The organism is Streptomyces sp. NPDC026522, from assembly GCF_055567555.1.
On record NZ_JBVHQF010000006.1, the window covers coordinates 297,851 to 354,959 of the forward strand.

General features: G+C 73.8%; 48 protein-coding genes, 1 tRNA gene and 3 pseudogenes (2 of these 52 cut by a window edge). 25 read left to right on the forward strand and 27 right to left on the reverse strand.

Annotated elements, in window-relative coordinates; all coding sequences use genetic code 11:
* The 9 genes and pseudogenes from ACZ4M3_RS17970 to ACZ4M3_RS18010 form a co-directional block, all read left to right on the forward strand.
* Positions 1-965, forward strand: partial view of a ferredoxin reductase family protein gene (locus tag ACZ4M3_RS17970; RefSeq protein WP_467733643.1) — the 3' portion only. It extends 340 nt beyond the left edge of the window; the window shows 965 of its 1,305 coding nt (coding positions 341-1,305); its start codon lies beyond the left edge, outside the window; its stop codon occupies positions 963-965.
* A gap of 16 nt (positions 966-981) precedes the next feature.
* Entirely contained in the window at positions 982-1,263 is a 282-nt protein-coding gene (locus ACZ4M3_RS17975; protein ID WP_467733645.1) for a hypothetical protein, read from the forward strand.
* Positions 1,264-1,581: 318 nt separating this feature from the next.
* Entirely contained in the window at positions 1,582-2,001 is a 420-nt protein-coding gene (locus ACZ4M3_RS17980) for an SSI family serine proteinase inhibitor (RefSeq protein WP_467733646.1), read from the forward strand.
* A 114-nt stretch (positions 2,002-2,115) separates the two neighbouring features.
* Entirely contained in the window at positions 2,116-3,072 is a 957-nt protein-coding gene (locus ACZ4M3_RS17985; RefSeq protein ID WP_467733648.1) for a GlxA family transcriptional regulator, read from the forward strand.
* Between the two features lie 153 nt (positions 3,073-3,225).
* On the forward strand, positions 3,226-4,224 hold the full coding sequence (gene gap, locus ACZ4M3_RS17990) for a type I glyceraldehyde-3-phosphate dehydrogenase (RefSeq protein WP_467733650.1): 999 nt from the start codon (positions 3,226-3,228) through the stop codon (positions 4,222-4,224).
* A gap of 321 nt (positions 4,225-4,545) precedes the next feature.
* Positions 4,546-6,054, forward strand: a complete 1,509-nt coding sequence (locus ACZ4M3_RS17995; RefSeq protein ID WP_467733652.1) for a glutamate synthase subunit beta — start codon at positions 4,546-4,548, stop codon at positions 6,052-6,054.
* A gap of 207 nt (positions 6,055-6,261) precedes the next feature.
* Positions 6,262-6,705 (forward strand): annotated as a pseudogene (locus tag ACZ4M3_RS18000) (FAD-dependent monooxygenase family protein); the annotation flags it as partial.
* A gap of 150 nt (positions 6,706-6,855) precedes the next feature.
* Positions 6,856-8,331 carry a glutamate-cysteine ligase family protein gene (locus ACZ4M3_RS18005; RefSeq protein WP_467733654.1) on the forward strand — a complete coding sequence of 492 codons (1,476 nt, stop codon included), beginning with the start codon at positions 6,856-6,858 and terminating at the stop codon, positions 8,329-8,331.
* A gap of 104 nt (positions 8,332-8,435) precedes the next feature.
* Positions 8,436-8,909, forward strand: coding sequence for a hypothetical protein (locus ACZ4M3_RS18010; RefSeq protein WP_467733656.1), 474 nt, complete (start codon positions 8,436-8,438; stop codon positions 8,907-8,909).
* Between the two features lie 73 nt (positions 8,910-8,982).
* Here ACZ4M3_RS18010 and ACZ4M3_RS18015 read toward each other — a convergent pair whose 3' ends face one another.
* The 4 genes from ACZ4M3_RS18015 to ACZ4M3_RS18030 form a co-directional block, all read right to left on the reverse strand.
* Positions 8,983-9,237 (reverse strand): GyrI-like domain-containing protein, encoded by a 255-nt coding sequence (locus ACZ4M3_RS18015; RefSeq protein ID WP_467733658.1) that lies wholly within the window; start codon positions 9,235-9,237, stop codon positions 8,983-8,985.
* Between the two features lie 20 nt (positions 9,238-9,257).
* The gene (locus ACZ4M3_RS18020; protein ID WP_467733659.1) at positions 9,258-10,076 is read right to left on the reverse strand and encodes a class I SAM-dependent methyltransferase; all 819 of its coding nucleotides are present in this window, start codon (positions 10,074-10,076) and stop codon (positions 9,258-9,260) included.
* A gap of 108 nt (positions 10,077-10,184) precedes the next feature.
* Positions 10,185-12,278, reverse strand: a complete 2,094-nt coding sequence (gene fusA, locus ACZ4M3_RS18025) for an elongation factor G (RefSeq protein WP_467733661.1) — start codon at positions 12,276-12,278, stop codon at positions 10,185-10,187.
* Positions 12,279-12,716: 438 nt separating this feature from the next.
* Entirely contained in the window at positions 12,717-13,454 is a 738-nt protein-coding gene (locus ACZ4M3_RS18030) for a hypothetical protein (protein ID WP_467733663.1), read from the reverse strand.
* A 209-nt stretch (positions 13,455-13,663) separates the two neighbouring features.
* Between ACZ4M3_RS18030 and ACZ4M3_RS18035 the strand changes: the two genes are divergently transcribed.
* Both ACZ4M3_RS18035 and ACZ4M3_RS18040 read left to right on the forward strand, forming a co-directional pair.
* A tRNA-Met gene (locus tag ACZ4M3_RS18035) sits at positions 13,664-13,737 on the forward strand.
* Positions 13,738-13,839: 102 nt separating this feature from the next.
* The gene (locus ACZ4M3_RS18040) at positions 13,840-14,097 is read left to right on the forward strand and encodes a hypothetical protein (protein ID WP_467733665.1); all 258 of its coding nucleotides are present in this window, start codon (positions 13,840-13,842) and stop codon (positions 14,095-14,097) included.
* Positions 14,098-14,101: 4 nt separating this feature from the next.
* On the opposite strand, the gene ACZ4M3_RS18045 is transcribed toward ACZ4M3_RS18040, so the two are convergent.
* From ACZ4M3_RS18045 to ACZ4M3_RS18085, 9 genes and pseudogenes are all read right to left on the reverse strand, one after another.
* Entirely contained in the window at positions 14,102-16,981 is a 2,880-nt protein-coding gene (locus ACZ4M3_RS18045; RefSeq protein ID WP_467733667.1) for an NHLP bacteriocin export ABC transporter permease/ATPase subunit, read from the reverse strand.
* Entirely contained in the window at positions 16,982-19,123 is a 2,142-nt protein-coding gene (locus tag ACZ4M3_RS18050) for an NHLP family bacteriocin export ABC transporter peptidase/permease/ATPase subunit (RefSeq protein WP_467734016.1), read from the reverse strand. It lies immediately after the preceding gene.
* Positions 19,124-19,221: 98 nt separating this feature from the next.
* Entirely contained in the window at positions 19,222-20,028 is an 807-nt protein-coding gene (locus ACZ4M3_RS18055; protein WP_467733669.1) for a hypothetical protein, read from the reverse strand.
* A 102-nt stretch (positions 20,029-20,130) separates the two neighbouring features.
* Complete coding sequence (locus ACZ4M3_RS18060; protein ID WP_467733671.1) at positions 20,131-20,349, reverse strand: hypothetical protein; 219 nt, start codon at positions 20,347-20,349, stop codon at positions 20,131-20,133.
* 498 nt (positions 20,350-20,847) lie between these two features.
* Positions 20,848-21,251, reverse strand: a pseudogene (locus tag ACZ4M3_RS18065) (DUF4097 family beta strand repeat-containing protein); the annotation flags it as partial.
* A 128-nt stretch (positions 21,252-21,379) separates the two neighbouring features.
* A complete protein-coding gene (locus ACZ4M3_RS18070) occupies positions 21,380-21,733 on the reverse strand; it encodes a UBP-type zinc finger domain-containing protein (protein WP_467733673.1) in 354 nt (117 codons plus the stop codon).
* A complete protein-coding gene (locus ACZ4M3_RS18075; protein WP_467733675.1) occupies positions 21,730-23,205 on the reverse strand; it encodes an ATP-binding protein in 1,476 nt (491 codons plus the stop codon). The genes ACZ4M3_RS18070 and ACZ4M3_RS18075 overlap by 4 nt, the downstream gene beginning before the upstream one ends.
* Entirely contained in the window at positions 23,202-24,878 is a 1,677-nt protein-coding gene (locus ACZ4M3_RS18080; protein ID WP_467733677.1) for an NAD(P)/FAD-dependent oxidoreductase, read from the reverse strand. Before ACZ4M3_RS18080 ends, ACZ4M3_RS18075 begins: the two co-directional genes overlap by 4 nt.
* A 212-nt stretch (positions 24,879-25,090) precedes the next feature.
* A complete protein-coding gene (locus ACZ4M3_RS18085; RefSeq protein ID WP_467733679.1) occupies positions 25,091-25,477 on the reverse strand; it encodes a hypothetical protein in 387 nt (128 codons plus the stop codon).
* A gap of 179 nt (positions 25,478-25,656) precedes the next feature.
* Between ACZ4M3_RS18085 and ACZ4M3_RS18090 the strand changes: the two genes are divergently transcribed.
* A complete protein-coding gene (locus ACZ4M3_RS18090; RefSeq protein ID WP_467733681.1) occupies positions 25,657-26,076 on the forward strand; it encodes a TOBE domain-containing protein in 420 nt (139 codons plus the stop codon).
* A 23-nt stretch (positions 26,077-26,099) separates the two neighbouring features.
* On the opposite strand, the gene ACZ4M3_RS18095 is transcribed toward ACZ4M3_RS18090, so the two are convergent.
* Complete coding sequence (locus ACZ4M3_RS18095; protein WP_467733683.1) at positions 26,100-27,563, reverse strand: PucR family transcriptional regulator; 1,464 nt, start codon at positions 27,561-27,563, stop codon at positions 26,100-26,102.
* 234 nt (positions 27,564-27,797) lie between these two features.
* On the opposite strand from ACZ4M3_RS18095, the gene ACZ4M3_RS18100 reads away from it, so the two are divergent.
* The 3 genes from ACZ4M3_RS18100 (at position 27,798) to ACZ4M3_RS18110 (ending at position 31,968) form a co-directional block, all read left to right on the forward strand.
* Positions 27,798-28,661 (forward strand): FAD binding domain-containing protein, encoded by an 864-nt coding sequence (locus tag ACZ4M3_RS18100; RefSeq protein ID WP_467733685.1) that lies wholly within the window; start codon positions 27,798-27,800, stop codon positions 28,659-28,661.
* Complete coding sequence (locus ACZ4M3_RS18105) at positions 28,658-31,438, forward strand: molybdopterin-dependent oxidoreductase (RefSeq protein WP_467733687.1); 2,781 nt, start codon at positions 28,658-28,660, stop codon at positions 31,436-31,438. Before ACZ4M3_RS18100 ends, ACZ4M3_RS18105 begins: the two co-directional genes overlap by 4 nt.
* Before the next feature lie 83 nt (positions 31,439-31,521).
* The gene (locus tag ACZ4M3_RS18110; protein WP_467733689.1) at positions 31,522-31,968 is read left to right on the forward strand and encodes a molybdopterin-dependent oxidoreductase; all 447 of its coding nucleotides are present in this window, start codon (positions 31,522-31,524) and stop codon (positions 31,966-31,968) included.
* An 18-nt stretch (positions 31,969-31,986) separates the two neighbouring features.
* Here ACZ4M3_RS18110 and ACZ4M3_RS18115 read toward each other — a convergent pair whose 3' ends face one another.
* On the reverse strand, positions 31,987-32,703 hold the full coding sequence (locus ACZ4M3_RS18115) for a hypothetical protein (RefSeq protein WP_467733691.1): 717 nt from the start codon (positions 32,701-32,703) through the stop codon (positions 31,987-31,989).
* A 105-nt stretch (positions 32,704-32,808) separates the two neighbouring features.
* Between ACZ4M3_RS18115 and ACZ4M3_RS18120 the strand changes: the two genes are divergently transcribed.
* Positions 32,809-33,435: a TetR/AcrR family transcriptional regulator gene (locus ACZ4M3_RS18120; protein ID WP_467733693.1), complete on the forward strand. Its 627-nt coding sequence runs from the start codon at positions 32,809-32,811 to the stop codon at positions 33,433-33,435.
* Positions 33,436-33,480: 45 nt separating this feature from the next.
* On the opposite strand, the gene ACZ4M3_RS18125 is transcribed toward ACZ4M3_RS18120, so the two are convergent.
* The 8 genes from ACZ4M3_RS18125 to ACZ4M3_RS18160 all read right to left on the reverse strand — a co-directional run bounded on the left by ACZ4M3_RS18125 (position 33,481) and on the right by ACZ4M3_RS18160 (position 42,568).
* Positions 33,481-34,836 (reverse strand): carotenoid oxygenase family protein, encoded by a 1,356-nt coding sequence (locus ACZ4M3_RS18125; RefSeq protein ID WP_467733695.1) that lies wholly within the window; start codon positions 34,834-34,836, stop codon positions 33,481-33,483.
* Between the two features lie 75 nt (positions 34,837-34,911).
* Positions 34,912-35,352, reverse strand: coding sequence for an SRPBCC family protein (locus ACZ4M3_RS18130; RefSeq protein WP_467733697.1), 441 nt, complete (start codon positions 35,350-35,352; stop codon positions 34,912-34,914).
* Between the two features lie 29 nt (positions 35,353-35,381).
* On the reverse strand, positions 35,382-35,921 hold the full coding sequence (locus ACZ4M3_RS18135) for a hypothetical protein (protein ID WP_467733699.1): 540 nt from the start codon (positions 35,919-35,921) through the stop codon (positions 35,382-35,384).
* Positions 35,922-36,034: 113 nt separating this feature from the next.
* Positions 36,035-36,601: a TetR/AcrR family transcriptional regulator gene (locus ACZ4M3_RS18140; protein ID WP_467733701.1), complete on the reverse strand. Its 567-nt coding sequence runs from the start codon at positions 36,599-36,601 to the stop codon at positions 36,035-36,037.
* A gap of 263 nt (positions 36,602-36,864) precedes the next feature.
* Positions 36,865-38,040 carry an epoxide hydrolase family protein gene (locus ACZ4M3_RS18145; protein WP_467733703.1) on the reverse strand — a complete coding sequence of 392 codons (1,176 nt, stop codon included), beginning with the start codon at positions 38,038-38,040 and terminating at the stop codon, positions 36,865-36,867.
* Between the two features lie 91 nt (positions 38,041-38,131).
* Entirely contained in the window at positions 38,132-39,766 is a 1,635-nt protein-coding gene (locus tag ACZ4M3_RS18150; RefSeq protein ID WP_467733705.1) for a serine/threonine-protein kinase, read from the reverse strand.
* A gap of 223 nt (positions 39,767-39,989) precedes the next feature.
* The gene (locus tag ACZ4M3_RS18155) at positions 39,990-41,522 is read right to left on the reverse strand and encodes an amino acid permease (RefSeq protein ID WP_467733707.1); all 1,533 of its coding nucleotides are present in this window, start codon (positions 41,520-41,522) and stop codon (positions 39,990-39,992) included.
* A gap of 65 nt (positions 41,523-41,587) precedes the next feature.
* Positions 41,588-42,568, reverse strand: coding sequence for a hypothetical protein (locus ACZ4M3_RS18160; protein ID WP_467733709.1), 981 nt, complete (start codon positions 42,566-42,568; stop codon positions 41,588-41,590).
* 395 nt (positions 42,569-42,963) lie between these two features.
* Here ACZ4M3_RS18160 and ACZ4M3_RS18165 point away from each other — a divergent pair, with 395 nt between their 5' ends.
* The 7 genes from ACZ4M3_RS18165 (at position 42,964) to ACZ4M3_RS18195 (ending at position 50,720) form a co-directional block, all read left to right on the forward strand.
* Positions 42,964-44,400, forward strand: coding sequence for an FGGY family carbohydrate kinase (locus ACZ4M3_RS18165; protein WP_467733711.1), 1,437 nt, complete (start codon positions 42,964-42,966; stop codon positions 44,398-44,400).
* Between the two features lie 102 nt (positions 44,401-44,502).
* Positions 44,503-45,900: an FAD-dependent oxidoreductase gene (locus ACZ4M3_RS18170; RefSeq protein ID WP_467733713.1), complete on the forward strand. Its 1,398-nt coding sequence runs from the start codon at positions 44,503-44,505 to the stop codon at positions 45,898-45,900.
* Entirely contained in the window at positions 45,897-47,087 is a 1,191-nt protein-coding gene (locus ACZ4M3_RS18175) for an NAD(P)/FAD-dependent oxidoreductase (RefSeq protein ID WP_467733715.1), read from the forward strand. Before ACZ4M3_RS18170 ends, ACZ4M3_RS18175 begins: the two co-directional genes overlap by 4 nt.
* Positions 47,088-47,166: 79 nt before the next feature.
* Positions 47,167-47,973, forward strand: coding sequence for an agmatine deiminase family protein (locus tag ACZ4M3_RS18180; protein WP_467733717.1), 807 nt, complete (start codon positions 47,167-47,169; stop codon positions 47,971-47,973).
* Complete coding sequence (locus tag ACZ4M3_RS18185) at positions 47,870-48,115, forward strand: agmatine deiminase family protein (RefSeq protein ID WP_467733719.1); 246 nt, start codon at positions 47,870-47,872, stop codon at positions 48,113-48,115. The genes ACZ4M3_RS18180 and ACZ4M3_RS18185 overlap by 104 nt, the downstream gene beginning before the upstream one ends.
* A gap of 126 nt (positions 48,116-48,241) precedes the next feature.
* On the forward strand, positions 48,242-49,570 hold the full coding sequence (locus ACZ4M3_RS18190; RefSeq protein ID WP_467733721.1) for a ricin-type beta-trefoil lectin domain protein: 1,329 nt from the start codon (positions 48,242-48,244) through the stop codon (positions 49,568-49,570).
* Between the two features lie 226 nt (positions 49,571-49,796).
* Positions 49,797-50,720, forward strand: coding sequence for a helix-turn-helix domain-containing protein (locus ACZ4M3_RS18195; protein ID WP_467733723.1), 924 nt, complete (start codon positions 49,797-49,799; stop codon positions 50,718-50,720).
* A 22-nt stretch (positions 50,721-50,742) separates the two neighbouring features.
* On the opposite strand, the gene ACZ4M3_RS18200 is transcribed toward ACZ4M3_RS18195, so the two are convergent.
* From ACZ4M3_RS18200 to ACZ4M3_RS18210, 3 genes are all read right to left on the reverse strand, one after another.
* Entirely contained in the window at positions 50,743-51,300 is a 558-nt protein-coding gene (locus tag ACZ4M3_RS18200) for a hypothetical protein (RefSeq protein ID WP_467733725.1), read from the reverse strand.
* A gap of 150 nt (positions 51,301-51,450) precedes the next feature.
* Positions 51,451-51,858 carry a VOC family protein gene (locus ACZ4M3_RS18205; protein WP_467733727.1) on the reverse strand — a complete coding sequence of 136 codons (408 nt, stop codon included), beginning with the start codon at positions 51,856-51,858 and terminating at the stop codon, positions 51,451-51,453.
* 124 nt (positions 51,859-51,982) lie between these two features.
* A complete protein-coding gene (locus ACZ4M3_RS18210; protein WP_467733729.1) occupies positions 51,983-52,258 on the reverse strand; it encodes a helix-turn-helix domain-containing protein in 276 nt (91 codons plus the stop codon).
* A 61-nt stretch (positions 52,259-52,319) separates the two neighbouring features.
* Here ACZ4M3_RS18210 and ACZ4M3_RS18215 point away from each other — a divergent pair.
* A pseudogene (locus ACZ4M3_RS18215) lies at positions 52,320-52,892 on the forward strand (M24 family metallopeptidase); the annotation flags it as partial.
* 69 nt (positions 52,893-52,961) lie between these two features.
* Here ACZ4M3_RS18215 and ACZ4M3_RS18220 read toward each other — a convergent pair.
* A complete protein-coding gene (locus ACZ4M3_RS18220; protein ID WP_467733731.1) occupies positions 52,962-53,609 on the reverse strand; it encodes a sortase domain-containing protein in 648 nt (215 codons plus the stop codon).
* 302 nt (positions 53,610-53,911) lie between these two features.
* Between ACZ4M3_RS18220 and ACZ4M3_RS18225 the strand changes: the two genes are divergently transcribed.
* A protein-coding gene (locus ACZ4M3_RS18225) for an nSTAND1 domain-containing NTPase (RefSeq protein WP_467733733.1) crosses the window boundary here: on the forward strand, positions 53,912-57,109 show its 5' portion. It continues 705 nt past the right edge of the window; 3,198 of the gene's 3,903 nt are visible here — the first part of the coding sequence; it begins with the start codon at positions 53,912-53,914; its stop codon lies beyond the right edge, outside the window.

Sequence of the window (57,109 nt, forward strand, 5' to 3'; positions counted from 1 at the left end):
CCCTGTTCCGGTACCCGGCGGTCGCGGCCGCGTTCGTGGGAGCCGCCCTGCTGGCGGCCGTCGGCCTGTGCTCCGCGCGGGCCGTGCGCCGCCGGGTCCCGCACGAGACCTGGCGCGGGATCCACCTGCTCGCCTACCTCGCCGCCGCGCTGGGCTTCGTCCACCAGCTCGCCGGCCCCGACGTCGCCGTCACCGCCCTCACCACCTGGTTCTGGGCCCTGCTGCACACCGCCGTCGGCGTGCTGCTCGCCTGGTACCGCGCGATCGTTCCGGTCCGGCAGGCCCTACGGCACGGACTGCGCGTCGCGACCGTCCAACGGGAGGGCCCGGGCGTGGTCTCCGTCACCATCCGCGGGGGTGAGCTCCGTGAACTCCAGGCCGAGCCCGGCCAGTTCTTCCGCTGGCGGTTCCTGAGGCGAGGCCTGTGGCACACGGCCCTGCCGTTCTCGCTCTCCGCGCCCGTACGCGACGACCGCCTGCGCATCACGGTGAAGGCGCTGGGCGGGCACTCCCGCCGGGTCCGCGGACTGCGGCCCGGGACCAGGGTCCTCGCGACGGGCCCGTTCGGCGCACTCACCGAGCGGCGCCGCACCCGTCCCAAGGTGCTGCTGATCGCCGGCGGCATCGGGATCACTCCGATGCGCGCCCTCTTCGAGTCCCTGCCCGCGGGCCCCGGCGACCTCACCCTGCTCTACCGCGCGGGTGACGCCGGCCAACTGGTGCTGCGGCACGAGCTGGAGGCGATCGCGGCCGACCGCCGGGCCGCCCTGCACTACCTGGTGGGACGCTCCGACGCCGCCTACGATCCGCTGGCCCCGCAGGCGCTGCGCGCCCTCGTCCCCGATCTGTCCGACCGTGACGTCTACCTCTGCGGGCCGCCCGGCATGGCGGATGCGACGACCGCGGCACTGATCAGGGCGGGCGTCCCCGCCGTCCGCATCCACACCGAGTGCTTCACCTACTGAGGACCCCGATCTGACGATGAGCCGGTACGCCGCACCCCAGGAGTCCGTCGATCCCGCCGAGCCGGGCGGGACGGAGCACCTCGCGCCGCGGCCGGCCGGAGCGGCCGTCGGGCCGCACCGGCGGGCCGGCCGGACGGCCGCCCGCCGGCACCGCAGGACCCGCCGCCCGCGGCGGCTCGTCGCCGGGCTCGCCCTGACCAGCATGGTGACGGCGACGGTCATCACGCTGACCGTCGAGCCGGCCGCGCCGAGCACGCCGCCCCCGGGCGGCAGGGCGAACCCCCAGTCCCAGCACTGAGCGGACCCAGGCGCCACCGGCGCTATCCGGTCAGCCTGGATGGACGTTGGATGAACCGCGCCCGGCCGACAGCAGGTCAAAGGCCCCTCTTCGGCCGGCAGACCGGCCGTCACCCTGCGTTCGCGGGTGATCGCGCAGGGCGTTCCGGCCCGCTGAGCTGCCTGAACGACCGTTCGGTCGCCGATAATCGAACGAGTTGTCTGTAAATCGGTCATCGATGTGCGCACACCCTTCACACCCGACAGACTCGGCAGCGTCCAGTCGAGAGAACGCAGTCAACTGCTGCTTCTGACCTTCGAATTGAAAGAGAGTCACGTCGTGCGTCACCGCATCGCTGCCGTCTCCGCCGCCGCCCTCCTGACCCTGGCAGGCGCCACCGGCATCGCGCAGGCCAAGCCGGACAGCCTGTACGCCCCGTCCGCCGTGGTCCTCACCATGGGTCAGGGTGAGAACGGTGCCACTGTCGTACGGGCGTCCACCCTCAGCTGCGCTCCGACCGCCCAGGGAACGCATCCCGACCCCAAGGCCGCCTGCGCCGCCCTCGCCGGAACCGCCGGCGCCCTCGACACGCTCCTGGCCGCCCCGGACCCGAACCGTGTCTGTCCGATGATCTACGACCCCGTCACGGTGACCGCGGACGGGGTCTGGCAGGGTCGTCACATCTCCTGGAAGCACACCTTCTCCAACACGTGCGCGATGTCCGCGACCCTCAACGGAAACGCCCTCTTCGCCTTCTGACGGCCGCCCGGGCCCCCGCCCGCCGCCCCCACCACCTCCCCGGCGGGGGCGGCGGCGGGCGGCCCGTGCAGGTGAGGCGCCGTGTGCGGGTGGGGCGCCGCGTAGGCTCTCGGTGTGTCCGCCTCCCGCCTCCACCGCGTCGCCGTCCTCGTACTGGAGGGAGCCAAACCCCTCGACGTCGGCATTCCCGCGCAGGTCTTCACGACCCGGGCGAGCATGCCGTACGAGGTGCGGGTGTGCGGCGCGGCCCCGGGGCTGGTGACCGGCGGGGACGGACTGTCGTACGCCGTCTCGCACGGACTGGCCGCGCTGGAGTGGGCGGACATCGTCTTCGTCCCCGGCTACCGGTTCCCCGACCGCGACGACCCGCCACCGGCCGTGATCGACGCGCTGGTCTCCGCCCACGCCCGGGGCGCGCGGCTCGCCGCCATCTCGACGGGCGCGTTCGCGCTCGCCGCCACGGGACTGCTCGACGGCAAGCGCGCCACGACCCACTGGCACTACGCGCGGGCCCTCGTGGCGAAACATCCGCTCGTCCGGCTCGACGAGAACGTCCTGTTCGTCGACGAGGGCAGTGTGCTGACCTCGGCCGGCGCCGCGTCGGGCATCGACCTCTGCCTGCACATCCTGCGCCGCGACCTCGGGGTCGCCGCGTCCAACCACGCGGCGCGGCGCCTGGTCGCGGCCCCGTACCGCAGTGGCGGCCAGGCGCAGTACGTGCCGCGCAGTGTGCCCGAGCCGCTCGGCGAGCGGTTCGCCGCCACCCGGGAGTGGGCGCTGCACCGTCTCGGCGAGCCGCTCACCCTGGAGGCACTGGCCGAGCACGCGGCGGTCTCGCCGCGCACCTTCTCGCGGCGCTTCGTCCAGGACACGGGTTACACGCCGATGCAGTGGGTGATGCGCGCCCGGCTCGACGTCGCCCGTGAACTGCTCGAACGTTCGGAGCGGAGCGTCGAGCAGATCGCCGCCGACGTCGGTCTCGGCACCGGGGCGAACCTGCGGCTGCACTTCCAGCGCATCCTCGGCACCACTCCGAGCGAGTACCGGCGCACCTTCACCCGGGGCGGGTAGCGCGGCGGGGCGAGGCGGGGGTCGGGGTCCTCCGGGAGAGCCGTGTGACGAGATCCTTTTGGCGAGATCCTTGCGAACCGTGGCAATCCCGCCGCTGTCGCGTGCGGGTGCCGGGGGCGAACCTGAGGGCGAACAGAGAAGGGGACACCGCTCATGACTCGTATCGCCATCAACGGTTTCGGCCGCATCGGACGCAATGTGCTGCGCGCGCTGCTCGAACGTGACAGCGACCTCGAGGTCGTCGCCGTCAACGACCTCACGGAACCCGCTGCGCTCGCGCGGCTGCTCGCGTACGACACCACGTCCGGACGGCTCGGCCGCCCGGTGACCGTCGACGGGAACGTCCTGGTCGTCGACGGCCGCCGCATCACGGTGCTCGCCGAGCGGGAACCGGAGCAGCTGCCGTGGGCCGAACTCGGTGTCGAGATCGTGCTGGAGGCGACCGGCCGCTTCACGTCGGCCGAGGCCGCCCGCGCCCACGTCAAGGCGGGGGCGAAGAAGGTCCTCGTCAGCGCGCCGTCGGACGGCGCCGACGTCACGCTCGCGTACGGGGTCAACCACGACGCGTACGACCCGGCCCTGCACACGATCGTCTCGAACGCCTCGTGCACGACCAACGCCCTCGCACCGCTGGCCTCGGTACTCGACGAACTCGCCGGTATCGAGCACGGGTTCATGACGACGGTGCACGCCTACACGCAGGAGCAGAACCTGCTGGACGGGCCGCACCGCGACCCCCGCCGGGCCCGTGCCGCCGGCGTCAACATCGTGCCGACCACGACGGGCGCGGCCAAGGCGATCGGCCTGGTGCTGCCGAACCTGGACGGCAAGCTGTCGGGCGACTCGATCCGCGTGCCGGTTCCGGTGGGCTCGATCGTCGAACTCAACACGACCGTCGCCCGCGACGTGACCCGCGACGAGGTGCTGGCCGCGTACCGCGCCGCGGCGCAGGGGCCGCTGGCCGGCGTCCTGGAGTACTCGGACGACCCGCTCGTGTCCTCCGACATCACCGGCAACCCGGCCTCCTCGATCTTCGACTCGGCCCTCACCCGCGTCGACGGCCGGCACGTCAAGGTGGTCGCCTGGTACGACAACGAGTGGGGCTTCTCGAACCGCGTGATCGACACCCTCACGCTGCTCGCCACTCGCTGAGACCGACGGCCGCGCCCGGGGAGCCCCGCCGACACCGGCCACCGCTCCTGGGGGCGCGGAGCGGCACTGGCCCCGGGCGCCGCCCTGCTGATGGGTCTGCGGGCCGTCCCCGGCGGCCCCCGCCGCCACGGCAGCGCCCGTCACCGCACCGAACGCCGCCGAGCCCACGCCGCCGGCCGCAGGAGTGCGGGCCACCGCCGGGAAAGAAGCCCGTGCCGTATCCCCCGGAAGGCGTAATCTGGTCGAAAGGTTGCATACGGCGCGCATCGTGCGCGCCGTACCGCGCCTCGTACGCTCGTGCGTGGGCCAGGGAGGCGGCGCGTGACCGATCCGTTCGGCTTCCTGAGGATTCCCCGCAAGGCCGTCGCCCCCCGCCCCGTCGCGGAGCGGCTCGGCGACTGGCGGGAGGTGTACGCGGGGCAGGCGCTGCTGCCGCTCGTCTCCGAGCAGGCCGACCGCTGCATGGACTGCGGCATCCCCTTCTGCCACACCGGCTGCCCGCTGGGGAACCTGATACCCGAGTGGAACGCCTACGCCGCGCACGCCGACTGGGCCGCCGCGTACGAGCGGCTGCACGCCACCAACAACTTCCCCGAGTTCACCGGCCGGCTCTGCCCGGCGCCCTGCGAGGACGCCTGCGTCCTGGCGATCAACGCCGATCCGGTGACCATCAAGAACGTCGAGCAGACGATCGCGGACGAGGGGCTGCGGCGCGGCTACATGACCCCGCGGCCGCCGGAGCGGCGCGGCGGGAGTTCGGTGGGGGTGATCGGCTCCGGCCCGGCCGGGCTGGCCGCGGCGCAGCAGCTGACCCGGGCCGGGCACGCGGTGGTCGTGCACGAGCGGGCCGACCGGATCGGCGGCCTGCTCCGCTACGGCATCCCCGAGTTCAAGATGGAGAAGGCCCACCTCGACCGCCGGATCGAACAGATGCGGGCCGAGGGCACCTCCTTCGTGACCGCCGCGGACGTCGGCGGCGCCGAACGGGCGGACGAGCTGCGCGCCCGCTACGACGCCGTCGTGGTCGCCGTCGGCGCCGGGGAGCGCCGGGAGCTGCCGGTCCCGGGGCGCGGGCTGGGCGGCATCCACCAGGCCATGGACTACCTGACCGCCGCCAACCGGGTGCGCGAGGGCGACCTCGCGGAGTCCCCCCTGACGGCCGACGGCAGCCATGTGGTGATCGTCGGCGGCGGCGACACCGGCTCTGACTGCCTCGGTACGGCCCTGCGGCAGGGCGCCCTCTCGGTGGTGCAGCTCGACATCAATCCGGAACCGGGGCCCGGACGCGACGACGGCGAGCCCTGGCCGACGTACCCGAAGGTGTACCGGATCTCCCATGCGCACGAGGAGGCCCGCGGGCGGGCGGGCACCGACCCGCGGCTGTTCTCCTGCGCCACCCTGCGGTTCGAGGGGGACGCCTCCGGCCGCGTACGGGCGCTGCGCCTGACCGCCGTCGAGCCGGAGGCCCGGCGGCCGGTGTCGGGCACGGAGCGGGTGGTGCCGGCCGGGCTGGTCCTGCTGGCCCTGGGGTTCTCCGGACCCGAGCGGGCGGGCGGCCTGCGCGCACAACTGGGACTGGAGTTCGACGAGCGCGGCAACTTCGCCCGTGACGCGGGCTTCGCCGCCGCCGGCGGGCGGGCCCCGGGGGTGTTCGTCGCCGGTGACGCGGGGCGGGGCCAGTCGCTGGTGGTGTGGGCGATCGCCGAGGGCCGGTCGGCGGCAGCGGCGGTGGACCGCTACCTGACCGGCTCGACCGCCCTGCCGGCGCCGGTCGCCGCGCACGACCGGCCCATGACGGCCCTGGGACGCATGCGGTACGGGGACCTGTAGGCCGGTGCCGCTTCCCGGCCGGCACGCCGGTGGGAGTGGGCGGACGGGTCGCCCTTCCTGCGGTCAGGGGGCCGTCCCGCTGGGTCTCAGGGGCGCTGCCCGGCTGCATCCCGCTGTGCCTTCCAACCGTGTACCAGCAGGTCGAACAGTGTCTCCATGACCGCGCCGAGGTCGGGTCGGCCCTTGGCCAGGGTCGGGAAGTCCAGGACGAACCGGGCGAGTGATCTGGTGATCGGTGCGGACGGCGCCCCCTCCCGCGTACGCGCCGCCGTGTCGCCCGCGACACCGCGCCATACCGGAGTCGGCTTCCTCGAAGCGTGGTTCGACGACATGGACCACGCCCACCCCGAGCTTTCCCGCTTGGTCGGCAAGGGCAGCGCCCACCTCGCCGACGGGGAGCGCGGCCTCTTCGCCCAGCGCAGCAGCGGCGGCCACATGCGCGTCTACATCATCGGCGTCGGCGTCCACCTCGCCGTGCTCGACGCCTGCGAACTCGCGCCCGCCCTCGTCCGCTCCCCCACCGTCGGTGAGGCCGTGCGCGACTACGAAAGGCCGATGCTCCCGCGCTCCACGGAAACGGCCCGGCTGCTCGAAGGCGGCGCCGAGCACCTGCTCGACGTCCCCGACTCCCAGCCGGTAGCCGCACAGTAGGCCCCGTACCGGGCGCCATCAGCCCGCCGTCCCCGCGCTCCCGCCGCGGGCGGTGCGGGGTACGGCGTGCGACGCTGGAGGGAGAACGCCCACGAGCGCCCGGAGCCGAGCCCCCAAGGGCCCGGGCGGCCCGGGGGCTCGGGAGGTCCGATGGGACGGGATGTCCCGGCGCTGCGGTTCACCCGGGACGACCGGCGCCGATACCGAAGCAAGACGCAGTCCTGCCTCGACGCGCTCGCCCGCATGCTGCGCGAGGCCCGGTTCGACCACGACCGGCCCCAGGTCGGGCTGGAGATCGAGCTCAACCTGGTCGACGGTTCCGGCGAGCCGGCCATGCGCAACTCCGACGTCCTCGCCGCCATCGCCGACCCCGCCTGGTCGACCGAGCTGGGCCGCTTCAACCTGGAGGTCAACCTTCCGCCCCGGCGGCTGGCCGAGGGCGGCGGCCCCGACGCCTGGGAGCGGGAGATCCGGGACGCGCTCAACCACGCCGAGGAACGGGCCGCCATGGTCGGCGCCCACCTCGTCATGGTCGGCATCCTGCCGACGCTCCAGCAGGAGGACGTGGGAGAGCACGCCCTCTCCGAGAACCCGCGCTACCACCTCCTGAACGAGCAGGTGTTCGCGGCCCGCGGCGAGGACCTGCGGATCGCGCTCGACGGCGTGGAGCGGCTGCGCGCGTACGCCGACACGATCACCCCCGAAGCGGCCTGCACCAGCGTCCAGTTCCACCTCCAGGTCGCGCCCGAGGAGTTCGCGGCCTACTGGAACGCGGCGCAGGCCGTTGCGGGGGTCCAGGTGGCCCTCGCCGCCAACTCGCCCTTCCTGTTCGGCAAGGAGCTGTGGCGCGAGACCCGCATCCCGCTGTTCGAGCAGGCCACCGACACCCGGCCGGAGGAGATCAAGGTCCAGGGGGTCCGGCCCCGGGTGTGGTTCGGGGAGCGCTGGATCACCAGCGTGTTCGACCTCTTCGAGGAGAACCAGCGCTACTTCCCCGCCCTGCTGCCCCTGTGCGAGGACGAGGATCCGCACGCCACCCTCGAAGCGGGGGGCGTTCCCGAGCTCGCGGAGCTGACCCTGCACAACGGAACCGTCTACCGCTGGAACCGTCCCGTGTACGCCGTCGCCCACGGCAAACCGCACCTGCGCGTGGAGAACCGGGTGCTGCCGGCCGGGCCGACCGTGGCCGACGTCCTCGCCAACGGCGCCTTCTACTACGGCCTGACCCGGGCGCTGGTCGAGGAGGAGCGGCCGGTGTGGTCCCGGATGTCCTTCTCCGCCGCGGAGGAGAACCTGCACCTCGCCGCCCGGTACGGCATCGACGCCTCCCTCTACTGGCCCGGCATGGGCGAGGTGCCCGCCGCCGAACTCGTCCTGCGCCGGCTGCTGCCGCTCGCGCACCGGGGGCTGGAGGCCACGGGCATGGACGACGTGTGGCGCGAGCAGTTGCTGGGCGTGATCGAACAGCGCTGCGTGTCCGGACGCAACGGCGCGACCTGGCAGTCGGAGATGTTCCACCACCTCGACCACAACCTGCACCGGCACGAGTCGCTGCGCCGGATGACGCGGCAGTACATGGAGTTCATGCACATGAACGCCCCGGTACACACCTGGCCCGTCGACTGACGGTGGTCCGCGCGGCGCACCACTTCGACGGACCGTCACCCGTCCGGGGGCGCGCGGGTCTCCTCCGCAGCGCGGCCGGGCCCGGGTACGGCACGGTAGTCGTCATGCGCCGCTGGTCTCTGCCTCTGCCCCTGCTCCTCGCCGCCCTGTGCGCGGCCTCCGGATGTGTCACCGTCCACCCCGCCCCGGACCGGACCGCCGGTACCCCGCCCCGCCCCGTGGCGTCGGATCCGGCCCGGGGGACCGGGGCGGGGCTGCCGCTGTCCGCCCTGCCCGAGGCGCCGCCTGTGGATCCCGCCGCCGGTGCGGCCCGCCCGGCCGGGTCCGGTCCCGTGGCCCCGTCGGTCCACGATGCCCCCGGCCGGCCACCGCGGGCCGGGTATCCGCCGCGCCGGGGCGCCGCCCCGCGTCCGACAGCGCGGCCGAAACCCAGGGCCAGGGCGAGGCCGGCCACCCCGCACCGCACGGCACGTCCGGCGTCCGGGGACGGCGCCGCGGAGCTGGCCGAGCTGTGCCGCGCCTCGCAGGACGTGACCAGCACCGCCGTCACCCAGCTCTGCCACCGTACGTACGGCTGACGAGCCGGGCCCGGCGGGCGGCCGCGGCGGCCGGGTTCAGCCGGCCACCGGCCAGTGGAGGTCGGTGCGCAGGTCACGCGGGTCCATGTCCGGGGAGGGCTGCGTGAGGTACGTGCGTCAGCCGGGCCACGCGACCTCCGGGAAGGGAGCCGGCCACGACCCCGGCCTCCGGCTGCCCGGCCCGGTCCGTGACGAACCCGACCTCCAGGTCCAGGGACTCTCCCGGTACCCCGTGGTACAGCCCGAAGGCGGGGCTCAGTACGGTGAGCCGCTGCGCCTCGACGGTCCGGGCCAGGGCGCCGAACGGGGTGACGTCCGGCGTGTGCATGTGCCGAGGGAACGGGGCCTTCAGCCGGCTCGGCGGGCCCGGAGCACGTCCGGCGTCAGGTCGTCCTCCAGTACGAAGCCGGCCGCCGCGAGTTCCCGGTCGAGCGCCTGCCGCGGCAGCGGCCACAGGAGGAAGGACTCCCGGGCGTGGCGCAGGACCCGTCCCTGACGGCACACCAGGTAGGAGTAGTCGTAGCGGATCCGGCCGTCCTCGGCGCACTGGGTGAGCATCCCGTGGTAGGTGTCGATGCCCAGCCGGACCTGCCCCAGGCCGCGCCGGACCGGCTGTCCGGGCAGACCCGACGGCGGCCGGTCCAGGAAGAGCAGGCCGCCGGGGACCAGTAGCCCGGCCAGCACCCGCCACAGCGCGCGGCGCTCGGCGGGCGGCAGGCAGGGCACCATCCGCAGACAGACGGCCAGGTCGACCGGCCCGACCGGCCCGAGCGGCGCCAGTTCGAGGGCGGAGCAGGCGTGCACCGTCACCCGGTCCCCGGCGAGACCGCCGGCTGGCGGGTTCAGCCGGGAGAGCAGTACGGTCCGCATCGCGGACGAGGGCTCCACCGCGTGGACGGGTACGGTCGAAGCGCCGATCAGCACCTCGGTGACCAGGCCCGTACCCGCGCCGACCTCGACGATCCCGAGCCGGGCGGCGGCCGCCGGAGCGGCCAGGGAGAGCGCGTGCCGGTGGTACGCGCGGGCGTGCAGCACGTCGTAGAACTCGGCCGATACGGCGTACGCCGCACCGGGCTGCTCCCCGGGAAGGCCCCGGTACCCGGGGTGGCCACAGGGCTGCGGCGGCGCTGCGCGCTCGGCCGGTCGTAACTCCACCCGTCTGTCCATCGGGCCATCATGGCCGCCCCCGCTCCGCCCGACGAGCCCCCGGATCCGGCCACGGAGGCCGGTCACCGCCCCCGCCCCGCGCGGACGGGGCGGGGCGGGGGCGCCGGGCTAGCGACCCAGCAGCAGGGCCGCGACCGGGGCCGGTACCGGTGCGAGGGCCGCGGGCCGGGCGGTGAAGGTGCCCCGGCCCTGGGTCCGTCCGCGCAGCCGGGACGCGTAGCCGAACAACTCGGCCAGCGGCACGGCCGCCGTGACGACCGCCGTGCCGGATCCGGACGTGGAGCCCGAGATCCGGCCGCGGCGCGCCGCGAGGTCACCGAGCACCGCGCCGACACCGTCCTCGGGCACCGTTACCGTGACCTCGACCACGGGTTCCAGCAGCTCCACGGTGCTCGCGCGCAGCGCCTCGCGCAGCGCGAACCGGCCCGCCGCACGGAACGCGAGTTCCGAGGAGTCCTTGGAGTGGGTCGCGCCGTCGGTCAGCGTGACCCGCAGCCCCGTCACCGGGTATCCGCCGAGGGGGCCTTCGGCGAGGGCGTCCCGGCAGCCGGCCTCCACCGCCCGCGCGTACTCCTGGGGCACCCGGCCGCCGACGACCGTGGACCTGAACTCGAAGCCCGCTGCCTCCTCCAGCGGTTCGACGTCGATGACGACGTGGGCGAACTGGCCCGCGCCGCCGTCCTGTTTGACGTGCCGGTGGACGAAGCCGGTCACGCCGCGTACGACGGTCTCCCGGTAGGAGACCTGCGGGCGCCCGACCACGACCTCCACCCCGTGACCGCGGCGGATCTGCTCCACCGCGACCTCCAGGTGGAGTTCGCCCATCCCCGAGAGCACGGTCTGGCCGGTCTCCGGGTCGAGGCGCACCGCCAGCGAGGGATCCTCCTCGACGAGGTGCGCCAGGGCCGTCGCGAGCCGTCCGGTGTCGCCGGCCCGGGCCGCCTCGACCGCCACCGACACCACCGGTTCGGCCACCGAGGGCGGTTCGAGGACCAGCGGGGCCGCCGGGGCCGACAGGGTCGTGCCGGCCCTGGCCGCCTTCAGTCCGATTACGGCGACGATGTCACCCGCCACCGCCTCCTCCCGTTCCTCGTGCCGGTCGGCCTGGACCCGCAGGATCCGGCCGACCCGCTCCGTCCGCCCGGTGGCGGCGTCCCGTACGGTCTCGCCCTTGCGCAGCGTGCCCGAGTAGACCCGTACGAAGGTGAGCCGCCCGGTCGGCGTCGCCGTCACCTTGAAGGCGAGCGCCGCGAAGGGTCCGGCCGGGTCGGGGGCGCGCTCCACGCCGACGGCGTCGGCGCCGCCCGCCGTACCCCGTACCGGCGGCATGTCGGCGGGCGACGGCAGGTAGGCGAGGACCGCGTCCAGCAGCGGCTCGATCCCGCGGTTGCGGTACGCCGACCCGCACAGCACGACCACGCCGTCCCCGGCGAGCGTCAGCTCGCGCAGGGCGCGGGCCAGGGTCGGCGCGGTCAGCGCCGAAGCCGCGCAGAACTCCTCCAGCGCGTCGGCGTGCAGCGCGGCGACCGTCTCCTCCAGGAGCCGGCGCCGCCGCCGCGCCTCCTCGCGCAGGTCCTCGGGCACCGGTCCGCTCTCGTACGCGTCGCCCGGGTCCGCGTCCGCGTGCCAGTGCAGCGCGCGCATTTCCAGTAGGTCGACGACCCCGGTGAAGCCGTCCTCGCGGCCGATGGGCAGCTGGACGACGAGCGGTACGACGCCGAGGCGTTCGCGGAGGGAGGCGACGGCCGTGTCGAGGTCGGCGCCCGCCCGGTCGAGCTTGTTGACGAACGCGATCCGCGGCACCGCGTGCCGGTCGGCCTGCCGCCACACGGACTCGCTCTGCGGCTCGACCCCGGCGACCGCGTCGAACACCGCGACCGCGCCGTCGAGGACGCGCAGGGACCGCTCGACCTCGTCGGCGAAGTCGACGTGACCGGGGGTGTCGATCAGGTTGACGCGGTGGCCGCCCCAGGCGCAGCTCACGGCCGCGGCGAAGATGGTGATGCCGCGGTCGCGTTCCTGGGCGTCGAAGTCGGTGACGGTCGTTCCGTCGTGCACCTCGCCGCGTTTGTGGATGGCTCCGGTGGCGAACAGGATGCGTTCGGTGAGGGTGGTCTTGCCCGCGTCGACGTGGGCGAGGATGCCCAGGTTGCGGACGGCGGTGGGGGAAGTGGTGGCGAGGGGTCGCCGGTTGCTGCGCATGGCCCGAGGCCTTTCGAGTGGTACGGAAGCAGGCAGCGCGATTCCCGGAACGGCACAGGGCACACCGCCCGGCCACGCCCCGGCCGGGACGGCCCGGGGCGCAGGGGGACGGGGGAACTAGGACGGCGTCCCGGGCATACGGTGGCGGCCGCGCAGCCGGCACCGGGCCCCACGAGACACCGGGATCACGTCGTACCGGGACGGGGGAACGAAGGCGATGGTGCGTCGCATGCGCATGGCCCGGTTCCCCTTCTCTTCACTCGGCGTCGAGACACGCGGTGCCCTGTCGGCAGCGCGTGTGGCGAGTGTAGAGAAGCCGATGCCGCCCGGGCACGGCATTTTCCGCGCAGACGGAGCCGGTACGTCCGGCCCTACTCGTGCAGGGGCGCGGCGGCAACGGAGTCGGCCGTCCCGGGAGTTCACGGTGCGGCGGCCCGCTCAGGCCGAGGCGTCCCAGGCGGTGGTCAGCCCGTCCAGCCACGCGGGCGGCAGCTCCTCGGCGTCCCACTCCTCCCGCAGCGCCTGCGAGGCGGAGACGAGCCGCTCCAGCACGGCGATGCTCGTGGCGGAGTGGACGAGCGAATAGCGGCCGTGCACGGTGATGGCGCTGCCCGGCCCGAACGCCGCGAACAGCCGCTCCAGGCGGGCCCGGTGGGTGGCGGCGAACTCCGTCAGGCGGCCGGCGTACCCGGCTCGCTGCCGGGGGCTCATCGTGCCGAGGACGGCGGCGAGCACCTCCTCGGTCACCTCCGGATCCAGCTCCGAGACGGCGGTGAACGACAGGTACAGCGGCGTGAGCGCCACCCGCGCGCGCTCCACCTCCATCCGCCCGGCCCGCGGACGCTCCCCCGCCGGGCCCGGCTGTCCGCCCGCGCCCACGACCCGTTGCAGGGTCCGTTCGGCGACGGCGCCGAGCTCCTCCAGCAGGCCCCCGGCGCCGTCGAGCCAGCCCGCCTCGTACTCCTCGCCCTTGTCCCCGGGCACGCCGGGGCCGCTGCCGCTCCCGCTGAGCTCCTCGTGCGCGAGAGCGAGCGCCCCCGCCTCCAGGAGCCCGAGCAGTTCCCGCGCGTCACCGGTCGGCACGCCCGCCCGCGCGAGGAGTTGCAGCAGCGTCGTCCTCACGTTGTCGACACTGACCTCGTCCGGCCACTGGCGCCCCTCGTCGGCCGCGCTCATCGGGTCCTCCTCATCGCTTCCGGTAGTACGTCTGTCCAACGAGATCGCTCCCATTCGACGGTCCAACGCCCGACGGCCGGGCCGTGCTCCCGGCGGCGCGGTGCAGGGACGAGGCTAACGACTCGGCCAGGGGAATCCGGCCGGACAGTGCCCCTGCGGGAAAGCCGTTCGACCATCCCCCGGCCGTGCCGTAAGGTGGGGTTCACCGACGCGGGGTGGAGCAGCTCGGTAGCTCGCTGGGCTCATAACCCAGAGGTCGCAGGTTCAAATCCTGTCCCCGCTACTGAAGCCGTAGGGCCCGGATCCTTCGAGGATCCGGGCCCTACGGCCGTTCCCTTGCCCCCGTCCGGACCCGTTCGGGTGAAGAACCCGATGCGGTCGGCCCGTGGTGCGCTGGTGCACGTCATGGTCTACGTGGAGCGCGTACGAGGCCTTCTTCCGCGTGGTGGACGGCGGCCGCTGGGAGAAGGTGGGCAGCAGCCACGCCCACGTCCGGGCGGGCGAGGCCGTGGGTCCTGTCGAAGTGGGGAGCACGACCCGGGTGTGCGGCCCCGTGAAGGTCGAGATCCGGGTACACGCCCGGGCCGACGGCGCTGCCTGGAGCGGCTGGTCCGCCGCGTCCACGAAGCAGTGCCAGACCTGAGCGGTCAGCCGACCTGGCGGCGGACGAGCTCGTGGAAGGGGCCGTCCGCGTCGGCGAGCAGTTCCGCCGGCGTGCCCTGCTGGGCGATCCGCCCCTGCGACATCACGATCACCCGGTCGGCGTCCATGATCGTGGACAGCCGGTGGGCGATCACGATGCGGGTGCAGCGCTCGGCCCGGGTGGATTCGATCACCACCTTCTGGGCCGCGTTGTCCAGTGCGCTGGTGGCTTCGTCCAGGAACAGGATGCGCGGCTCGCGGAGGAGGGCCTGGGCGATCATCAGCCGTTGGCGCTGGCCGCCGGAGACGGTGCCGCCGCCGTCGGAGAGCACCGTGTGCATGCCCATGGGCATCGCCTTGATGTCCTCGGCCAGGCCCGCCCGCGCGGCCGCCGCCCAGGCCTCCTCCAGCGAGCACGCCTCGGCCCCGCCGATGCAGTCGAGGATCGAGCCGGACAGCGGCTGGGCGTTCTGCAGCACGACGCCGCACTGGCGGCGCACCGCCGCCTGGTCGAGCGCCGCCAGGTCCTGGCCGTCGTAGAGCACGCTGCCGGAGACAGGTGCGTCGAAGCCGATGAGCAGGCGCAGCAGCGTCGACTTTCCGCAGCCGCTGGCCCCGACGATCGCGACGAACTCCCCCGGGCGCACCTGGAGCGACACGTCGTCCAGGACCAGAGGGCCGTCGTCGGCGTAGCGGTAGGACAGGTTCTTCACCTCGACGGCGCCATCGAGCGTTCCCGGCCGGATGCCGGAGCCGCGCACTTCGGGGCTCGCCTCCAGGACCGGTTTGACCTCCTCGAACATCGGCTGCACGGCGGCGGCCGACAGGAGCGCGCCGGTCAGCTGCGTCACCGCGGACAGCATCATCGTCACGGCGGTGCTGAAGGTGAGGAACCCGCTCGCGGACATGCTGCCCCGGGCCGGGCCGGCGAGCAGCATGAACATCACGAGCGAACACACCGGCAGACAGACGGCATTGAGGACGGTGACGGCGTTCTTGATCCGGCCGATGCGCTGCTGGAGCTCCCGGGTCCGGGCGAACTCGCGTGCCCAGGCGGCGTAGGCGAAGCTCTCGGCGGCGGCCACCCGGAGTTTGGGCAGTCCGCGCAGGGTCTGGAAGGCCTGGTTGCCCAGCTTGTTGCCGAGCTTCACCAGGCGCCGCTGGTAGCGCAGTTGCCACAGGCCCAGGCCCAGGAAGACCGCGGCGACGACGAGCAGCATGGCGACGGCCACCAGCGCCAGCGGCACGCTGTACAGGAGCAGCAGGACGAGGTTCATCGCGGCGACCGCCACCGCCTGGATGGACACCGCCCCGATGCCGGAGACCGCCCGGCGGATGGAGCTGATCCCCAGGGCGGCGCCGGCCAGTTCGCCGGTGGAGCGGCCCGCGAAGAAGGTCACCGGCAGCCGCAGCAGCCGGTCCCAGACGGCGGGTTGCAAGGTGGCTTCGACCCGGCCCTCGATGCGCAGGACGCTGATGTTCTGCAGCAGCATGAACGCGGCCGACACGACGCTCGTCGCGATGAGCGCCAGGGCGCTCTGCACGATGAGGCCGCTCTCGGCCCGGGGCACGTACGTGCCGAGCACCCGGCCGGTGGCCAGGGGTACGAACGCTCCCAGACCCACCGCGACGAGGCCGCCCAGGACCAGGCTGCGCAGGTCCCCGCCCGTACCGCGGACGCTGAAGCGAAACAGCGCGGGCAGGCTCGGCCTGCCGTCGGGCAGCGGGCGGCACAGCATCGTGGCGCCCGGTTCGAAGGCGGCCGCGCGGGCCTTGTCGACGCGTTCGCGCAGGCCGGTGGCGGGGTCGACGGCCGTGTAGCCGCCGCGCCGCCACAGCAGCGCGACCGGTGCCCGGTCCTTGGTGCGGCGGCCTACCAGGGGCCCGCTGTTCTCCCGCCACCAGCGGCCGGCGAGCCGGACCGGCCGGGTACGGATCCGCGAGGCGAGCGCGATGCGTTCGATGGGGTCCGCCCCCTCCGGGGCGGCGCCCGCGGCACCCGGTCCGGTCAGGGTGATGCCGGCGTCGCGGGCGACCAGACGGCATACGGCGAGCGTCGCGTCGTCGTCGCCGGCCGGGCGGGCGGGGCGGGCCGGGCGGGCGCCCCGGCCGGGGCGGCCGATGGAGGCCAGCAGGGCCCGGTCCGCCTGGGTGCGGGCCGCTTCGCCCGCCTCGATGCCGGCGGCCGTACGGTCTTCGTGGGCGCGCTCCAGCTGCTCGATCCACCGGTCCAGGGCGGACAGCAGCCGGTACTGCTGGTCGACCATGCCCTGCCACATCGTCCCGTCGACGAGGAGCGTGCCGGCCATGCCGTGGCCCTCGTACGCCGCCCCGTACTGCACGCTGCCCGGGGCGATCTGCATCCACAGCACGTCGTCGTCGCGTCCCGGGCCGGTGCCGACCCTGCTCTCCAGCGGTGCCTGGTAGAGCACGCGCAGTCCGCGGCCGACACCGAGCGCGAACGCCTCTTCGAGGGGGCTCAGCGCCCCGCCGGGCAGCGCCTGGCCGCCCTGGTCGGCGTACCAGCCCCAGGAGCCGTCCTGCGGGGCTGCGGCCACCGCGGGGTCGGGACGGAAGAGTTCGCGCAGCTCGATGCGGCGGAGCCGGCAGCCGTGCAGGGGCCGGCCGACCAGTGTGTGCACGCAGCCGTCGGCCGGGCCGAGCAGCAGGGAGCCCGCCGCCAGCCGGCCCAGGAAGTGCCAGTGCCCCTCCAGTGCTGCGTCGACGGCGAACAGGTCCAGCGCGCCCTCCTCGACGAGCCACAGTACGAGCGGGCCCTCCAGGGAGAGGCTGCGCAGGCCCGTGCAGTCGACCGGGGAGCCGACGGCGGCCAGGGCCGCCACGACGGGATCGGGTGCGGCCTGCGGCTGCCACGTGATGGTCACTCAGTGCTCCTTGACCAGTGCCGCGTAGGCGCCTTGACGGGCGAGCAGGTCCTCGTGCCGGCCGCGTTCGACGACGGTCCCCCGGTCGAGCACCACGATCTCGTCGCTGTCGCGCACGGTGCTCAGCCGGTGGGCGATGACCACGCAGGCGCAGCCGCGGCGGCGCAGGCTGTCCATGACGATCTGCTCGGTCGCCGCGTCCAGGGCGCTGGTCACCTCGTCCAGCACCAGGACACTGGGGCGGCGCACCAGGGCGCGGGCGATCTCCAGGCGCTGGCGCTGGCCTCCGGAGAAGTTGCGCCCGTCCTGCTCGACCCGGCTGTGGATGCCCCCGGCCCGGCGCGCGACCACGTCGTACACGGCGGCGTCCCGGAGGGCGGCGATGACGGCTTCGTCCGGCAGTGAGGGGTCCCACAGGGCGACGTTGTCGCGGACGGTGCCCTCGAAGAGGAAGACGTCCTGGTCGACGAAGGAGACGGAGGCGGCGAGCGCCCCGCGCGGAATGTCCTCCAGGCGCATCCCGTCGATGCGGATGGCGCCCTCCCAGGGGGTGTGGAGGCCGGACATCAGCCGTGAGACGGTGGACTTGCCGCTGCCGGAACCGCCGACGAGCGCGACCTGCCGGCCGGGCCCGACGGTGAGGGAGAAGTCCTTCAACAGAGGTGCGTCCAGCGGGTTGTAGCCGAAGGTGACGTGCTCCAGCTCCACGTGGCCCTTGAGCCGGCGGGTTGCGGCGGGGGGCTCGCGCCGTGCGTAGATCGGGTCGACGGGGAAGTTCTCGACGTCCTTGAGCCGGGCCACGTCGGCCGCGAAGTCCTGGATCCGCCCGGCGACCCCGCCCAGGCGGGTGATCGGTGCGGTGAAGCTCGTCACCAGGGCCTGGAAGGCGACGAGCAGGCCGACCGAGAGGTGGCCCTCCACCGCGCGCAGGCCGCCGATCAGCAGGATCAGCGCGCTGTTGAGCGCGGCCAGCGTGGGCGCGACGATCGCCAGCCAGGCACTGGGCACTCCGAGCCGCTGCTGCACGTCGAGCGTGACGGCGTGCTGGCCCGCCCAGCGGCGGAAGAAGCCGTTCTCGCCGCCGGTGGCCTTCATCGTCTCGATGAGCTGGAGGCCGCTGTACGAGGTGTTGGTGAGCCGGGCGTTCTCGGCGCGCAGCTTCTGGGTGCCGGTGGCGCGCAGCCGGATCACGGTCCGCAGGGCGACGATGTTGAGCAGCGCCATCAGCACACCGACGAGGGTGAGTTGGGGGTCGTACGTCCACAGCAGTACGGCGTACAGGACGACCACCACGGCATCGACCCCGGCGGCGGCCAGGTCGCGGGCGAGGGTCTCGGCGACCGCGTCGTTGGACTGGAGGCGCTGGACCAGGTCGGCCGGGTTGCGCTGGGAGAAGAAGGTGACCGGCAGCATGAGCAGGTGGCGGAAGAAGCGGGCGCTGCCGAGGGTCGAGGAGATGATGCGTCCGCGCAGCAGGTTGGCCTGCTGGAGCCAGGTGAGCACCGCCGTGAGGACGAGGGCCACCGCCATCGACGCGAACAGCACGCCGAGCAGCGAGGTCTGCTGCCCGATCAGGAACATGTCGATGTACGTGCGGCTCAGCGCGGGTACCGTCGCGCCGACGGCCACCAGCAGGAGGCTGGAGAGGACGGCGGCGAGCATGGTGGCGGACGTGCCGCGCAGCCGGGCCGGCAGGGCGGCGAGTACGCCGGGCTTGCGGCCGGAGCGGCGGAAGCCCGGACCGGGTTCGAAGGTGAGCACGACGCCGGTGAAGCTGGTGTCGAACTCGTCCATCGGCACGAACCGGCGGCCCTTGGCGGGGTCGTTGACGTACACGCCCCGGCGGCCGAAGCGGCGGCCCGTACCGTCGTAGACGACGTAGTGGTTGAACTCCCAGAAGAGGATGGCCGGGGGCCGTACGGCGGCGAGGGCGGCGAGGTCCATCTGCATGCCCTTGGCCTGGAGTCCGTAACCACGGGCCGCGCGCAGGAGGTTGGCGGCGCGCGAGCCGTCGCGGGAGACTCCGCAGGCGATCCGCAGCTCCTCCAGTGGGACGAAGCGGCCGTGGTGGCCGAGCACCATGGCCAGCGCGGCGGCGCCGCACTCCACCGCCTCCATCTGGAGCACGGTGGGGGTGCGCACGGGCCGGGGGGTGCGTCCCTTGGGGGCGGGCGCGGGCCTGCGCCGGGAGGAGCGGTGGCCGGTGCCGCCGTGCGTCGAGGTCGTGGTCGCGGGGGTGGTCACGGCAGGAGCCAATCGGCGGGGCGCTGTACGGAGAGGTGGACGGCGCCGGAGACCGGCGTCGGGGAGTCGAGGGGGTACGGGGGGCCGTCGGCGGAGGACCAGCGGTAGCCGGACCTGGTCTGGCGGGAGCGTTCGAGCTGTACGAGAACCTGGACGGGGTTTCCCTGCCGGGCGAACTCGGCGGCGAGCCGGCCGTCGCCGAGGAATCCGGCGATCTGCGCCGGTGTCTGGGGCGTCCGGCCGACCTCTTTGACGCGCCCGCGCAGCACCCCGTAGCGCTGCTGTGGCACCGACGGGACGGTGAGGTCGACGGCCGCGCCGACGGTGATGCCCGCGCCGCTGCCGGCGGGCACGTACAGCACGGCCACCAGCGGGTCGTCGGGGTCCTTCACGCGTTCCACGGTCGCCACGTCCGAGCCGGTCGTGACGACCGCTCCGACCCTCGCCACCAGGGCGGTGACCCGTCCGGCGGCGACGGCACGTACGGTCCGGTCGCCGTGCTCGGTACTGAGCTGGAGCAGCGGCGCGCCGGGGGCCAGCAGTTGGCCCTCTTTGGTGAGGACGGCGGTGACCTGTCCGGCGAAGGGGCTCTGCAGCAGGTAGCTGCCTTCGGCGCGGGTGAGGAGGCCGGGCGCGCTCAGCTTGGACGACACGGATCCGGTGAGGGCCCAGAAGCCGGCGGCCGCCATGACGACGACCGTGACGGCCAGGGCGAGCCGGCCCTGCGGGCGCGCGAACCGCACGGGGAGATCGAGCTCCTCGGGGGATTGCAGCTTGGAGAGCGCCTTTTGACGGAACTGCACGGACTCGGACTCTTCCTTCGGCTGCCTTCGTCACACGGGACGTCATACGGGATGAACCCCGGAACGGGTGCGTTCCGGGGTTCACTGGTCGAGCGGGACCGCTCAGAGACCGGCGACGCCCGCGCGGACGCCGACGATGCCCTCGACCTGGCCGGGCAGGGCCAGCGCGCCGTGGACGGTGCGGAGGGAGGTCACGGCGCCCAGCACGTCCTGCACGTCGCCGGTCACACCGCCGAGGAGGCCGCCGCCGATGGAGATACCGCCGGAAACGGCGTCCAGCTCGTCGTCGGCGATCTCGCGGGTCTCGATGTCGTTACGCATGGGAGCGCACCCTTCGTTCGTTCGGAAGTGATCTTGATGGGGGGTGTGGGCAGGCCGCGACGAGGCGGTCCGACCACCTGCGCGAGGGCCTCGGCCGGCGTGGAAGCCGTTTCCGAAACCGCTGCGGTGCGCCGATGTAAGCACGCCAACGGGTGACCGGGCGAACCGCGTTGACGGCTGTGAGCAGGCAGGACAACCGACGGGCGGGGAGGTTTTTCGATCCGTCCTGAAGATCGCCACAGGTTCCCCACAAGATCGAGTAACACATCCGTGCGGCGCCGCGCCATGATGGAAGATAAAGGGCATTCAGGTATCAATAGCCGCACGCATTTCCGGCATTTCGCCCAGCCGGGCAAGAGGAGGCATCCACTCCACTCTCACCGTGTGAAGATTTCCCGCAGCGACCCTCGGTGGTCGCGACGCTACGCAGCGCGAGGGCGGCGAGGGTGGCGAGGGCCAACTCGCCGCTGCGGGGAAGCTCCTCCGGCGGGTGCCGGGCTACAGGCTGCGGACGGTGACGTCGCCGTAAGGGGTGGTCGCGCGGATGTGCAGGGCGGCGGCGCGGTCGGTGTTCTTGAGCGCGTTGTGGATCCGGCCGGAGGAGGTACCGGCGCCCAGGGAGGCGGAGACGCCACGAGCGGCGCCGACCGCCGCACTCAGCGCGCAGCGCGCAGCGCGCAGCGTGCCGCGTACGGCCTCGGCAACGGTGATGTCGCCTTCTGGGTGCTGATCTGCGCGGGTCCGCCCAGCCGGCCCACCGCGATGTCACCGGCGAGAACGGCGGTGAGGCGGGCACTTCCGGCCCCGTCGGGCTTCACCGAGCCCTGGGCGGCGTCGAAGGCGACGTCGCCGAGCCGCCCGACGCCCCGGAGTTCGACGGCGGCCGTCTCGCCACGCCCGCGGAGCAGGCCCGCGACGTCCTGTGCGCGAGAGCCGGACCGGCCGCACCGGGCGCCGCCGGTCCGGGTGCCCCGGCCTGATCGTGGAAGCGCGCCGGGCACCGGTACGCGGGCGCAGGCACCGGCCCGCGTCAGCGGTGCAGCAGCTGGGTCCAGTTCTGCGGGACCCGGCCGGCCGGTCCCGGCGTCGGCTGGTCGGCCGGGTGGCCGTGCGGCGGTGCCAGCTCGGGCCCGGACTCGTACAGCTCGTCGCTCCGGTAGTCCCAGAACCACTCCTCGCCCGGCTCGAAGCTCTGCACCAGGGGGTGGCCGGTCGACTTCCAGTGGGCGGTGGCGTGTTGCGCCGGCGAGGAGTCGCAGCAGCCGATGTGGCCGCACTGGGCGCAGCGCCGCAGGTGGAACCACCAGCCGCCCGCTTCGTCGCATTCGACGCAGCCGGTGCCACTGGGCGGGGCTTTCGGGTCGATGCCCTCGATGTCGGTCATACGGGCTCCTCGGCGGTCTCGGTTGGGGAGGCGGTCTCGGATTGCGGGGCGGTCAGCGGCAGCAGGACCTGGAAGCGGGTGTCGCCCGACGCGGACTCGACCTGGAGGCTGCCGTGGTGCTTGTTCACGACGATGCGCCAGGAGATGTCCAGGCCGAGGCCCGTGCCCTCGCCGACCGGCTTGGTGGTGAAGAAGGGATCGAAGATGCGGCTGCGGATGTCCGCCGGGATGCCGGGTCCGGTGTCGCGGAACTCCACCAGCAGCCGGTCCCCCTCCCGTGCCGTGCGGAGCGTCAGCGTTCCCTCGCCGCCGGTGCTCCTGATGGCGAAGACGGCGTTGTCGATGAGGTTGGTCCACACCTGGTTGAGCTCCGCCGGGTAGGCGGGCACCTCCGGCAGGGAGCGGTCGTAGTCCTTGACCACCCGGATGTGCGGACCGATCTTGCCGGACAGCATCAGCAGGGTGCTGTCGAGGAGTTCGTGGACGTCGACGACCCGGTGCGGGGCGCGGTCGAGCTGCGAGTACTGCTTGGCCGCGTCCACGAGGTGGGAGATGCGGGTGGTGGAGTCGTTGATCTCGTCCATCAACAACTCGGTCTCGACGGTGTAGTTGAGCCAGCCGATCGCCCCCGGCAGGATGTCCTCGGCGACGGTCGCCGCGACCTGCTCCAGCCAGTCCGTGTCGAGTCCCGCCTGTACGAAGGTGGGTGCGATCCGCCACCCCTCCGGGATGCCGTGGCCGTCGAGCCAGTCGGCGAGCTCGTCCTCCCGGTCGGACGCCTCCAGCGGGCTCAGCACCGGTGCCTTCGCGACCCGTTCGGCGGTCTGCTCCTGAATGTCGATGAGGTCGGCGAGCGTCTCGCGCGAGTAGCGGCCCTGGGCGATGACGGCCAGCTTGTGCCGCATCTTGCTCACCCGTTCGCGCAGATCGGCGGTGGCCCGGACGGCCGCCGCGGCCGGGTTGTTGAGCTCGTGGGTGAGCCCGGCGGACAGCGATCCGAGAGCCAGCAGCCGCTCCCGTTGCCCGATGGCCCGTTGGGTGTTCTTCGTGCCGAAGAAGAGCCCCTCCAGCAGGTGCGCGGCCATCGGGAACCAGTCCCGCATGACGTCCGCGAACGACTGCGCGGGCAGCACGAAGAACCGGGTCGGCTCCGTCACCCGCATGGAGTTGGTGTACACCTGCGGCACCCTGTCGCCCAGGTAGGCCTGCATGGCCCCCGCGTACACCCCGCGCTGCGAGGTGCGGCTGACCTCCACGTCGTCGCCGCCGACCCGGCGGTACAGCACGACGGTGCCCTCGATCATCACGTAGAAGCAGGTGGCCGGGTCGCCTTCGGTGTAGACCGGGCCGGCTTCGAACCGCTCCACCCGCCCCTCGGCGCACAGCCGGCCGAGTTGCTCGGGGGAGAGCTTCTCGAACAGGAACAGCGAGGAGAGCTCCTGCGGGCCGCACGGCATGGGCTGTCCGCTCATGATTGCTCCAAGTACCGGTGGACGAGCATCACTGCCATGGCTCCCTCTCCGACGGCGGACGCGACGCGCTTCGCGGACTCGGCGCGCGCGTCGCCCGCGACGAACACGCCGGGAACGTTGGTCTCCAGGTGGTACGGGGGCCGGTCCAGTTCCCACTCGGCGGGCGGTCGGCCGTCCGGGGTGAGGTCCGGGCCGGCCAGGATGAAGCCCCGGTCGTCGCGCAGCACCGTGCCGTCCAGCCAGTCGGTCAGCGGGGCCGCGCCGATGAACACGAACATCCACTGTGCGTCCACGAGTTCGGTCGCGCCGCTCGACGTGTCCCGCAGCGTCAGCTGCTCCAGGTGCCCGTCGCCGTGCGCCGCGTCGACGACGGTCCGGATCCGGACCGTGATGTTCGGCGTCTGCTCGATCTGCTGGATCAGGTAGTACGACATCGACGCCGTCAGCGACTCGCCGCGCACCAGCAGCGTCACCGACTTGGCGCCCCGCGCCAGGTACATCGCCGCCTGGCCGGCGGAATTGGCGCCGCCCACGATGTACACGTCCTGCTCCTGGCAGGCGGCGGCCTCGGTGAGCGAGGAGCCGTAGTACACCCCGCAGCCGGTCAGGTCCGCGCAACCCGGTGCCCGTAGCTGCCGGTAGGACACGCCGGTCGCCAGGATGACGCTGTGAGCGGCGATCGCCGAGCCGTCGGAGAAGCGGACGACGCGCGCCGCGCCGTTGGCCTCCAGTCCGGTGACCTCGCGCGCGGTGAGGATCTCGGCGCCGAACCGGCCGGCCTGGCGGCGGGCGCGTTCCGTGAGCTGGGCTCCGGACACCCCGTCCGGGAAGCCGAGGTAGTTCTCGATGCGGGAGCTCTGCCCGGCCTGTCCGCCGGTCGCCGACCGCTCGACCAGTACCGTCCGCAGTCCCTCGGAGGCTCCGTACACGGCCGAGCCCAGCCCGGCCGGCCCGCCGCCGATCACGACGAGGTCGTAGAAGTCGGCGGCCGGCGTCGTCGCGAGCCCCACGTGGGAAGCCAGGTCGGTTGCCTCCGGCTCGATCAGTACGGTGCCCTCCGGCGTGATCACCAGGGGCAGTCGCTGTCCGTCGGCCCCGGCCGCCTCCAGCAGGCGCCTGCCCTCGGGCTCGTCGGAGGAGTACCAGCGGTAGGGCACCTGGTTGCGCGCGAGGAACTCCCGTACCTCCGAGGAGTGCGCCGACCAGCGGTGTCCGACGACCTTGGTGGTGGGCACCGGCCGGTAGTCGCTGGCGCGCCAGGCCGCCAGCAGGTCGTCCAGGACCGGGTAGAGCTTTTCCTCCGGCGGGTCCCACGGCTTGAGGAGGTAGTGGTCGAGGTCGACGACGTTGATCGCGTCGATCGCCGCGCCGGTGTCGGCGTACGCGGTCAGCAGCACGCGTCGCGCGCCCGGGTAGACGCTGATGGCCTGTTCGAGGAACTCGATGCCGTTCATGTGCGGCATGCGGTAGTCGGCCAGGATCACCGCCACCAGGTCGCCCCGCAGTTTCAGCTCGCGCAGGGCTTCCAGCGCGGATCCGCCGGACTCGGCGCGCACGATCCGGTACCCGCCGCCGTAGCGGCGCCGCAGGTCGCGGGCGATGGCACGGGACACTCCCGGGTCGTCGTCCACGGTCAGGATGACGGTCCGCGCCGTGTCGGCGGCCTGTTCCATACGTCTCCAACCCCGAGCGGTCCGGACCGGCCCTCGGCGAGGCGCCTCGGCCGGTCTGCCCATCGTATGTTTGGCCGCCCCGGTTTGCTGCTGCTCACCGCGGACCGTGCGCTGCGGTCACACACCCGGTCACGCACGGTCAATACGGTGGGCCGGGCGGCCGCGCCCGCGCGGACCGGGCCCACCGGCCCACCGGCCCCTCGGCGCGCTGATCAGACGGCGGTGAAGAGGTCGTCGCGGGCGCCGTCGAGGACGAAGCCGTTGTCGAAGCGGACCCGGACGGTCACCCCCGCGCCCTGCTCCTGGTGGGCGGCCCACGCGGGTTCCAGGGAGCCGACCTGCTCCTCCAGCTGCCGCCTGCTCTCCGGCGGCATGTCCCGCCCGAAGGAGTCGAGGAGCGACTTGAGCCGCTCGTACTCCCGGACGTCCCGGCCCGGATCCCGCTCGCCGACCACCCGGTCGACGGTGCCCTCGGCGCCGGCCGCCAGGGCCAGGAACCCGGCGACGGCGCCCGTTCCGGATCCCCCGGCCACGGCAACCGCGTCGGCCAGCCCGATGTCCACTGCCAGCCGCACCCGCTGGCCCTCCTTGAACGTCATGACCCCTGCAATCCATTGATCCGCTGCGGGCTGCCCGCCCACCGGTGGGCGGCGGCGGCGGCTCAGGAGGTGCCATTATCCGGCCCGGTCCCGGGGCCTCGGCGCCTTCGGCGGCACCCGGCCGTCCCCGCGCGGGCGGACGGAGCGTCGACGGTGCGGCCGGCCGCTAGGCTGCGGGCGTGCCGTCGTACTCCATCGGGCAAGCCGCCGACCTGCTGCGCGTGAGCGCGGAGACGGTCCGCCGCTGGGTCGGGTCGGGCCGGCTGCCCTCCCGCCGCGCGCCGGACGGATCGCGACGCGTCGACGGCGCGGTCCTCGCGGTGCTCGCCACGGAGCGCGCCGCGGGACTGCATCCCCTGCCGTCCGGTGCTGCCGCCACCTCCGTACGGAACTCCTTCGCCGGAATCGTCACCGCCGTGCGGGTCGATGACGTGGTGGCCCGGGTCGAGATCCAGTCGGGCCCGCACCGCGTGGTCTCCGTGGTGACCCTGGAGTCGGTGGAGGAGCTGGGCATCGCGGTCGGGGTCACCGTCACGGCCCGGGTGAAGTCCACCGAGGTGCACATCGACGTGCCCGGCCGGGACCGGGCCGGCTGCTGAGGCCCGGCCGCCCCGTGCGGCCGTCAACCGCAACGCAGCGCCGCGTACAGGTCGACCTTGTGGTCGAGCCGGGTGAGGTCCCGGCCCGTGAGGGCCTGCACCCGTTCGATCCGGTAGTGCACGGTGTTCACGTGCAGGTGGAGGGCTTCGGCCGTACGCGTCCACGAGCAGTTGTTGGCCAGGAACACCTCCAGCGTCTCGCGCAGCATCCCGTCGCCGAGCGCCCCCAGCAGCCGGGCCCCGAACACCTCCCGTACCTCGGGCGGCACTCCCGCCAGCAGGTCCGCGAGGGTGTTCAGCTGTTCGGCCCCGCGCACAGGGCGCTCCTCGTCGGCCGCCCGCAGGGCGAACCGGGCCTGGCTCAGCGATGCGCGCAGCCCGCCCGTCCCGGCCGCCCGGGCACCGATGCCCAGGCGCAGGCCGGCCTCCGGGCCCCCGCACGCCTGGAGCAGCGGCCACACCGGGCGGAGCCGGGCCGCCGGTGCGGCCTCCGCGTCCGGGGCCTCGTACAGGACCGCCACCGTCCCGCCCACCGCGTACGGGACCCCGTCCAGGTGCGCCAGCGCCTCGGTCAGTGCCTCGCCGGAGGTCGCCGCGAGAACGCGGTACGGGCCGCCCGCCGGCAGTCCGGCGGCGCCGGCGGCCTCCTCCAGCGCCCCGGGGTCGGCCGGGGTCTCCCCCTCCAGCAGTGCGCACAGCGCCTCGCCCGCGGCCCGGCCGGGGGCGGCCCGGCGGCGCTGCCCGTCGCGGTGCTGGGCGAGGACCTCGGCGATCTCGTGGAGCACCCGCGGCGGCGCCGCGTCCGCGTCGGGGACGTACAACTGCCAGGCGTCGTACGGGGAGCTCGCGGCCTCGATCCGCAGCGAGACCCCGCCCCGGGCGGACGCGGCCAGCGCCTGCCCGGCGGACACGGCGGGCGCGGACGGGGTGCGGGCCACCGTGCGGCCGCTCGCGGTGAGCAGGTAGCAGGGCACCGGGCCCAGGTGGGCGCAGGCCCGGTCGAGCAGTTCGGCGGGTCCGGCGCCGCTCGCCAGCAGCCGGCTCAGCTCGCCGCGTACGTTCTCGGGCAGCGCGAAGACCCGGTTGCGGGTCGGGCGGCGGCTGAGGTCGCCCCACTGGCGCAGGTAGACCGCCTCGGTCACGGCCCGGAAGCTGGTGGTAGCGGGCACGGCCGCGACGGGCACCCGGTGGGCCCGGCAGGCGGCGACGAGCTCGTCCGGAACCCGCCCGTGGGTCTCCTCGCCGGCCAGCAGGGCGGTGACCCCGGCCTCGGCGAGGACGGCCACGAAACGGTCCGCTTTCGCCGGACCGTCTTGGCCCCACCACACCAGTCCGCTGAGCACGAGCTCCCCTGGGCCCAGGAAGCGGCCCGGGTCTTCGAGGTCGGTGGCGGTGACTCCGCTGATGTGCTGGCCGAGAAGTGGTTCCTCGCCCCAGAGCAGGGTGAGGCCGAGGCTGTCGGACTGGAGCAGGTCGAGGACGTGCATGACGGGACTCCTTGCGGTGGGCAGCACCCCACATTCGCCAGGTGAATACGAGGAATTCCATCGTAAATGCAAGCGCAAGGCCATAGATAACCTCTTGGTTGATCGTCCAGGGGCGGCACCCCGAGGGCTGTGCGATTCCGTGTCCGGGACCAGTCGTTTCGGCCTCCTCGCGTTGCTTCACTGGCGGGAACCCGCGGTTCTCCGTCGTCGGGCCGGAAAGGCTGGTGGCCGGAATTGGATCTCAACACGGTGCTCGACGTGCGCGACGCACGACGGCGCGAACCATGGCGTCCCGGCGATGCCTGGCTCGGCGGCGGCACGTACCTCTTCTCCGAGCCCCAACCGCACCTCCGCCGCCTCGTCGACCTCTCCCGGATGGGCTGGCCGCCGCTGTCCTGGCAGCCCGACGGCTCGCTCGACATCTCCGCCACGTGCACCATCACCGAGCTGTCGCGGTTCGGCCGGACCCTGCCCGCGGCCGCCGCCCCGCTCTTCGAACAGTGCTGCCGGGCCTTCCTGGCCAGCTTCAAGGTCTGGAACATGGCGACCGTGGGCGGCAACCTGTGCAACGGCCTGCCCGCCGGCCCGATGATCTCCCTCACCGCCGCGCTCGACGGCACGGTCCTCCTCCAGGGCCAGGACGGCACCACCCGCCGCCTGCCGGTCGCGGACTTCGTCCTGGGGGCCGGCGTCAAGGACCTGCGCGAGGGCGAGCTGCTGCGCTCCGTCCGCCTTCCTGCCCGCGCGCTCGGCTCCCGCACCGCCTTCCGGCAGGCCTCGCTCTACGGGCTCGGCCGCTCCGGCGCCCTCGTCATCGGGGTGTCCGACCCGGCGGACGGCTCCCTCGCCGTCACCGTGAGCGCCGCGACCACGCGCCCGTTCCGCTTCTGGTTCGCGCTGGCGCCCACCGCCGCGGAACTGCGCGAGGCGATCGACGGCGCCGTCCGGCCCGGCGAATGGTTCGACGACATCCACGGCCTGCCCGACTGGAGGCGGCACATGGCCCTGCGCCTGGCCGAGGAGGTCCGCCGCGAACTGACGTGCCTGGAAAGGACCTTGCACAGGACCGGGGAGACTCCCGGGGAGGGACCGCGATGAGCTACGAGATCGAGATCAACAAGCAGCGCTTCTCGGACGAGCCCCGGGCCGGCCAGTGCCTGCGCACCTACCTGCGCGAGCGCGGTTGGTTCGGCGTGAAGAAGGGCTGCGACCAGGGCGACTGCGGCGCCTGCACCGTCCACGTCGACGGCCGGCCCGTGCACAGCTGCCTCTACCCGGCCGTCCGCGCCGAGGGCCGCTCCGTCACCACCGTCGAGGGCCTCGCCGAGGAGGGCGGCGAACTGCACCCGGCGCAGCAGCAGTTCCTGGACGCCCAGGGCTTCCAGTGCGGCTTCTGCACGGCCGGGTTCCTGATGACCACCGCGGCCCTCCAGGCCGAGGAGGGCACCGCCCACGACGACGGCAAGCTCCAGGACCTCCCGCGCGCCTTCAAGGGCAACATCTGCCGCTGTACGGGCTATCGCGCCATCGAGGACGCCGTGCGCGGGGTCAAGCACACCGAACGCCCCTGCGCGGGCCAGGCCGTGGGCAGGAACCTCGGCGCCCCCGCCGGCCCCCAGGTGGTCACCGGCACCGCCCGCTACACCTTCGACGTGGAGGTGCCCGGGCTGCTCCACATGAAGCTGCTGCGCTCCCCGCACCCGCACGCCCGCATCGTCTCCATCGACACCACCGACGCCCTCCGGGTGCCCGGCGTGCACGCCGTCCTCACCCACCACGACGCCCCCGACCGGCTCTATTCGAGTGCCCGCCACGAACACCCGACCGAGGACCCGGAGGACACCCGGGTCCTGGACGACGTGGTGCGCTTCGTCGGCCAGCGGGTGGCGGCCGTCGTCGCCGACACCGAGCAGGCCGCCGAGGAGGGCTGCCGCCGCGTGGTCGTCGCGTACGAGGAACTGCCGTACGTCATCGACCCGGAGGAGGCCATGCTCCCGGGCGCCCCCGTCATCCACCCCAAGGGCCCCGAGTCGCGCATCGCCCGCCCCGCGAACAACGTGTGCGGCGAGGTCCACCACACTCTCGGCGACATGGAGAAGGGCTACGCGGAGGCGGACGTCGTCCACGAGGAGACCTTCCAGACCCAGCGCGTGCAGCACGCCAGCCTGGAAACGCACGGCAGCGTCGCCTACTTCGAGCCCAAGGAGGACGGCGACGGCGAGCGCATCACGGTGCGCTCCTCCACCCAGGCGCCGTTCCTGACCCGGCGGGCGCTGTGCGCGCTCTTCGACCTGGGCGAGGACGAGGTCCGCGTCGTCGCGGGCCGCGTGGGCGGCGGGTTCGGCGGCAAGCAGGAGATGCTGACCGAGGACATCGTGGTTCTCGCCGCCCTGAAGCTGCGGCGGCCGGTGAAACTCGAATTCACCCGGGCCGAGCAGTTCTACGGTGCCACCACCCGCCACCCCTTCAAGGTCACCGTCAAGGCCGGCGCCAAGGCCGACGGCACCCTCACCGCGCTGCGCATCCGCGTGCTCTCCAACACCGGCGCCTACGGGAACCACGGCCCGGCGGTGATGTTCCACAGCGTCGGCGAGTCCTTCGCCGTCTACAAGGCGCCGAACAAGGAGGTGGAGGCGTACTCCGTCTACACCAACGGCGTGCCGGCCGGTGCCTTCCGCGGTTACGGTCTGGGCCAGGTCCTCTTCGCGCTCGAATCGGTGATGGACGAGCTCGCCGTCCGGCTCGGCATGGACCCGCTCGTCCTGCGCGAGAAGAACGTCATCGGCCCCGGTGACCACCTGGTGACCCCGATCGGCCACGACGACGACCTCTTCATCGCCTCGTACGGCATGGACCAGTGCATGGACGTCGTCCGCAGGGCCATTGCCGAGGACCGCAGCCACGAGGACGTACCCGAGGGCTGGCTCACCGGCACGGGCGCGGCCGTCGCGATGATCGCGACCGCTCCCCCGAACGGCCACTTCGCCGACGCGCGGGTCGGCCTGATGCCCGACGGCACCTATGACATCGCGGTCGGCACGGCGGAATTCGGCAACGGCACCACGACGGTCCACAAGCAGATCACTGCGGGCGCGCTGAACACCACGGTGGACCGGATCGCGATCCGCCAGTCGGACACGGACGTGGTCCGCCACGACACCGGCGCGTTCGGCTCGGCCGGCACGGTGGTGGCGGGCAAGGCAGTGCTGCTGGCCGCCGATTCCCTCGCGCAGCGCCTGAAGACCTTCGCGGCCCGCCACACCGGCGTGGCCCGGCACCTGTGCGAGCTCCGGGCCGAGTCTTTCGACTGCGCGGGCCGCGTCCTCACCCTCAAGGAGCTCTACGAGGCCGCGTACGACAAGGGCCGGCTCGACGAGATCTCGGCGGAGGGCCACTGGGGCGGCTCCCCTCGCTCGGTCGCCTTCAACGCCCAGTGGTTCCGCATCGCGGTGGACCCGGACACGGGCGAGATGAGGATCCTGCGCAGCGTGCACGCGGCCGACGCCGGCAAGGTCATGAACCCGATGCAGTGCCGCGGCCAGGTCGAGGGCGGAATCGCCCAGGCCCTGGGCGCGACGCTGTTCGAGACGGTACGGGTGGACGAGCGCGGGGAAGTGACCACGGCCGCCTTCCGCCGCTACCGGCTCCCCCAGTACGCGGACGTCCCGCGCACGGAGGTGCACTTCATGGAGACCTTGGACTCGACCGGCCCGCTGGGCGCCAAGTCCATGTCCGAAAGTCCCTTCAACCCGGTGGCCCCGGCCTTCGCCAACGCGCTGCGGGACGCGACGGGGATCCGGTTCACCGAGCTGCCGGTGACACGCGACATCGTCTGGCAGAAGATGAGTCAGAAGATGCAAGGGAGAATCGCATGATCCTGCTGCATCCGCGGCTTGTAGTAAGCCATCAAGCTTGCAGATGAGGTTCCGGAGTGCGCGGACCCGGGAATGACCTACGCATGGCCAAACTCATGCTGCACGGAGACCTGGACCACCCGGCGACCTTGAGCGTCGCCGATCTGCGCGACTGGGCGCAGCACCGGGCCGCGGTCACCTTCGACTGCGCGACGAACGGCCCCCAGCACCACGTTTTCGAGGGCCCCTTGCTGCGCGAGGTGGTCGCGGACGCGGGGCCTGCCTTCGACGCCCGGCGGCGCAAGGACCGAAGCCGCTTCCTGCTGGCGATCAGCGGCGGCGACGGGCACCACAGCGTCCTGTCCTGGGCCGAGCTCGACGCCGACTTCGGCTGCAGCCCGGTCCTGCTGGCCACCCGCCTCGACGGGGCGGACCTCGACGAGGCGGGCGCACAGCTGGTGGTGCCGTCGGACCGGTGCGGGGCGCGCTACGTCAGCGCCGTCACGCACGTGTGGTTCGGCGCGCTGTCCCCGCCCAGCCTCGGCAGGTAGCCGGGAGCGGGGCCGGGTTCACCGCCCGGCCGCTGCCGGCGGCGCCGCAACCGGCGCGGCCGGGTCGGGGCGGCGGGCGGTGCGGCGGGGCAGGAGGCAGGCCAGGGCGCCGAGGAGGAAGCCGTACGCGGCCACCAGGCCGTGGCCGTTGGACTGGGTGAACCACATGATCAGACCGAGCACCGGCACGCCGATGGCGAACAGGGCCTCCTGCACGCCCGCGCCGTTCCGGCCGGCGCGCAGGACACGGAGCAGGAGGGGGGCGGCGAGGGTCGCGGCTAGGAAGTAGGTGGCACCGGAACTCCCGGCGAAGTTGCGGGGGTCGGTGCTGCGGGCGGTTTCGCCGAACAGCATGTCGACGTACGTGGGCAGCAGGATTCCGGCGGTGAAGAGGCCCAGCATGAGGGGGCCGCCCCAGAACCATTCGGCGAGAGCGGCGATGACGGCGATGGTGGCGATGTTCCACGCGTCGCCGAACAGGCCGCCGTTCTGCATGAAGACCGAGGTGACGATGCGCCACCAGCCGGATTTGGCCGGGTCGCTGTCGAGGGCGTCCATCGCACCCGACCAGCAGAGCTGCGTCACCAGGCCGGCGACGACCAGCGCGGTGAGCCCGACCGCCGCCCAGGGGGTGCTACGCCCTCTCAGGGTGTCCTCGCCGAGCAGGGCCAGTCCGCCCTTGAACATCAGAACCATCAATGCCGCCGTGGTCACGTTGAACACGAGTGCGTCCATCGCCACCACCCCCCTTCGCTCCCCGTTGCTTGCTTCGAGGACGACAGTAGCGCGACGCGGAGCAAGATTCAAACGGTGTTTGAAAAATCGCGCTAGGCTGCTCCCATGAAGCTGACAGCGGAGCGGATCATCGACGCGGGAATGGCGGAGTTCGCCGAGACGGGTTACCACGGCCTGTCCATGCGGAAGGTGGCCCAGCGGCTCGACGTCCACGCCGGGAGCCTCTACTACCACGTACCCAGCAAGAACGCCCTGCTCCAGCTGATGGCGGACCGGGTCGCCCGGCAGGCCTACGACGCGGGGACCGCGGCCCTGGCCGAACTGGGCCCGGAGGCGGGCTGGCAGGACCGCGTCGAAGCCCAACTCGTCGCGCTGCGCGACACCGTCCGGCGCCACCCGGGCGGAGCGGTGATGCTCGCCGACAGCCCGAAGGTGCTCAGCACCGGGGCGCTGGCCCTGATGGAGCGGCTACTGGAGAGCCTGCGCGAGGCCGGCGTGCCCGCCGAACACCGCGCGGTCGGCGCGGACGCGCTGCTCAGTCATGTCACTGGGTTCGTCCTGCAGGAGCAGAGCGAATCGCCTCCGGTGGCCGTCGGGGCGGAAGAGGGCGCGGCGCTGCGGGAGCGGTTCCCGCTGACCGTCGCCGCCGCCTCCGCCATCGGGCAGGACGAGAAGTACGTCCGCAGCGTGCGGCTCGTGTGCGCGGGCCTGGAAACGCTCCTCGCCCCCTGAGGCCCGTGCCGGGGCACGGGCCTCAGGGGCGTTCCGGGGCGGGGCTCAGCTGCGGGAGGCGTCGGTGTCGGGGATCCAGGAGCCGTGGATGCCCGCGGTGACCCGGCGCGGGAGGTGGACGGCGGCGATCCGGTCGAGGCCCGAGGCGTCGAGCACCAGGAGCTGGGAGGTGTCCTGCTTGAGGTCGGAGATGACGGTGAGCAGGTAACCGTCGTCCTCGCGGGTGGCGCCCGCGGCGGGCACGAAGACGGCTTCGCTCGGCAGTCGGGCGTCACCGGCCCGGTGGATCCGGCGGCCGCCGGTGGTGCGGTCGTACTTGACGATGCCGTATCCGCCGTAGCCGCGCTGGTCGGGGAAGGACACGGCGTACTGGTAGCGGTGCTCCGCACCGAGGAAGTCCTCGTTGAGGGTGGGGAATTCGACGGCGAGGTCGTCGACGGTCTGCTCGTGGACCCGGCCGTGCGCCAAGTCGATGGTCCAACGGCGGTTTTGCGAACGGGTGTTGGGTTCGGTGCCGCGACCGGGGGCGCCGACCCACCAGTTCCAGGAGAGCCGGAAGCCCTCCCGGTCCACGGTCGGGCCTTCCAGCACGATGCGGCCCTGGGCATCCTCGTAGGCGTTGGCGGCGTGCAGCATGTTGCCGGGCTCGATGGGGAACCAGCGGATCTTCCCCGCACCTTGCGGGCCTCGGGGCATGACGCCGATGCGCGCGGGCTGGTCGTCGTTCCAGCCGTAGGGGATGCCCGAGTGCTCGGCCGGGTCGAAGGTGACGGTGCCCTCGATGAAGACGATGTGGTGGCGGGTGATCGCGAAGTCGTGCTTGAGGGAGGCGGTGGCGCCCGGCACCTCGACGCTGTGCGTCACCCGGCCCTGGGCGTCGGCCACGTAGTACATGAGGAACGGCGGGAACGGCGCGGAGCCGAAGAAGTGCAGCTCCCCCGTCACCGGATCGGTCTTGGGGTGGGCGGTCATCGCGCTGCGCAGCTTGCCGCCGAAGTCGTAGGGGCCGACGGTGTCGAGCTCGGGGCCGATTTCCACGGGGAAGTTGGCCTCGCAGAGCGCGAGGAGACGGCCGGCGTGCTCGATGACGTGGGTGCCCGCCGTGCTGGCGGTGAGGTCCGGGCCGTGCTCGGTCATGTAGGGGGCGCCCTCCAGGGCCGGGGTGCGGACCCAGCGGTTGCGGTACCAGTCGGCGCGGCCGTCGCTCAGGCGGATGCCGTGGACCATGCCGCTGCCCTTGAACCAGTGGGTGGGGGTGACGCCGGGCTTGGGGTTGTGGCTGTTGCGGATCAGCCGGCCGGTCAGCTCGGGGGGCAGGGCGCCTTCGACGGTGAGCTCGGTGGCGCTGATTTCGTCGACGGCGGGGGTGTAGTGGCCGGTCAGGTAGGGCTTGCTGGTCATGGCGGGAACCTCGCTACTCGGATGGCTGGTGGGGCTGGTGGGAGCGGATCGGGTGCCTGGCGGGGTGCGGTTGCGTCAGCCGGTCCGCTCGGCGGCGGCCTTGAGGGAGGCGAGCCAGGCGGTCAGGGACCGGCGCAGGGCCTGGCCGAGCTGTTCGGCGGCGGCATCGACGGGCGCGCCGCTCCAGGACTCCTCCGTGCGGACGGTGACGTGGTTACCGATCTGCTCGAAGGTCCATACGTGGATGCCCTCGATGCCGTCCGCGGGGCCGCCCCACACGATGCGCTCGCCGGGGATGACCTCCCGGACGGTGGAGGTGATGTCCAGGCCGTGGGTGTTCCAGCGGAAGGAGGTACCGGGCAGCAGCGGACCGTCGAGCTCGGCCCGGTCGATGTCCGCGTTCCAGTCGGCCCAGGCGCCGATGTCGGTGTGCAGGGCCCAGACGCGTTCCAGCGGGGCTTCGATCACGGTGGACAGGCGGACGACGGCGGGGGCGGTCTCGTCGATGGTGAACATGGTTCTTCTGCCTCTCGATCGGGTGTCGTCTATGGGGTGGCGGTCTTGCGCTCAGGAGTGGCCGTGGACCGGGGGACGTGCCCGGGCTGGCGGGCGAGGAGCAGGGCGAGGGCGGCGGCGGCCACGAGGACGGCTGCGGAGATACCGAAGGCCGTGCGGTAGCCGGCGGTGAGGGCTTGCGGACCCGGATGGTGGGCGGCCGCATGGGCGGTGGTGGTGCCCGCGAGGGTGGCGAGGACGGCCAGGCCCACCGCGCCGCCGACCTGGCGGGTGGTGTTGACCAGGCCGCCCGCCAGGCCGGCGTCCTGGGGCGGGACCCCCTCGACGGCCTGGGCGGTCAGCCGGACGAAGGCGACGCCCAGGCCGAGGCCGGCCAGCAGCAGCGCTCCGAAGGCCAGACCGTAGGCATTGACCACCCAGGTGGTGCCGCCGTCCGACAGACCGACGCCCGAGCGGATCTGCGGCAGCGCCACGTTGACGATCGAGGTGGCCACCATGACGGTGAACTGCGCCGCGGCCAGGGCCGCGATGGCCGCTCCTGCGCGGCGGCCGATGCCGATGGACTGCACGTGACTAACCTTCCTGCCTGATCCTGTGTGGTTAACCACTCACAAAGATGGCCCGAAGTCGGCGGGGCTGTGCGCCCCGCCCTGTGGGCACCCGTGCGGGCGCGGCGGCCGGGTCAGTAGTGCCTGATGCCGGCCGACAGCGCCCTGGTCCAGGGGGCGTCCACCTCTTCGGCACCCATGGAGACGATGAGATGGCACAGCATGCCCAGCGCGAAGAACTCCTGCACCTGGGCGTCGGTCCCGCCGGACGCTCCGCGCACGTACTCGACCAGCCGGGCGTAGCCCCGCCGGACCGCCTCGCGCACAGCGGGCTCCGAGACGGCCGCCGCCTGGGCGTGGAGCTGGATCAGCATCAGGTCGTTATTGGTGATCAGCTTGGCGTAGGCGTCCCCCATCGCCTTCAGGACCGCCTCCGGGGAACTGCCCCCGGCGTCGGCGGCACCCCGCTCCAGACTGGCCCGCACCTGTACGAAGCAGTGCTCCACCACCGCCGTGAACAGCAGCTCCTTGTTCGGGAACAGGCGGTAGACGTAGGCCTGCGAAATGCCGGCCGCCTTCGCCACCTCGGTGGTGGTGGTGCCCCAGTAGCCGCGGGCGGCGAAGGCGCCGATGGCGGTGCGCAGCACCGTCTCCCGGCGTTCATCGGCGGTGGACAACTGGCGGGGGCGTTCGCTCTTCATGTGAGTACTCAACCACTCACACTTTTCCCTGTCAACGCAAGCGCTCACTTCCGAGCGGAACTGCCGCAGGCGCATGTGCGAGTTCGACGACCCCCGCTCCCCCGCCTTGGCGGGCGCGCAGCTGCCCGCCCTCGACGAGTCGAACGCGGACAGCGCCGAGCTGGCGTACCTGCACGACTGAAGCGCTACCGGGGCGCCTCCTGGCGGGACCGGCCGGCCGGGCCGCCGCTGTAGGCCACGACTGCCGGGCGGCGCGGGGCGGCTCAGCCGGTCGCCGCTGCCCGGTAGGGGCGGAAGAACGCGCGCAGTTCCTCGGCGTACAGCTCGGGCTCTTCGAAGGCGGCGAAGTGCCCGCCGCGCGCGGGCTCGGTGACGCGCACGACGTTCGCCGTGCGCCGGAGCCAGGCCCGGGGCGGGCGGACGACGTCACCGCGGAAGAGCGAGAAGCCGGACGGTACTTCGACCCGGCGGGCATACTGGGCGGGAGGGATCGCGGCGTTCGCGCGGTACATCCGCATCGAGGAGCCGATGGTTGCGGTGAGCCAGTAGAGGGTGACGTTCGTGAGGACCTCGTCCTTCGTGAAGGACCGCTCGATGTCGCCGCCGCAGTCGCTCCAGGCCCGCAGCTTCTCCACGATCCACGCGGCGAGTCCGGCCGGCGAGTCGGTGAGCCCGACGCCCGCGGTCTGGGGTTTCGTACGGTGCATGGCCGCATAGGCGCCCTCACCCGCGCCCCAGTCGGCGGCGGCTTCGAGCCAGGCGCGCTCCTCGGGCGCGAGGTCCGCCGGGTCGCCGGTGAAGACGGGCACGCCCGCGTCCGTACGGTGGACGGCCACGACCCGGTCGGGGTGGTCGAGCGCGAGGTAGCGGCTGACGTGGCTGCCGAGGTCACCGCCCGCCGCGCCGAACCGCTCGTAGCCGAGGACCGCCATCAGTTCGGCCCACAGTCCCGCGACGGCGATGGAGTCGGGCGACGGGCCGGTGGGGCGGTCGGAGTACCCGTAACCCGGCAGGTCCGGAACGACCACGTCGAACGCGTCGGCGGGGTCGGCGCCGTGCGCGGCCGGGTCGGTGAGCAGCGGGATGACCTTCGAGTAGCGCCAGAACGAGTCCGGCCATCCGTGGCCGAGGACCAAGGGCAGGGCAGGCCCGGCCGGGGCGGCGGCCCGGGCGTGGACGAAGTGGGTTCCGAGGCCGCCGAGGGTGACGCGGAAGTGCGGGAGCCGGGCCAGTGCCGCCTCCTGCGCCGGCCAGTCGAACCCGTCCGCCCAGTAGGCGACGAGTTCGCGGAGGTAGCCGAGGTCGGTCCCGAGCGACCATCCGGCGTCCTCGGGCGCGTCCGGCCAGCGCGTGGCGCGCAGCCGTGCGCGGAGGTCGTCGAGCGCCCCGGGCTCGGTCGACGGGGTGAACGGCTCGACGTGGGGCGGTGCGTCCGGCATGAGGGGCATGCTAACGCCGCGGGCAGCAGCGGCGGTTCACGCCGTGCGGCAACACGCGGACGGCCCGGTGGAACGGATGCCGGCGGGCCGGTCAGCAGGGGGTCGAGGGGCCCTTCTGCCGGGTGAGGTTGTCGTTGGACATCCAGCCCGTGGTGTTCGTGCCGTCGATGCGGACGTAAGTCCATTTGTTCCCGTGGGCGTTGACGATGTAGCAGTGGTACCAGAGCTTCGTGCCGGACTTGGCCAGGCCGACGGCCGGGCACGTCTGGTAGGGACCGGTCTCCAGGTGGTAGTCGCCTGCCATGTAGCCGTAGCTGCCCGGGGTCGCGTCCTTGTGGCTCCAGCCGTCACAGCTCGTCGGTACGGGGCTGGGCCGCGCCGCCGACGCGCTCGGGCTCGCCCCGCGGGCCGTGCCCGAGGGCGTGGGCCTGGCCGACCGCGGGCCGCCGGAGCCCCGGGAAGGGGACGACCCGGGAGTCTTCGGGGACGGCCGGCCGCTGCTCGCCGAGGGGACGGCCGGGGGCAGGGCCGTCGGCGCCCGGCCGCCCTTCCCACCGCCGTGTCCGCCGGTGAGGGCGTACGCGACGCCGCCCGCGGCGAGTACGGCGACGGCCGCGCCCGCCGCGACGAGGGTACGTCCGCGTCCGCGCGCGGGACCGGCCGGCGAAGGCCCCGGCGGCGGGGGCAGCGGCGGCCCGGCGACCGGGGCGTAGCCGGGGTGTGCGGGCCGCTGGTACGGGTGGTGGACGGGCACGGGACCGAGGCCTGCCGTCGGAGCGGGACCGAAGCCGGGCGCGGGGGCAGCCGGTGCCACGGCGGGCGGCTGCGTCGGAGCCGCCGCGGGCACCGGCGGCGGGCCGGCCCCCGCCGGGCCGCTCGCGGCGAGCTCCGCCAGCATCGCGCGCGCCCGGTCGGCCGTCGGCCGGTCGGCGGGGTCCTTCGCCATGAGCGCCCGCAGTACGGGCCCGAGCGGTCCGGCCCGGCGGGGCTCGGGCAGCGGTTCGGCGACGATCGCCGACAGGGTGGACCACACGGAGGTGCGGCGGAACGGCGACGTGCCCTCCACGGCCGCGTACAGGGTCATCCCGAGCGACCAGATGTCGGAGGCGGGGCCGGGCTCCTTCCCCTGGGCCCGCTCGGGCGGCAGGTAGTCCAGCGAGCCGACGAGTTCACCGCTGCGGGTGAGCTTGGCGAGGGCCTCGTCGCCGGGGCCGTCCATGGTGGCGATGCCGAAGTCGGTCAGCACCACCCGGCCGCCGCGCTCCAGCAGCACGTTGCCCGGCTTCACGTCCCGGTGCAGGACCCCCGCGCGGTGCGCGGCGTCGAGGGCGTCCGTCAGTTTGGCGCCGATCGCCGCCGCCTCGTGCGGCTCCAGGGTGCCGCGTTCGGTCAGGACGTCGTCGAGGGAAGGGCCCTCCACCAGCTCCATCACGATGACCGGCAGGCCCTGGTGCGAGGTCACGTCGTGCACGGTGACCACACCGTCGTGCCGGATCCGGGCGGCGGCCTGCGCCTCCCGCTGCATCCGGGCGCGCAGATCGGCGAGTTCGGGCCCGCCGGCGTCGGTGTAGGCCCGTAGCACCTTGACGGCGACCTCGCGGTTGAGGAGCGTGTCGTGGGCCCGGGCGACCACTCCCATTCCGCCGCGGCCGATCATCGCCGTCACCCGGTAGCGCCCCCCGAGTGTCCTGCCGACCAGTTCATCGTTCGTCTCCCCCGTCGGCACCGCACGCTCCGTTTCGTAACCGCTCGTCAATCAGCCCGCTGGCGGCACCAGAGTAGAGGCATGATCACGACGGCCGCCCGGGAGGGCGCGGGCGCGGCCGGCGCTCGGTGCGCCCGCCGCGCCCGCCTGACCGGAGGGCGCCGACAACCGGCGCAGGCCGGGCCCCGCCGTTCCCGCGCCCGCCCGGCGGACCGCGGGCGGGCGGGGTGGCGCGATCGGTGGATCAGACGATGCCCTCGGCGATCTCCGCCTGTTCGCGGGCGTTCCCGTAAGCGGCCGGGGTCCCGTAGGAGCGCCGGGCGACGGACCACCACACGCTGGCGAGGACCAGTACGACGGCCAGGGCGATCACCGCGTAGTTCATCGAGTCGACGGTGACCGGGGACTTCTGCGGCAGGCAGAACAGGACGGTGACGACGGCCACCCACACCACGGCGATCCAGCCGATCGGCCTGCTCCACCGGCCCAGGCTCCACGGACCCGGCTGGAACCGCATGCCGGCGCGCAGCCGCAGGTAGATCGGGATGGCGTAGGCGGGGGTGATGCCGATGACGTTGATGGCGGTCACGGCCCCGTAGGCGGTGGCGGAGTAGAGCGACGGCAGCGCGAGCACGCCCGCGACGACGACCGAGAGCCAGACCGCCGGGACCGGCGTCTGGGTGCGGCCGCTGACCTTGCGCCACAGCGCCGAGCCGGGGAGCGCGTTGTCCCGGCTGAACGCGAAGACCATCCGGCTCGCCGCGGCCACCTCGGCGTTGCCGCAGAAGAGCTGCGCGACGATGACGACGAGGAGCAGGGCGGTGGCGCCGCCGGAGCCCAGGGAGTCGAGGAAGATCTGGGCGGGCGGGACGCCGGTGACGCTGCCCTGGACGGCCGCGTAGTCCTGGATGGCGAAGGTGAGTCCGGCGAGCAGGGCGAATCCGGCGATCCAGGAGACCCAGATGGCCCGGACGATGCCCCTGGCGGCGGAGACCGAGGCGTTCGAGGTCTCCTCCGAGAGGTGCGCCGAGGCGTCGTACCCGGAGAAGGTGTACTGGGCGAGCAGCAGACCGACCGCCGCCACGTAGAACGGGTTGGCCCAGCCGGTGTCGTTGACGAACTCGGTGAAGACGAACGAGGGCGACTGGTGGTGGTCGGGGACGATGGCGAGGGCGCCGACGATCAGCGCGACGCCGCCCAGGTGCCACCAGACGCTGACGGAGTTGAGGACGCTGACGAGGCGGACGCCGAACAGGTTGAGCGCGGCGTGCAGCAGCAGGATGCCCAGGAAGATCAGGAACGTCGATCCGGAGGTGGGCACGAAGCCGAACTGGAGGTTGAGGAAGGCGCCGGTGAACAGGGCGGCGCCGTAGTCGATCCCGGCGATGGCGCCGAGCAGGCCGAGCAGGTTCAGCCAGCCCGTGTACCAGCCCCAGCGGCGTCCGCCGAGCCGGTCGGCCATGTAGTAGAGCGCCCCGGAGGTGGGGTAGGCGCTGGTCACCTCGGCCAGGGCGAGACCCACGCAGAGCACGAAGAGGCCGACGCCGACCCAGCCCCACAGCATCACGGCCGGACCGCCGGTGCCGAGCCCGAAGCCGTACAGGGTCATGCACCCGGAGAGGACGGATATGACCGAGAAGCTGATGGCGAAGTTGCCGAAGCCGCCCATCCGGCGGGCGAGGACGGGCTGGTAGCCGAGTTCTCTGAGCCGTTCCTCCTCGTCCTGCGGGCGTGGGGCATTGTGGCCCTGGCGGGCTGCCCATGCGGTTCGGGACATGGTGGTACCTCCGGGTGGGTGGTGGGGCACGGGGACGGTGAGCGGGTGGCGCGGGCCGGGCAGGATCAGTCCCGGCCGGCCAGGCTGCGGGACCTGGCCTGCAGGAACACCTCCTCGGCCAGCGCCTGGTCGGCCGGGGCACGGGTCCGGTAGGCCCATGGCAGGGGCGTCCAGTACGGGCCGATCGCATCGAAGACGCGGGCCGCGTCGTCGAACTGGAGGGCTCCCCAGAGGGCGTGGGCGAGGTGGTTCAGATCGAGCGGGGAGGCCTGCCGCGGATCGGCGCTGCGGAACCACCGGTCCAGGGCGTGGCCGGCATCACGGACGGACTCCTCGGCGACCCAGTGCAGGTCGAGGGCCCGCTCCTGGCCGCCTTCGCGGCGGTAGCGCTCCACCCGTACGTAGAGCGGCAGGACGTGCGCGGCGGAGCCGGGCGGGGCGGAACCGGCCGCCCAATGCACGAAGTTGGCGGCCTCGGAGAGGGGTCCGGGGTTGCCCGCGTACAGGAACTGCAGCATCCGGTGGTACGCCTCGCGGTTGTGCGGGTCGCGCTTGTCGGCCTCGGCGAGGATGCCCCAGGGGCCCGGGGGCAGCATCGGGCCGGGCGGCGCGAGCCGGTGCTCGTCCATCCGGCGCTGCTCGTCGAGGGGAGCGAGGGCGAGCAGGCAGACCCAGGGCACGGGGTCGGCGGGGCTGAGGGCGGCGGTGTCCCGGCAGGCGCTCCAGGCCTCCTGCCACAGTTCGTGGGTGCGGGGGTGCCCGGCGCGGTGGGCGCGGACGGCCCGTTCGACGGCGACGCGGGTGTGCATCACGGTCGCGGCGACACTGTGCGGTTCCTCGCTGCGCCACGCCGGGACCACGTCGGATCCGGCGGCGACCGCGGCGAGGACCTGGGTGCGCTGGGTCCACAGGCCCCAGCCGTCGGTCCGTTCCAGCAGGCGCGCCATCGAGACCCAGCGGCCGGTGCGCAGGTCCTGGACGGCGGCGCGCAGCTCGTTGTCGTGGCCGGCGGGGTGGTAGACGGGCCGGAAGTCGCCGGCCGCCATCACCTCGTCCCGGTCGACGGGCAGCCCGGACGGGCGCGTCCTGCGGTGGTCGTGGTCATCAGTCCTCGGATCGCGTAGAGAGTGGGTCCGTCCGGCGTTCGGCTGCCGCGCTGCAACCGTGCCGTGCCGGGGATGCGCGGAGCCGTCGGTAACCCCGCTCCCGACCCCTGGCGTTGACCCGCGGTCGGCGTCCTTCCCGTTGATCGGCGATCACTATAGGGCGCTGGACGGTTACGCATCCAGATTCTTGTTCGAACGCAAGTAACCGGCCATGAAGGACATATGACTTTGCGTCACTGACGTCGGCTGCGGCCCCGGGGATCTTGACGGGTGACGCCCGCTGGTAGAGGCTTCCGGGCGACGATCAAGAAGCCGACACCAGGGACGGAGCGGTGATGACGGGCCCGGTGCTCGCTGTCGACCAGGGCACCTCGGGAACCAAAGCCCTCGTCGTCTGTCCGGTACGCGGGGTCATCGGATCCGGTTCCGCGCGCGTACGGCCCCGGTACCTGCCGGGCGGACGGGTGGAGGTCGACCCGCGTGAGCTGCTGGACTCGGTCGTGGGCGCCGGGCGGGCGGCGCTGGCCGCGGCCGGTGAGCCGGTCGCCGCCGTGGGCCTGGCCAACCAGGGCGAGACGGTGCTGGCCTGGGACCCGGCGAGCGGTGCGCCGCTGACCGACGCGATCGTCTGGCAGGACCGGCGCGCCGAACCCCTCTGCACCGAACTGGCGCCCCATGCAAAGCTGTTGCGGCAGACGACCGGCCTGCCGCTCGACCCCTATTTCGCCGCGCCCAAGATGGCCTGGATACGCCGTCACCTGACCCGGGACGGCGTCGTCACGACCAGCGACGCGTGGCTGGTGCACCGGCTCACCGGGGCGTTCGTGACCGACGCGGCGACGGCGGGCCGCACCCAGTTGCTCGACCTCGACACCGTGGGCTGGTCCCCGGCGGCGCTCGACGCCTTCGGCTTCACGGACGAGCGGCTGCCGGAGATCGTCGACGCGGACACCCGGGTCGGCGTCACGACCGCCTTCGGGCCCGCGCTGCCGCTGACCGGGCTGCTCGTCGACCAGCAGGCGGCACTGCTCGCCCAGCGCGCCCTGGCGCCGGGCACCGCCAAGTGCACGTACGGCACGGGCGCGTTCCTGCTCGCGCAGACCGGCCCGCTCCCCCGCCGGAGTGCCTCCGGGCTGGTCGGCTGCGTGGCCTGGCGGCTCGCCGGGCGGACCAGCTACTGCCTGGACGGACAGGTGTACACGGCCGCCTCCGCCGTGCGCTGGCTGACCGAGCTCGGCGTGATCTCCGGCGCCGAGGACCTCGACACCGTCGGCGGCAGCGTCCAGGACGCGGGCGGCGTCACCTTCGTCCCCGCACTCGCCGGGCTCGCCGCCCCGTGGTGGCGGGGCGAGGCGCGGGGCTCGGTCACCGGACTCTCCCTCGCCACCACGGCCGGACACCTGGTGCACGCCCTGTGCGACGGCATCGCCGCCCAGGTGGCGGAGCTCGCGGACGCGGTCGCCGCCGATCTGGGCGCGCCGCTCACCACCCTGCGGGTGGACGGCGGTCTGACCCGGTCGGCGCTGCTCATGCAGGCCCAGGCGGACCTGCTCCAGATCCCCGTCGAGGTGTCGGCGCTGCCGGACGCCACCGCGCTCGGCGTCGGTGCGGTCGCCCGGCTGGGGCTCGATCCCGCGCTCACCGTCCAGGAGGCGGTGCCGCGGTGGCAGCCGTCCGCCGTCTACGAGCCGAGGGCGGGCGCCGGGCAGGCCGCGGAGCGCCGCGCCCGGTTCCGCGCGGCGGTCTCGGCCCTGCTCGACGGGCCGGCATGACCGCCGGCGATCCCGGCACCCCGGCCGGGGCCCGGATGGCCGCCACCGGCCGCGGTGCCCTGACCGGAGGCCCCGCATGAGCATCACCAGCGGAGGCCCCGCATGAGCGTCACCACCGGCGGCCCGCTGCCCGGGCACACGTACGACGTGGCGGTCATCGGCGCCGGGGTGGTGGGCTCGGCCATCGCCCGCGAACTCGCCCGGCTCCCGCTGCGGATCGCCCTGGTCGAGGCCTCCGACGACGTCGGCGACGGCACGTCGAAGGCCAACACCGCCATCCTGCACACCGGATTCGACGCGGTACCCGGCTCCCTGGAGTCCCGGCTCGTCCGGGAGGGGCAGCGCCGGCTCGCCGCGTACGCCGCCGAGAGCGGCATCCCGGTGGAGCCGCTCGGGGCGCTCCTCGTGGCCTGGGACCAGGAACAGCTGGCGGCGCTGCCGGGCCTCGCCGACAAGGCCGTACGCAACGGCTACCGCGCGGCCCGGATCATCCCCGCCGAAGAGGTACGGGCCCGGGAACCGGAACTCGGGCCCGGGGTGCTGGGGGCGCTCGACGTGCCGGGCGAGTCCGTCATCTGCCCCTGGACGACCACGCTGGCGTACGCCACGCAGGCGGTCCGCGCCGGCACCGACCTCCACCTCAACTGCCGGGTGGAGTCCGTCGCTCCGGGCGACCCGCACGCCCTGGGCACCAGCCGGGGCCCGCTGCGCAGCCGCCACCTGGTCAACGCGGCGGGCCTGTACGCCGACGAGATCGACCGGCTCCTCGGCCGCGCGGACTTCTCCGTGACGCCCCGGCGGGGCCAGCTGATCGTCTTCGACGAACTCGCCCGTCCCCTGGTACGGCACATCCTGCTGCCGGTGCCCGGTGCGCTCGGCAAGGGCGTACTGGTGACACCGACGGTGTACGGGAACGTGCTGCTCGGGCCGACCGCCGAAGACCTCGACGACAAGACGGCCACGGGATCGACCGCCGAAGGGCTCGCGCTGCTGCGGGAGAAGGGCCGGCGGATCCTGCCTGCGCTCCTGGAGGAGGAGGTCACCGCCGTGTACGCCGGACTGCGGGCCGCCACCGGGTCCGAGGACTACGCCATCCGGGCCCATTCCGCACAGCGGTACGTCACCGTGGGCGGGATCCGCTCGACGGGCCTGACCGCGTCGATGGCGATCGCCGCCCACGTGGTGGAACTGCTCGCGGACGGCGGCCTGCCGGTGACGGGCGCACGGGAGCCGGAGCCGGTGCGGATGCCCAACCTGGGCGAGGCGTTCCCCCGGCCGTACCGGGACGCGGAGCTGATCGCCTCGGACCCGGAGTACGGCCGGATCGTCTGCCACTGCGAGCGGGTGACGCGCGGGGAGATCCGCGACGCCCTCGCCGGGACCGTACCGCCCGGCTCGCTGGACGGCCTGCGGCGGCGCACGCGGGCGCGGGCCGGCCGCTGCCAGGGCTTCCACTGCGGCGCCGCAGTCCGCGCGCTGTTCGAGGGGGCCCGCCGGTGAACCGTACGGTCGACGTCCTGGTGGTCGGCGCCGGACCCGCCGGGCTGGCCGTCGCCGCCCGCCTCGCCGGGGCGGGCGCGGGGCGGGTCGAGGTCGTGGAGCGCGAGCAGGAGGCGGGAGGCGTACCGCGCCACTGCCACCACGGCGGGTTCGGCCGGCCGCCCCGCCCCTGGCTGCGCGGACCGGAGTACGCACGGCGGGCCGCGGAGGCCGCGGCCGGGGCCGGGGCCGCGGTCCGTACGGGGGTCACCGCCACCGGCTGGGCCGGGCCCCTGGTGCTGGAGACCACGAGCCCGGCGGGCCTGGAGCGGATCACGGCCGGGGCCGTCGTCCTCGCCACGGGCGCCCGGGAGCGCCCGCGCAGTGCCCGGCTGGTGCCGGGCTCGCGACCGGCGGGTGTGCTGACCACCGGGGAGTTGCAGCAGGCGGTCCACCTGTACGGGCAGCCGGTCGGCCGGCGGGCCGTGGTGGTGGGCGCCGAGCCGGTGGCCCGGCACGCGGTGCGCACCCTGCGCCGGGCTGGTGCGGAGGTGGTGGCGGTGGTCACCGAGCGCCCGCGCGGCGCCGCCGTGCCGGGGGTGTCGCTGCTCACGTCGACGACGGTGGGCGAACTGCGCGGCCGGGGCCGCCTGTCCGGGGTGGCCGTACGACACGAGGACGGCCGGTCGGGTGTGCTCGCCTGCGACACGGTGGTCTTCACCGGCGACTGGATCCCCGACCACGAGCTGGCCCGCCGCGGCGGCATCGGACTGGACGCGGGCACCCGCGGCCCCTGCGTGGACGCCTCGTTCCGTACGTCGGCTCCGGGTGTCTTCGCGGTCGGCAACGCCCTGCACGGTGTCGAGAGCGCGGCCACCGCGGCCGCGGAGGGCGCCGCCGCGGCGACCGGGGTACTGGCCCGCCTGTCGGGGGCCCCGTGGCCGGAGTGCGGCCCGCCGCTGGTGGTGCGGTCGCCACTGGTGTGGGTGACCCCGAACCGGGTCAGCGGCCGCGCGGGGCGGCCGTTGCTGCTGCGCTCCGGAGAACCGCTGACGGCCCCGGTGGTGGCGGTGGCCCAGGACGGCCGGCCGCTGTGGCGCCGGCGCTTCCCGGGCCGGGTCTCACCAGCACGCTCCCTGCGGCTGCCCCCGGAGTGGACGGCCCGGGTCGACCTCGCGGGCGGTCCGGTGACGGTGCGACTCGCCTGACGGCGAGCCAGGTGGGGCCCACGGCCCCAGTACGATCGGGCGGCGGGCCGACGACGCTGGGTTCCGGGAAGGGCACGGCATGAGCGACGATCACCCGACGGACCGGCGGATGCCCGACGAGGGTCATCCCCACGAGCTCACCTACATGGCCTGGCCCGGCCGGGAGGTCTGGGGCCCGCAGGTGGGCGCTGTCCGGGCCGACATCGCCGGGATCGCCCGGGCGGTCGCCGAGTTCGAGCCCGTCGTGCTGCTGGCCGGCGGTGCGGACGCGAAGGAGGCCCGCAGGGCGTGCGGGGCAGGGGTCGAGGTCGTACCGATCACGGTGGACGACCTGTGGATCCGGGACACCGGACCCACCTTCACCCTGGGACCGCAGGGCCGGGCCGGGGTCGACCTCAACTTCAACGGCTGGGGCGGCAAACAGGCGCACGGCCGCGACCGTGACGTGGCCCGCGCCGTTCTGGCGGACCAGGGCATCGAGCGGATCGAGGCGCCGGTCACCGGCGAGGGCGGCGCGATCGAGGTGGACGGCGCGGGCACCCTGCTCGCGACCGGGAGTTCGTGGGTCAACGCCAACCGGAATCCCGGCATGACCCGTGCCGACATCGAGCGGGCCCTGCGGGACCTGTTCGGTGTCTCCCGGGTGATCTGGGTCGACGGCGTCGCGGGCCAGGACATCACGGACTGCCACATCGACGCCCTGGCACGGTTCGCCCGGCCGGGTGTCGTGGTCATCGGCACACCGGACGGGGCGGCCCCGCCGGACGTGTGGACCCGGGCCCATGCCGGAGCCCCACGACCTGCGCGGCCGCGGCCCGGAATTCCTCGCGAGCTACGTCAACTACTACGTCACCAACGGCGGCGTGATCCTGCCGCGCTTCGGTGACGAACGGGCGGACGCGAACGCCGCGTCGGTCGTCCGGGACCTCTACCCGGGCCGCGAGGTGAGGCAGGTGCCGGTCGACGCACTGGCCGAGGGCGGGGGCGGCATCCACTGCGCGACGCGGCAACTGCCCTTTCCCACTTGACAGTCAGGGGCACCTCCCCGCCAACCACCCGTACTCGTTGGCCTATCATCTGTTCGATTCTCACCGTCCGTGCCGTCGCAGAGGTGCGGGCGGTGGTTCTTGACGAGAGGCAACGAACACTTGCGATTGACAGTCAAGCACCGGATATCCATCCTCGCGGTGGCGGCAGCCGCCGCCGCGATCGCCGGAAGTGTGCAGCTCACCTCCAGCGCGTTCGGCACCGAGCCCACCGATGACGCCTCGCCGGAGGCGGTGAGCTCCCCGGCGGCGCTGCCGGCCGTGGCGGACGTCGACGCCCACGCGGAGGACTCCGGCGTCTACGGCAGCGACAGCACGGCCTTCAAGGGCGGCGTCCTGTCGCTCGGCGCGCCGGCCGCCCGGTCCGCGGCGGCGTCGGCCGTGGCCGCCGCACCCGCGCCGCCCCAGGGCGACGGGTGGAAGCTGAGCGGCGCGACCAAGTGGCTGCAGACCGGCTACACCATCAAGTTCTACGACCAGAAGTCCGCCGACTGGCTGGCCCCGTACGTCCAGGCCACCGCCGCGGACCTGCGCCGGATCACCAACATGCCGGTCACCGTCGACACGAAGCCGGTCGGCTGGGACTACGCCCGGCCCCGGGGCGAAGTGGTCATCGGCGTCGCCCACCGCCCGTGCTTGCCCCCGGACGGCGACAGCATGGGCAGCACGGGCTGGAAGGTGGTCCGTGACGGCTCCGGCATGGCGAACCTCAGCTGCGGCTTCACCAGTTCCTCCCTGCCCGAGACGGCGACCAGCGGGCACGCCTACATCGACGACGAGTTCTTCACCCCGGCCGGCAAGCCCACCGCCGCGATGGGTGAAACGTACATGCGCAACCACATCAGCCATGAGATCGGGCACACGCTGGGCCTGACGCACGCCAATCGCAGCACGAACAAGAGCGACTGCGTCAAGGGCACCGACTCCGGGGAGTTCCCGGTCATGTGCTCGCCCGCGTACGCGTACCAGGACAAGCGCGCCGGCAACTACGTCCAGCAGTTCGACGTCCAGGGCCTGCGCCTCCTCGCCTCCGGAGGCGGCGCCGTGCTGCCGCCGCAGGGCAAGGTGACCGGCATCGGCTCCAAGTGCCTGGACGTCAAGGGCGGAAAGGCGGCCAACGGCACGCAGATCCAGCTCTACACCTGCAACGGTTCCGCGGCGCAGTCGTGGATCCTCGGCAAGGACGGAACGCTGCGGGCACTGGGCAAGTGCCTGGACGACGCCCGCAACGCGAGCACCGACGGCAACAAGATCAGCCTCTACGACTGCAACGGCACGGCGGCGCAGCGCTGGTCGGTCAACGCCAAGGGGCAGATCGTCCACGTGGCGTCGGGCAAGGTCCTCGACGTGACCGGCGGCTCCACCGCCAACGGCACCGCCGTGCAGCTCTACTCGGCGAACACGAACAAGCGCCAGGTCTGGGTCACGCCGAAGTAGCCCCGGGCCGCCGCCGGAACGGGCGGGCCGCCCACGCCGAACGGCAGCCCCGGCCACCGCGCGCAGCGGTGGCCGGGGTCCGGGGGCGACGCGGCAGAGGACGGCGGATGGCCGGAGGTTGCCTTGCCGGGGGCCGGCGGCGGGTGACAGCGTGGGCGGCAGCGCGCGTACCGCACCTTTCCCCGCCCGGCCGAGCGCCGGGTGCGAGCCCCGAAGGGGGCGTGACATGCCGCCCCACTTTCCCGCCCCACCCCGCCCCGTCCTGCGCAGCTCCTGCCCGTACGGCACCTGGGACGTCCTGCGGGCGCTGCCCCATCCCCTGCTGCGGCCGGGAGTGCGGGGGTACCGGGGCTACCGGATGGCCCTGGAACACGGCCGCCGCAGGCTGGAGGTACCGGACGCCTGCGCCTCGCTGGTGTTCAACCTGGCCGGCCCCGTCTGGGTGACCCTGGGCACCGATCGGGACGCGGCCCCCCGTCCGTACACGGCGCTGCTCTCCGGCCTCCAGACCCGGCCCACGGTCGGTGAGCACGCGGGCCGGGTGGAGGGCGTGGAGGCGCTGCTCGCCCCGTGGGCCGCCTTCGGCCTGCTCGGGGTCCCGATGAGCGACCTCACCGACACGATGGCCGTACCGGCCGACGTACTCGGCCGCCGGGCCGAGCTGCTGGCGGAGGCGCTGCACGCCAGCTCCGGCTGGGCCGACCGCTTCACCCTGCTGGACGATGCCCTGCTCGGCTGGGCCGGGGGGACGGGGACCGGCCCGTCGCAGGCGCTGCGCGGAGCCTGGCGGGAACTGGCTCGCAGCCGGGGGTCCCTGCCGGTCAACGCCCTGGCCCGGCGGACCGGGTGGAGCGTCCGGCGGGTGGAGTACCTGTTCCGGGAACAGGTCGGGCTCACCCCCAAGACGGCCGCCCGCGTGCTGCGCTTCCAGCACGCGCTGCGGCTCGTCAACAGCGGCGGACAGCCGCTCGGGGACGTGGCCGCCACGTGCGGGTTCAGCGACCAGTCCCACATGAACCGGGAGTTCAAGGCGATGAGCGGGCGTTCACCGCGCCGGTTCCTCGCCGAGCGCCGCGCGGCGCTGCCCGGGCCGCCACGCCCCGACCGGGTCGCCGGTCAGGTGACCAGCGTCGTACTGCCGGGGCGGTGACGGGTACCGGAACGGGAACGGATCAGTCGATCTTGATGGAGCTGACCCGGTTGTCCCAGCCGCTGCGCATCGAGTCCTCCTGGTGGTTGGGGCCGGTGTTGCCCGGGTACCAGTAGCCGCCGCCGTTCGCGTTCTCGGCCAGGTGCGCCGTGCACGCGCCGGTCCAGTAGGAGGACGTGGAGTTGTCGAAGCCGTAGGCGGAGAGGTTCTGCCAGTAGCCGCGGTCGTAGAACTTCAGGTCGCGGCCGCCCTTGCTGGTGTACTGGTAGAGGTCGAGCGGTGTGGCGCAGGCGGCCAGCACCTGCTGCGTGGAGGCAGTGGCGCGTAACTGCTTCGCGCGCGCCTCTTGCTGCGCGGGGGTGCGGAAGCATTCCACCGCGCCACGCGTCTGCCACACCATGCAGACCGTGGCGTCGCCCCAGTCGCCGGACAGGTCCAGGGTGCGGCCCTCGAACCGGGCGAACCGGGCCGTGGCGTCCGGGGCGGCGGAGGCGGCGGCCTGGGCGGGTGCGGCGACGAGGGTGGAGCCGCATACGGCCGCGGCGGCCAGAGCGGCTGCTGCACTGCGCTTGACGAACATGGACGGAGTCCCTTCTGCGGATCTCCCGGCACTCGCCGGGACCCCCTCATCCTGGGACGGCGCCGACTCCCGTTCTAGAACAAACGCGCACGGCCCCCGACCCCCGGCCCCGGCGCCGCATCGGCGCCGGGCCCGCGGGCCCACGTACGGTCAGCCGTCGCCGCCGGCCGCCCGGCTGCGCTGGCGCAGGGAGATCCGGTTGCCGTCCGGGTCCACCGCCTCTATGCGGATTCCGAAGCCGTAGTCCTCCGGTTCGGCCCGATCGAACTCCACACCGCGGGCGCGCAGCGCCTCGAAGTCCTTGCGGAGGTCGTCGGATTCGAGGAAGAGCGGGCCGGGCGTGCCGCCGGCCTGCACCTCGGCCGGCCGGCCCGCGGCCGCGGGGTGCGGCCAGAGGATGATCTCCCGGGCATCCCCGGCGACACCGACGGTGAGGAAGCGTCCTTCCGGGCCCGCGTGGTCGACGCGCTTCTCCAGGCCGAGTTGCTCCGTGTAGAACCGCAGCGCGCGGTCCTGGTCGGTGACGTAGAGCGTCACGTACGTGATGTTCGTCAGCATCGTGTTGTCCTGTCCGTTCTTCGGTCGAACGGCTCCCGCGCCGGGGGCCGTACTGCTCCAGCACCTCACTGACGCAACGCGACCGGCGGATGTGACGCGGTGGCGGAAGGACTTTCCGCGGCGCTCAGGCCGTCAGGGCCTCCTCGCCGCCGTCGGACTCCGCCGCGCACGCCGCGACCAGGGCGTCCAGTGACAGGTCCAGCGCGTGGGCCAGCGCCGCCACGGTGAAGAAGGCCGGGGTCGGGGCCCGGCCGGTCTCGATCTTGCGGAGGGTTTCCGCGGACACCCCGGCGGCTGCCGCCACCTCCACCATGCTCCGTTCGCCACGGGCCAGACGGAGGAGGGCGCCGAAGCGCTCTCCGCGCTGCCGCTCCTGCGGACTCAAAGGGACTCTCACCATGGACGTGATACTAATACCGGTATAAGTATTGGGGAGCACCGCACCCCTGGAGTGACGAAACATGGTGGAGATCAAGACCGACACGGAACTGGAGGCGATGCGGGAAGCCGGGCGCGTCGTGGCCAACGCCCTCGCGGCGGCCCGGGCGGCGGCAGCCGTCGGGGTACGCCTGAGCGAGCTCGACGAGGCCGCCCGCGCGGCCCTGACCACGGCGGGGGCGCGCTCGCCGTTCCTCGGCTACCGGCCCTCCTTCGCCCCCGTCCCGTTCCCCGCCGTCATCTGCGCTTCGGTCAACGACGCCATCGTGCACGGCATCCCCGACGGCTACCGGCTGCGCGACGGCGACCTGGTGAGCATCGACTGCAGTGCCGAACTCGACGGCTGGACCGGCGACGCCGCGATCAGCTTCACCGTCGGCACCGCCCGGCCGGCCGACCTGGAACTCATCGCCGCCACCCGGCGGGCCCTTGGCGCGGGCATCGCCGCCGCCTGCGCCGGACAGCGCGTCGGCGACTTCTCCCATGCCAGCGGCACCGTCGCGCGCGACGCGCGGTGCGGCATACCGGCCGACTTCGGCGGCCACGGGACCCGGTCGCGGCACACCGTCGCCATCACCCACGACCGCCCCCGCATCCGCACCCTCCCCTGACCGACCGGGGCCGGGGGCCGGGGCGCCCGGCACCCCGGCGGCGGCTCGGGTCGGTCAGGGCCGCGTCCCGGTGAGGACGCCGACCTTGTCGATCCGGTGCTCCGGATTGTCGTGCGCGTCCCGCCAGGTGTTGCCCGCCGCGTCGTCCTCCGGCGTGGCACAGGTGGACACGGTGATCATCGCGCGGGACGGCGAGGTGCCGCTGGAGCCCGGAACGGCGGCGCGCTGCTCTTCCATCGAGGCGGACGACCGGAAGGACGTCGTCCGGGTGGCGCCGATGACGTACTCGTACGTCACACCGCCCGCGGTGACGAACACGGACGCGCCCGCGGGCAGCGACGGAAGGTCGCGCATCGGCCCCCCTGCGGCGACGCGGTGGCCGGTGACGATGTAGTTCCCCACGTCGCCCGGACCGACGCCGCCGCCGGGCCCGTAAGGGCTCGCGGCCACGCCCTGGTCCTGGATCCGGGTACCCGGGGCGTCATCGGGGCTGCCCTGGTAGGGGACGACGGGCAGCCCGGAGATGCCGATGGCCGGTATCGACAGCGTGGCGCTCTGGATGGCGGTGACGGCCGCGGCGGGCGCCGCATCGGATCCGGGCCCGGCCGCGAGGGCGCCGGGAGCCGTCAGCAGGACGGCGAGGGAGACGCCGGCGAGCGCCGACGGCAGGCTGCGCGAAGAGCGGAAGAGACGTGGAGACATGGCGTGTCCAAGGTCTGCCGGGGATCGTTCGGTCCAGCCGTCCGGTCGGCCCTTCCAGCCTGGCACAGGGCCGACGGCGCGGCAGCCCGGCGCAGGGGACGCCGCCATGGGGAGTCCGCCGCGAGTGGTGGGGTGGGGGAGGGTGCGGAGGCGGCGGTGAGTGGCCGGAAAGCGCCGGTGGGACGGCGTAGAAAGGGACCGGATCAGGGCGTTCCGGCTCTCGTGCCGGACGGACGGAGGAAGGGTGGTCCACCGCAGTCCACCGCATCACCGCCTGAGCGGAACCGGACCCCGGAGGCCCCATGGACCCCACCCCGTCCCTTCCCCAACCACCCTTCTCCCGCGAGGACTTCGCGGCCGGACTGACCCGGCTGCGGGAGCAGGCCGACCTCACCGTCCGGGCCGTCGCCGCACGTGTCGACGCACCGGGCGCCCACAGCACCATCGGCGGCTGGTTCGCCGGCCAGAACCTGCCGTCGATCGGCTCCCTGCCCCTGTTCCGCCGGGTACTGCAGGTATGCGGGGTGAGCGACGCGGCCGAAATCGATCGCTGGCTGGAACGACTCGCGGAGCTGCGGCGCTCGCGGGTCCTGCGCGTCGCGGGAGGCGCCTCCCCCTACCGGGGTCTCGCGGGCTTCGAGGAACGGCACGCCGACTGGTTCTTCGGCCGGGAGCGACTGCGGGCGGTCGTGGTGGACCGGATCCTCTCGGAGGGGGCCGACGTACCCCAACTGCTCGTCGGCGCCTCCGGATCCGGCAAGTCCTCCCTGCTGCGGGCCGGGGTGCTGCCCGCCCTCCGGGGTGAGCACGGCTGCACGCCGCTGCTACTGGTTCCCGGCCGCCACCCGATGCGCGCGCTGGCGGCCGCCGTCACCGCACAGTGGGCGCAGGAGCAGCGGGTCCCGGCGCACGATCCGCTCGAACTGGCCGCTCAGCTCCAGGCGTTGGCCGGACGCGAAGCCGGGCGCATCGTCGTGGCGGTCGACCAGCTGGAGGAGGTGTTCACCGCGTGCGCCGACCCGGCCGAACGGGAGCGGTTCCTGCGGTGCCTGGCCGCCCTCCCCTCCCCCGGCGTACGGGTCGCGGGGTGCCTGCGCGCCGACTTCTACGGCCAGGCCCTCGCCCAGCGCCCCCTCGCGGCAGCCCTGCAGAACGGCCAGACCGTCGTGGGAGCGCTCAGCGAGGACGAGATCCGCGCGGTGGTGGCCGGCCCGGCCGCCAAGGCCGGTCTCGCCCTGGACGAGGGGTTCATCGACGTCCTCCTCGCCGACCTCCGCGACTGCGGCCCCGGGGCGCTGCCGCTGCTGTCGCACGCGCTGCTGTCGACCTGGGAGCGCGGGCGCGGCGCCGCCCTGAGGATCGCCGACTACCGGGCGGGCGGCGGGATGTCCGCAGCCGTCTCCGGCACCGCGGAAGAGGTGTACGCCGGTCTGTCCGAGGCCGAGTCCGTACTCGCGCGGCAGCTGTTCCTGCGGATGGTCGCGGTGGGCGACGGCGTGCCCGACACCCGCAGGGTGCTGCCGCTGCCCCCGCCCGCGGGCCGTGCCGACGGGGCCGGGCAGGTGTACGCGGTGCTGGAGCGCTTCGTCGACCGGCGGCTGGTCACGCTCGACGGCGACGGAGCCAGGATCACCCACGAGGCGCTGCTCACCGCCTGGCCGCGGCTGCGCGGCTGGATCGACACGGACCGGGCCGGGCAGATGGTGTGGCAGGACCTGACGCGTGACGCGGACCGCTGGCTCGCGCACGGCCGCGATCCCTCGCTGCTCTACCGGGACACCCGGCTGGCCGTCGCCTCCGGTTGGGCGCGGGACAGCGGACACGCCCCGGAACTGGACGCACGGGAAAGCGGGTTCCTCGACGCGAGCCGGCTGGCGCAGGAGCTCCGGGTCCGCCGTGAGCGGCGCGGGGCCCGCCGGCTGCGCCGGCTCCTGGTGCTGCTCTCGGTGCTGGTCGTCCTTTCGGGCCTGCTGACCGGTGTCGCCGTGGTCCAGCGCCGGGATGCGGAGAGACAGCAGGCCGTGGCCCTGTCCCGGCTGGTGGCCGCGCGCGCCGAGCGGCTGCGCGGCAGCGATCTCGCCCTCGCCGCGCAACTCGGCCTGGTGGCGTACCGTACGGCGCCGACCGCCGAGGCCAGGGCGGCGCTGATGGACGCCTCCGCGCTGCCGGCGGTGACCCGGATCCTGGCGTTCCGGGGCGTCGTCCAGGCGGTGGCCCTCAGCCCGGACGGACACACCCTCGCCGCGGGCGGCCTGGACCACCAGGTCGCGCTGTGGGACCTGCGCGATCCACTGCGGCCCAGGCCGCTGGGGGCGGCGCCGGTCACGTTCGCCGACACCGTCTACGCGCTGGCGTTCAGCCCGGACGGCCGACGGCTGGCCGCCGGGTCCGGGGACGGGACCGTACGGGTGTGGGAGCCGTCGGGCCCTGATCCGGCGGCGGCCGGAGCCCGGGCACGGGTGTTGCGGGGGCCGGACTCGGCCGTGTACGGGGTCGCGTTCGCGCCCGACGGCAGGACGCTGGCCGCGGCGGGCGCCGACGGCGGCGTATACGTGTGGGCGGATACGGCGGCCCCCGGCGCCGGGGGAGGTTCCGCGGCCGAAGGGGGTTCCGGGCAGGCCGCCGCCGGGGGCCGGCGGCTCGGCGGGTTCACCGGGGCGGTGCACGCCGTCGCGTTCCGGCCGGGCGGGGGCGCGGCCCTGCTGGCCGCGGGGGGCGTGGACGGCTCCGTACGGCTGTGGGACCTGGCCGATCCCGGCCGGCCGCTCGGGTACGGGCAGCCGCTGACCGGAGCGGCCGGCCCGGTGTTCGCCCTGGCCTTCACGGCCGACGGCGCCCGGCTCGCCGCCGGGAGCCAGGACCGGTCCACCCGGGAGTGGGCCGTACCCGCGCCGGGCTCCGCCCCGGAGCCGCCCGCGGTGACCGGCGGGGCCCCGGCCGCTCCCGACGGCCCCGCCAGTTACGTCAACGCGGTCGCCTACAGCGCCGACGGGCAGTGGCTGGCGACCGGCAGCGCGGACAACCAGGTGCGCCTGTACGACGCGCGGACGCGGAGCCTGGCCGGAGTGTTCCCGCACCCGGGACCGGTCACCTCGCTCGCGTTCCATCCCGGCGGGCGGCAGTTGGTGACGGGCGCCGCCGACGGGACCGTACGGCTCTGGCAGCTGCCCGCCCGCCCGCTGCGCGGCTTCCAGGGCACGGTCAACGCGATCGGCTTCGCGCCGGACGGGAAGCTGCTCGCCGTCGCGGGGCGGGAGGTACAGCTGTGGGACGTCTCCGATCCCTGGGCCCCGCGCCCCGTCGGGGCGCCCCTGGCGAATCCGACGGGGTACTCGGCGACGGTCTCCTTCACCCCGGACGGCCGCACCCTGGCCGTGGGCGGCCGGGAGGGCAAATTATGGCTGTGGGACGTCTCCCGCCCGGACCGGGCCGCGCCCTACGGGGAACCGCTGGCCGGGGGCGCCGGAACCATCCAGTCCGCCGCCTTCGACCGGACCGGG

Coding starts and splice junctions, on each gene's coding strand:
- ACZ4M3_RS18180 (WP_467733717.1), top strand. CDS start 47,167: ATGAGCGACGATCACCCGACGGACCGGCGGATGCCCGACGAGGGTCAT.
- ACZ4M3_RS18115 (WP_467733691.1), bottom strand. CDS start 32,703: ATGGACGCACTCGTGTTCAACGTGACCACGGCGGCATTGATGGTTCTG.
- ACZ4M3_RS18210 (WP_467733729.1), bottom strand. CDS start 52,258: ATGGTGAGAGTCCCTTTGAGTCCGCAGGAGCGGCAGCGCGGAGAGCGC.
- ACZ4M3_RS18125 (WP_467733695.1), bottom strand. CDS start 34,836: ATGACCAGCAAGCCCTACCTGACCGGCCACTACACCCCCGCCGTCGAC.
- ACZ4M3_RS18170 (WP_467733713.1), top strand. CDS start 44,503: ATGAGCGTCACCACCGGCGGCCCGCTGCCCGGGCACACGTACGACGTG.
- ACZ4M3_RS17975 (WP_467733645.1), top strand. CDS start 982: ATGAGCCGGTACGCCGCACCCCAGGAGTCCGTCGATCCCGCCGAGCCG.
- gap (WP_467733650.1), top strand. CDS start 3,226: ATGACTCGTATCGCCATCAACGGTTTCGGCCGCATCGGACGCAATGTG.
- ACZ4M3_RS18080 (WP_467733677.1), bottom strand. CDS start 24,878: ATGGAACAGGCCGCCGACACGGCGCGGACCGTCATCCTGACCGTGGAC.
- ACZ4M3_RS18030 (WP_467733663.1), bottom strand. CDS start 13,454: ATGAGCGCGGCCGACGAGGGGCGCCAGTGGCCGGACGAGGTCAGTGTC.
- ACZ4M3_RS18140 (WP_467733701.1), bottom strand. CDS start 36,601: ATGAAGAGCGAACGCCCCCGCCAGTTGTCCACCGCCGATGAACGCCGG.
- ACZ4M3_RS18155 (WP_467733707.1), bottom strand. CDS start 41,522: ATGTCCCGAACCGCATGGGCAGCCCGCCAGGGCCACAATGCCCCACGC.
- ACZ4M3_RS18120 (WP_467733693.1), top strand. CDS start 32,809: ATGAAGCTGACAGCGGAGCGGATCATCGACGCGGGAATGGCGGAGTTC.
- ACZ4M3_RS18005 (WP_467733654.1), top strand. CDS start 6,856: ATGGGACGGGATGTCCCGGCGCTGCGGTTCACCCGGGACGACCGGCGC.
- ACZ4M3_RS18010 (WP_467733656.1), top strand. CDS start 8,436: ATGCGCCGCTGGTCTCTGCCTCTGCCCCTGCTCCTCGCCGCCCTGTGC.
- ACZ4M3_RS18020 (WP_467733659.1), bottom strand. CDS start 10,076: ATGGACAGACGGGTGGAGTTACGACCGGCCGAGCGCGCAGCGCCGCCG.
- fusA (WP_467733661.1), bottom strand. CDS start 12,278: ATGCGCAGCAACCGGCGACCCCTCGCCACCACTTCCCCCACCGCCGTC.
- ACZ4M3_RS18200 (WP_467733725.1), bottom strand. CDS start 51,300: ATGTTCGTCAAGCGCAGTGCAGCAGCCGCTCTGGCCGCCGCGGCCGTA.
- ACZ4M3_RS18060 (WP_467733671.1), bottom strand. CDS start 20,349: ATGCGTAACGACATCGAGACCCGCGAGATCGCCGACGACGAGCTGGAC.
- ACZ4M3_RS18185 (WP_467733719.1), top strand. CDS start 47,870: ATGCCGGAGCCCCACGACCTGCGCGGCCGCGGCCCGGAATTCCTCGCG.
- ACZ4M3_RS18220 (WP_467733731.1), bottom strand. CDS start 53,609: ATGTCTCCACGTCTCTTCCGCTCTTCGCGCAGCCTGCCGTCGGCGCTC.
- ACZ4M3_RS18195 (WP_467733723.1), top strand. CDS start 49,797: ATGCCGCCCCACTTTCCCGCCCCACCCCGCCCCGTCCTGCGCAGCTCC.
- ACZ4M3_RS18130 (WP_467733697.1), bottom strand. CDS start 35,352: ATGTTCACCATCGACGAGACCGCCCCCGCCGTCGTCCGCCTGTCCACC.
- ACZ4M3_RS18075 (WP_467733675.1), bottom strand. CDS start 23,205: ATGAGCGGACAGCCCATGCCGTGCGGCCCGCAGGAGCTCTCCTCGCTG.
- ACZ4M3_RS18165 (WP_467733711.1), top strand. CDS start 42,964: ATGACGGGCCCGGTGCTCGCTGTCGACCAGGGCACCTCGGGAACCAAA.
- ACZ4M3_RS18145 (WP_467733703.1), bottom strand. CDS start 38,040: ATGCCGGACGCACCGCCCCACGTCGAGCCGTTCACCCCGTCGACCGAG.
- ACZ4M3_RS18160 (WP_467733709.1), bottom strand. CDS start 42,568: ATGGCGGCCGGCGACTTCCGGCCCGTCTACCACCCCGCCGGCCACGAC.
- ACZ4M3_RS18015 (WP_467733658.1), bottom strand. CDS start 9,237: ATGCACACGCCGGACGTCACCCCGTTCGGCGCCCTGGCCCGGACCGTC.
- ACZ4M3_RS18085 (WP_467733679.1), bottom strand. CDS start 25,477: ATGACGTTCAAGGAGGGCCAGCGGGTGCGGCTGGCAGTGGACATCGGG.
- ACZ4M3_RS18095 (WP_467733683.1), bottom strand. CDS start 27,563: ATGCACGTCCTCGACCTGCTCCAGTCCGACAGCCTCGGCCTCACCCTG.
- ACZ4M3_RS18070 (WP_467733673.1), bottom strand. CDS start 21,733: ATGACCGACATCGAGGGCATCGACCCGAAAGCCCCGCCCAGTGGCACC.
- ACZ4M3_RS18110 (WP_467733689.1), top strand. CDS start 31,522: ATGGCCAAACTCATGCTGCACGGAGACCTGGACCACCCGGCGACCTTG.
- ACZ4M3_RS18105 (WP_467733687.1), top strand. CDS start 28,658: ATGAGCTACGAGATCGAGATCAACAAGCAGCGCTTCTCGGACGAGCCC.
- ACZ4M3_RS18205 (WP_467733727.1), bottom strand. CDS start 51,858: ATGCTGACGAACATCACGTACGTGACGCTCTACGTCACCGACCAGGAC.